General features: G+C 47.0%; 48 protein-coding genes, 1 tRNA gene, 1 rRNA gene and 2 other annotated features (1 of these 52 running past the window's edge). Of the genes, 2 read left to right on the forward strand and 48 right to left on the reverse strand.

All coding sequences use genetic code 11. From position 1 onward, the window contains the following. The 47 genes from EL84_RS06895 to EL84_RS07125 form a co-directional block, all read right to left on the reverse strand. Window positions 1-1,008 (reverse strand): 16S ribosomal RNA (locus tag EL84_RS06895); the annotation flags it as partial. A gap of 543 nt (window positions 1,009-1,551) precedes the next feature. Beyond that, window positions 1,552-3,171, reverse strand: coding sequence for a LysM peptidoglycan-binding domain-containing protein (locus EL84_RS30740; protein WP_053061405.1), 1,620 nt, complete (start codon window positions 3,169-3,171; stop codon window positions 1,552-1,554). A 195-nt stretch (window positions 3,172-3,366) separates the two neighbouring features. After that, entirely contained in the window at window positions 3,367-4,251 is an 885-nt protein-coding gene (gene ilvE, locus EL84_RS06905) for a branched-chain-amino-acid transaminase (RefSeq protein WP_017692630.1), read from the reverse strand. A 148-nt stretch (window positions 4,252-4,399) separates the two neighbouring features. After that, window positions 4,400-5,272 (reverse strand): prephenate dehydratase, encoded by an 873-nt coding sequence (gene pheA / locus EL84_RS06910; protein WP_047841177.1) that lies wholly within the window; start codon window positions 5,270-5,272, stop codon window positions 4,400-4,402. Then, complete coding sequence (gene thrB, locus EL84_RS06915; RefSeq protein ID WP_047841178.1) at window positions 5,269-6,237, reverse strand: homoserine kinase; 969 nt, start codon at window positions 6,235-6,237, stop codon at window positions 5,269-5,271. The genes pheA and thrB overlap by 4 nt, the downstream gene beginning before the upstream one ends. Then, a complete protein-coding gene (gene thrC, locus EL84_RS06920) occupies window positions 6,234-7,304 on the reverse strand; it encodes a threonine synthase (protein WP_047841179.1) in 1,071 nt (356 codons plus the stop codon). The genes thrB and thrC overlap by 4 nt, the downstream gene beginning before the upstream one ends. A 115-nt stretch (window positions 7,305-7,419) precedes the next feature. After that, entirely contained in the window at window positions 7,420-8,706 is a 1,287-nt protein-coding gene (locus tag EL84_RS06925; protein WP_017692626.1) for a homoserine dehydrogenase, read from the reverse strand. Window positions 8,707-8,764: 58 nt separating this feature from the next. Then, entirely contained in the window at window positions 8,765-9,202 is a 438-nt protein-coding gene (locus tag EL84_RS06930; RefSeq protein ID WP_017692625.1) for an ACT domain-containing protein, read from the reverse strand. A 229-nt stretch (window positions 9,203-9,431) separates the two neighbouring features. Then, window positions 9,432-10,742 carry a GTPase ObgE gene (gene obgE / locus EL84_RS06935; RefSeq protein WP_036673545.1) on the reverse strand — a complete coding sequence of 437 codons (1,311 nt, stop codon included), beginning with the start codon at window positions 10,740-10,742 and terminating at the stop codon, window positions 9,432-9,434. Between the two features lie 17 nt (window positions 10,743-10,759). Then, window positions 10,760-11,557 (reverse strand): Spo0B domain-containing protein, encoded by a 798-nt coding sequence (locus tag EL84_RS06940; protein ID WP_235193928.1) that lies wholly within the window; start codon window positions 11,555-11,557, stop codon window positions 10,760-10,762. Between the two features lie 90 nt (window positions 11,558-11,647). Next, window positions 11,648-11,959 (reverse strand): 50S ribosomal protein L27, encoded by a 312-nt coding sequence (gene rpmA / locus EL84_RS06945; protein WP_017692622.1) that lies wholly within the window; start codon window positions 11,957-11,959, stop codon window positions 11,648-11,650. A gap of 23 nt (window positions 11,960-11,982) precedes the next feature. Beyond that, complete coding sequence (locus EL84_RS06950) at window positions 11,983-12,312, reverse strand: ribosomal-processing cysteine protease Prp (protein WP_047841180.1); 330 nt, start codon at window positions 12,310-12,312, stop codon at window positions 11,983-11,985. Window positions 12,313-12,326: 14 nt separating this feature from the next. Beyond that, complete coding sequence (gene rplU, locus EL84_RS06955) at window positions 12,327-12,638, reverse strand: 50S ribosomal protein L21 (RefSeq protein WP_017692620.1); 312 nt, start codon at window positions 12,636-12,638, stop codon at window positions 12,327-12,329. Window positions 12,639-12,652: 14 nt separating this feature from the next. Next, window positions 12,653-12,737, reverse strand: a sequence feature (ribosomal protein L21 leader region). A 56-nt stretch (window positions 12,738-12,793) separates the two neighbouring features. Then, window positions 12,794-14,044, reverse strand: coding sequence for an Rne/Rng family ribonuclease (locus EL84_RS06960; protein ID WP_036605911.1), 1,251 nt, complete (start codon window positions 14,042-14,044; stop codon window positions 12,794-12,796). A 106-nt stretch (window positions 14,045-14,150) separates the two neighbouring features. Continuing rightward, window positions 14,151-15,011 (reverse strand): M50 family metallopeptidase, encoded by an 861-nt coding sequence (locus EL84_RS06965; protein WP_036605910.1) that lies wholly within the window; start codon window positions 15,009-15,011, stop codon window positions 14,151-14,153. Next, the gene (locus EL84_RS06970; RefSeq protein ID WP_047841181.1) at window positions 15,004-15,852 is read right to left on the reverse strand and encodes a M23 family metallopeptidase; all 849 of its coding nucleotides are present in this window, start codon (window positions 15,850-15,852) and stop codon (window positions 15,004-15,006) included. Before EL84_RS06970 ends, EL84_RS06965 begins: the two co-directional genes overlap by 8 nt. A 149-nt stretch (window positions 15,853-16,001) precedes the next feature. Continuing rightward, window positions 16,002-16,796: a septum site-determining protein MinD gene (gene minD / locus EL84_RS06975; protein ID WP_036605908.1), complete on the reverse strand. Its 795-nt coding sequence runs from the start codon at window positions 16,794-16,796 to the stop codon at window positions 16,002-16,004. Window positions 16,797-16,799: 3 nt separating this feature from the next. Continuing rightward, window positions 16,800-17,462: a septum site-determining protein MinC gene (minC, locus tag EL84_RS06980; RefSeq protein WP_017692615.1), complete on the reverse strand. Its 663-nt coding sequence runs from the start codon at window positions 17,460-17,462 to the stop codon at window positions 16,800-16,802. 74 nt (window positions 17,463-17,536) lie between these two features. Beyond that, window positions 17,537-18,070 carry a rod shape-determining protein MreD gene (gene mreD, locus EL84_RS06985; protein WP_036673543.1) on the reverse strand — a complete coding sequence of 178 codons (534 nt, stop codon included), beginning with the start codon at window positions 18,068-18,070 and terminating at the stop codon, window positions 17,537-17,539. Continuing rightward, entirely contained in the window at window positions 18,070-18,942 is an 873-nt protein-coding gene (gene mreC / locus EL84_RS06990) for a rod shape-determining protein MreC (protein WP_047841182.1), read from the reverse strand. The genes mreD and mreC overlap by 1 nt, the downstream gene beginning before the upstream one ends. 185 nt (window positions 18,943-19,127) lie before the next feature. Continuing rightward, complete coding sequence (locus EL84_RS06995; RefSeq protein WP_017692612.1) at window positions 19,128-20,162, reverse strand: rod shape-determining protein; 1,035 nt, start codon at window positions 20,160-20,162, stop codon at window positions 19,128-19,130. Between the two features lie 183 nt (window positions 20,163-20,345). Then, window positions 20,346-21,035, reverse strand: a complete 690-nt coding sequence (gene radC, locus EL84_RS07000) for a RadC family protein (protein WP_036673540.1) — start codon at window positions 21,033-21,035, stop codon at window positions 20,346-20,348. A gap of 37 nt (window positions 21,036-21,072) precedes the next feature. Then, a complete protein-coding gene (locus EL84_RS07005) occupies window positions 21,073-21,684 on the reverse strand; it encodes a Maf family protein (protein WP_036673538.1) in 612 nt (203 codons plus the stop codon). A gap of 94 nt (window positions 21,685-21,778) precedes the next feature. Beyond that, the gene (locus EL84_RS07010; protein ID WP_047841183.1) at window positions 21,779-22,021 is read right to left on the reverse strand and encodes a DUF4321 domain-containing protein; all 243 of its coding nucleotides are present in this window, start codon (window positions 22,019-22,021) and stop codon (window positions 21,779-21,781) included. A gap of 145 nt (window positions 22,022-22,166) precedes the next feature. Continuing rightward, a complete protein-coding gene (locus tag EL84_RS07015; protein WP_053061406.1) occupies window positions 22,167-23,396 on the reverse strand; it encodes an SPOR domain-containing protein in 1,230 nt (409 codons plus the stop codon). Window positions 23,397-23,512: 116 nt separating this feature from the next. Next, on the reverse strand, window positions 23,513-24,832 hold the full coding sequence (gene murC / locus EL84_RS07020; RefSeq protein WP_047841184.1) for a UDP-N-acetylmuramate--L-alanine ligase: 1,320 nt from the start codon (window positions 24,830-24,832) through the stop codon (window positions 23,513-23,515). A 56-nt stretch (window positions 24,833-24,888) separates the two neighbouring features. After that, window positions 24,889-26,265, reverse strand: coding sequence for a bifunctional folylpolyglutamate synthase/dihydrofolate synthase (locus EL84_RS07025; RefSeq protein ID WP_047841338.1), 1,377 nt, complete (start codon window positions 26,263-26,265; stop codon window positions 24,889-24,891). 78 nt (window positions 26,266-26,343) lie between these two features. Then, on the reverse strand, window positions 26,344-29,010 hold the full coding sequence (locus EL84_RS07030) for a valine--tRNA ligase (protein ID WP_036605901.1): 2,667 nt from the start codon (window positions 29,008-29,010) through the stop codon (window positions 26,344-26,346). Between the two features lie 60 nt (window positions 29,011-29,070). Further along, window positions 29,071-29,352, reverse strand: a binding site (T-box leader). Between the two features lie 155 nt (window positions 29,353-29,507). Then, window positions 29,508-31,091, reverse strand: a complete 1,584-nt coding sequence (locus EL84_RS07035; protein ID WP_047841185.1) for a LysM peptidoglycan-binding domain-containing protein — start codon at window positions 31,089-31,091, stop codon at window positions 29,508-29,510. A 365-nt stretch (window positions 31,092-31,456) separates the two neighbouring features. Further along, entirely contained in the window at window positions 31,457-32,362 is a 906-nt protein-coding gene (locus EL84_RS07040) for an RluA family pseudouridine synthase (RefSeq protein WP_047841186.1), read from the reverse strand. Further along, the gene (hemL, locus tag EL84_RS07045; RefSeq protein WP_047841187.1) at window positions 32,359-33,663 is read right to left on the reverse strand and encodes a glutamate-1-semialdehyde 2,1-aminomutase; all 1,305 of its coding nucleotides are present in this window, start codon (window positions 33,661-33,663) and stop codon (window positions 32,359-32,361) included. The genes EL84_RS07040 and hemL overlap by 4 nt, the downstream gene beginning before the upstream one ends. Before the next feature lie 26 nt (window positions 33,664-33,689). Continuing rightward, window positions 33,690-34,691 carry a porphobilinogen synthase gene (gene hemB / locus EL84_RS07050; RefSeq protein WP_017692601.1) on the reverse strand — a complete coding sequence of 334 codons (1,002 nt, stop codon included), beginning with the start codon at window positions 34,689-34,691 and terminating at the stop codon, window positions 33,690-33,692. Between the two features lie 102 nt (window positions 34,692-34,793). Beyond that, complete coding sequence (gene cobA, locus EL84_RS07055) at window positions 34,794-36,356, reverse strand: uroporphyrinogen-III C-methyltransferase (protein WP_047841188.1); 1,563 nt, start codon at window positions 36,354-36,356, stop codon at window positions 34,794-34,796. A gap of 4 nt (window positions 36,357-36,360) precedes the next feature. Further along, the gene (gene hemC, locus EL84_RS07060; RefSeq protein ID WP_047841189.1) at window positions 36,361-37,317 is read right to left on the reverse strand and encodes a hydroxymethylbilane synthase; all 957 of its coding nucleotides are present in this window, start codon (window positions 37,315-37,317) and stop codon (window positions 36,361-36,363) included. Window positions 37,318-37,319: 2 nt separating this feature from the next. Next, window positions 37,320-37,970: a bifunctional precorrin-2 dehydrogenase/sirohydrochlorin ferrochelatase gene (locus tag EL84_RS07065; RefSeq protein ID WP_047841190.1), complete on the reverse strand. Its 651-nt coding sequence runs from the start codon at window positions 37,968-37,970 to the stop codon at window positions 37,320-37,322. Window positions 37,971-37,975: 5 nt separating this feature from the next. Then, complete coding sequence (gene ccsA, locus EL84_RS07070) at window positions 37,976-38,803, reverse strand: cytochrome c biogenesis protein CcsA (RefSeq protein WP_036605894.1); 828 nt, start codon at window positions 38,801-38,803, stop codon at window positions 37,976-37,978. Window positions 38,804-38,817: 14 nt separating this feature from the next. Then, the gene (hemA, locus tag EL84_RS07075) at window positions 38,818-40,203 is read right to left on the reverse strand and encodes a glutamyl-tRNA reductase (RefSeq protein WP_036605893.1); all 1,386 of its coding nucleotides are present in this window, start codon (window positions 40,201-40,203) and stop codon (window positions 38,818-38,820) included. Window positions 40,204-40,545: 342 nt separating this feature from the next. Continuing rightward, entirely contained in the window at window positions 40,546-40,947 is a 402-nt protein-coding gene (speD, locus tag EL84_RS07080; protein ID WP_047841191.1) for an adenosylmethionine decarboxylase, read from the reverse strand. A gap of 335 nt (window positions 40,948-41,282) precedes the next feature. After that, window positions 41,283-41,870 (reverse strand): hypothetical protein, encoded by a 588-nt coding sequence (locus EL84_RS07085; RefSeq protein ID WP_036605891.1) that lies wholly within the window; start codon window positions 41,868-41,870, stop codon window positions 41,283-41,285. A gap of 245 nt (window positions 41,871-42,115) precedes the next feature. Then, complete coding sequence (gene yihA, locus EL84_RS07090) at window positions 42,116-42,793, reverse strand: ribosome biogenesis GTP-binding protein YihA/YsxC (RefSeq protein WP_047841192.1); 678 nt, start codon at window positions 42,791-42,793, stop codon at window positions 42,116-42,118. 156 nt (window positions 42,794-42,949) lie between these two features. Continuing rightward, the gene (gene lon, locus EL84_RS07095; RefSeq protein ID WP_047841193.1) at window positions 42,950-45,289 is read right to left on the reverse strand and encodes an endopeptidase La; all 2,340 of its coding nucleotides are present in this window, start codon (window positions 45,287-45,289) and stop codon (window positions 42,950-42,952) included. Between the two features lie 86 nt (window positions 45,290-45,375). Next, window positions 45,376-47,130: an ATP-dependent protease LonB gene (gene lonB, locus EL84_RS07100; RefSeq protein ID WP_036605888.1), complete on the reverse strand. Its 1,755-nt coding sequence runs from the start codon at window positions 47,128-47,130 to the stop codon at window positions 45,376-45,378. A 167-nt stretch (window positions 47,131-47,297) separates the two neighbouring features. Further along, window positions 47,298-48,395: a flavodoxin-dependent (E)-4-hydroxy-3-methylbut-2-enyl-diphosphate synthase gene (gene ispG / locus EL84_RS07105; RefSeq protein WP_017692591.1), complete on the reverse strand. Its 1,098-nt coding sequence runs from the start codon at window positions 48,393-48,395 to the stop codon at window positions 47,298-47,300. Window positions 48,396-48,515: 120 nt separating this feature from the next. Further along, complete coding sequence (gene clpX, locus EL84_RS07110) at window positions 48,516-49,769, reverse strand: ATP-dependent protease ATP-binding subunit ClpX (protein ID WP_036605887.1); 1,254 nt, start codon at window positions 49,767-49,769, stop codon at window positions 48,516-48,518. 12 nt (window positions 49,770-49,781) lie between these two features. Beyond that, window positions 49,782-50,372, reverse strand: a complete 591-nt coding sequence (gene clpP / locus EL84_RS07115; protein ID WP_036605886.1) for an ATP-dependent Clp endopeptidase proteolytic subunit ClpP — start codon at window positions 50,370-50,372, stop codon at window positions 49,782-49,784. Window positions 50,373-50,751: 379 nt separating this feature from the next. Continuing rightward, on the reverse strand, window positions 50,752-52,092 hold the full coding sequence (tig, locus tag EL84_RS07120; protein WP_047841194.1) for a trigger factor: 1,341 nt from the start codon (window positions 52,090-52,092) through the stop codon (window positions 50,752-50,754). Window positions 52,093-52,230: 138 nt separating this feature from the next. Next, entirely contained in the window at window positions 52,231-53,166 is a 936-nt protein-coding gene (locus tag EL84_RS07125; RefSeq protein WP_179086613.1) for a hypothetical protein, read from the reverse strand. A gap of 234 nt (window positions 53,167-53,400) precedes the next feature. Between EL84_RS07125 and EL84_RS07130 the strand changes: the two genes are divergently transcribed. Both EL84_RS07130 and EL84_RS07135 read left to right on the forward strand, forming a co-directional pair. Then, a tRNA-Arg gene (locus tag EL84_RS07130) sits at window positions 53,401-53,474 on the forward strand. A gap of 898 nt (window positions 53,475-54,372) precedes the next feature. Further along, window positions 54,373-55,602, forward strand: coding sequence for a CynX/NimT family MFS transporter (locus EL84_RS07135; RefSeq protein ID WP_047841195.1), 1,230 nt, complete (start codon window positions 54,373-54,375; stop codon window positions 55,600-55,602). A 127-nt stretch (window positions 55,603-55,729) separates the two neighbouring features. On the opposite strand, the gene EL84_RS07140 is transcribed toward EL84_RS07135, so the two are convergent. Then, window positions 55,730-57,671, reverse strand: the end of a protein-coding gene (locus EL84_RS07140; protein ID WP_053061407.1) for a S8 family serine peptidase. It continues 2,018 nt past the right edge of the window; 1,942 of the gene's 3,960 nt are visible here — the last part of the coding sequence; its start codon lies off the right edge, out of view; the stop codon is at window positions 55,730-55,732.

A 57,671-nucleotide genomic window follows, 5' to 3' on the forward strand; every position in this document is an offset into this window, starting at 1 on the left:
GATGTCAAGACCTGGTAAGGTTCTTCGCGTTGCTTCGAATTAAACCACATACTCCACTGCTTGTGCGGGTCCCCGTCAATTCCTTTGAGTTTCAGTCTTGCGACCGTACTCCCCAGGCGGAGTGCTTAATGTGTTAACTTCGGCACCAAGGGTATCGAAACCCCTAACACCTAGCACTCATCGTTTACGGCGTGGACTACCAGGGTATCTAATCCTGTTTGCTCCCCACGCTTTCGCGCCTCAGCGTCAGTTACAGCCCAGAGAGTCGCCTTCGCCACTGGTGTTCCTCCACATATCTACGCATTTCACCGCTACACGTGGAATTCCACTCTCCTCTTCTGCACTCAAGTCACCCAGTTTCCAGTGCGATCCGGGGTTGAGCCCCGGGATTAAACACCAGACTTAAATGACCGCCTGCGCGCGCTTTACGCCCAATAATTCCGGACAACGCTTGCCCCCTACGTATTACCGCGGCTGCTGGCACGTAGTTAGCCGGGGCTTTCTTCTCAGGTACCGTCACCTTGAGAGCAGTTACTCTCCCAAGCGTTCTTCCCTGGCAACAGAGCTTTACGATCCGAAAACCTTCATCACTCACGCGGCATTGCTCCGTCAGGCTTTCGCCCATTGCGGAAGATTCCCTACTGCTGCCTCCCGTAGGAGTCTGGGCCGTGTCTCAGTCCCAGTGTGGCCGATCACCCTCTCAGGTCGGCTACGCATCGTCGCCTTGGTGAGCCGTTACCTCACCAACTAGCTAATGCGCCGCAGGCCCATCCCCAAGTGACAGATTGCTCCGTCTTTCCAGTTTCCTTCAGGCGAAGAAAACAACTATTCGGTATTAGCTACCGTTTCCGGTAGTTGTCCCAAGCTTGAGGGCAGGTTGCCTACGTGTTACTCACCCGTCCGCCGCTAAGTATCAAGGAAGCAAGCTTCCTATCAACTCCGCTCGACTTGCATGTATTAGGCATGCCGCCAGCGTTCGTCCTGAGCCAGGATCAAACTCTCCAATAAAGTATTGAAAAGAGCGATAAGCTCATTTTGAATCTGACGAGATTAAAATCTCATTTGTGCTCCAGTCGATTCAAGCCAAGGCTTGTTTCAAACTTTCGCGTTCATTCTGCAAGCAGAATGCTTACTCACTCGTTGTTCAGTTTTCAAAGATCAAACTTATTTCAATATCTCTTGTGTTTCCCGTGTCAGCCGTGTATTTCAGCGGCGACTTAAATAATATATCATACGGCTGAATGTAATGCAACAGTTTTTTTTCATTTCTTTTCTTTAGTAGTTTTACATTAGCTAAAGCTATCATATCCGTTCCCTATCTTGTCCTATCATATTAGGTCATGCTCATAGGGTACAAATATTTTAACACATTTATGAAAGGGTTTACAATAGCTTCTTAATAAAATGCTTTCTATTATTTCCTGAGCAACTATCTCCGTTATGTGCAACTCAATGTTCACTCAAGTAAGCGGGAAGCCAGCTCTCTATTACAGAGCTGGCTTCCCGCTTATATAACAGGTCCCTCACTTATTCATCAATCAAATCCTCAGGTTAGTTTTGTATCCATGGATTACGACGCTTTTTATCGGATTTCCGTTGGTTGGAAGTAGCTGCACCCTCTCTGGATATTTTCCCGGACACGGATACCTTGGATTTATTCTTCAGAGGAGCCTTGCTTGTTCTGCGTTTTGCAGCGGCCGGCTTATTCCCTGCTTGCTTAGACTTCCCTTCCGAATCTGATCCAACCTCTTCAATTACCTGACTTAAGTTAGCGTCTTCACGCCCCCCTTTTTTGCCACCCTTCCCTTGCCCCTGAGGAGGATACATTTCACCAAATGCTCCAAGCGGGGATGGGGGAACCATGTTCTGAGTAGGGTACGGATTCTGATAAGCATACTCAATAGGCTGGTTTGGCATCGTTGATGTGGACATTTCAGGCGGCATACCGTACGAAGGACCGTACATATTCCATGCCGGATCCTGATAACCATGAGAAGGATAAGTATACTGAGGCATATGTGTATGTGAGCCACATCCGCATGGAGGGTACGGAAGCATTGAGTATGGAGATATGAAAGGCGGCTGATGATTCATATGACTAGGTGCTACATACGTTGGGAATGGACTATTCACTTCGCCAGCTGGCGCAATCGGAAATGAGTTGTTTTGCATGTCTGCGGACAGATTCGGCATAACGTTATTGTGGTTATAACCCTGCTCCGCGCCAGTCCACGGACTGTTAGGCAGATCGCTGCCACTATAAGGACTAACTTCCAGAATCCCTGGAAACGATGCATTGTTACTCGCTCCAGCCGTGTACATGTCTTGCTGAGCACCATACACCTCTTGTACAGGAACCGGGATTTGAACATAAGGGTGCTCGGCTGGCGCATGATGCAACTTATTACCACAACCACAAGGCTTTTTCGTTGCTGGTGCAACCTCAGTTGGAGACTTTGTGTTAGGCATTACAGGCAAAGGCATAATTTCAGGCGAAAGATTAGGCATTGTGTATTTCTTGGATTCTGCTACCGGTTTTACATAAACTTCGGGTTTAACCTCTTCTTTTTTATGCGTTTCCTTTTCGGGTTTCACTTCAGGAAGCTCCGGTAACTGGGGCAGTACCTCCAGTTCAGGCTTCACATTCGGCTTCTCCATATTGGCTGGTGGTGGAGCAGGCACCGGAACAGGAACCTCTGCTACCGGAGCAGGGGGAGTTGGCGCTACTGGAGCCGGTGGTTCCGGTTCTTTGACTCCCGTGTATTCCTTACCTTCAGGTGACAACTTTTCATGAGCAGCAATATTGCTGGCACCCGAATTAGATGTGCTGTTTCCTTGTGCGTGCATAGATGGAATATAAACTGTCTCCCCCACCAGCAGAGCGTTCGGATTTTTCAACTGTGGATTGGCATTGACCATGTCTTTTAAAGGAACTCCCCAGGCTTGTGCCAACTTCCATAACGAATCTCCTTGTTGCACCTTGTGACTGTGGAGCACACCCTCCGGTTTCGGTGTTACTGGCTCTGCAGGGATTTTGACCTTCATGCCAATATCCAGCTTGTCGGGATTTGTGATTTGCGGATTAGCCGCGATCAATTTGTCCAGCGCTACATTGTATTTTTGGGACAGCAGATATAATGTGTCGCCTTTTTTCACCATGTGTATTTTCACAGGGAACTAACCTCCTAGACGTCATACTTGGGCAGTACATTCGCCCATACCGTTACTACATCCTATGCAGAAACCGGGCTAATGACATCAACTAAACAAAAAAAATCCTCCTGTCTCTAAAATCCCCATACGCCAGGTATGCAGAATTTTATCGGACAAGGAGGATTCCTGTTCCCTATGTTATGCAATTCTAACTTAAGATTCCCACACTTTATATCCATCTTTGTCAACAATCTGACGGAATGCTTCCAGCAGTCTCAGCGTTACCGGACCTGCTACTCCCGTGCCAATTGTTCTTCCATCGACTTCATATGCAGCGATAACTTCTGCAGCTGTCCCGGTGAAAAAGACTTCGTCTGCGATATACACATCATGCAGGGTGAATGGCACTTCTTTTAATTCAAGCTCCAGTTCGCCACATAGATCGATAATCGCTTGACGTGTAATCCCTTCAAGTGCTCCGAGATAACAAGGCGGCGTGTACACTACACCATTTTTGATGATGAAGATGTTATCACTTGAACCCTCAGTTACGTAACCTTGGGAGTTCAGCATAATCGCTTCACCGGCACCTGAATAGTTAGACTGGATTTTAACCAGGATGTTATTCAGATAGTTTAACGATTTAATTTTTGGATTCAATGCGTCCGGAATGTTCCGGCGTTGGGATACAGAAACTGCTTTCAATCCAGTAAGATAAGCTTCCTCCGGATAGATCGCCAATTGCTCCACGATGATGATTACGGATGCCTTAGGGCAACGTAACGGGTCCAACCCCAGATTACCAGGGCCACGCGATACAATAAGACGAATATAACCATTACGCATATCATTGCGGCGTACCGTTTCAGCCATGACTTCCAGCATCTCATCAATGGACAGCGGAATGTTCAAACTAATGGATTTTGCCGAATCATACAAACGATCCAAGTGGGCCTTACATCTGAAAATATTTCCGTTATAGATCCGAATACCTTCGAAAATCCCGTCTCCATACAAAAATCCATGATCATACACCGAAACGGTTGCGTTCTCCTTGGTCACATACTGACCATCCAAATAGATCCATTGTTCTGCCACTGATGACTGCACCTCCATAAAATATCCATTCCCTGTACTCCGAAACGTTATTAACCCGTCCATTGTACACCAAATGACAAGCCATTACTCGCTCATTCTACCCCGACTTATGACAACCTTCTAACATTCCCAAACACCATCAGGTCAATTATCTCGAAGGATATGTATAACAAGGATAGCTACCCAGAACACGCACCTGACAATTCAATGCTTCAATCTCTGCCATGGCTGCGGTAAGCAATACCGAATCGACCGTTTCCACAACATCAATGTAAAAATAGTAACTGCCCAATCGTTTCTTCGTTGGACGAGATTCGAGACGGGTCAAGTTCAGCTTCCGCCATGCAAAAGCTGACAATACCTGATGCAACGCACCCGGTGCATCTTCTGGCAACGTCACCAGCAAGCTGGTTTTTACATGATCCGGTTCACGTGGAATGTTTACAGGTTCATGGCCGATGAGCACAAAACGAGTGTAGTTGTTGTCATGATCTGTAACCCGCTCAGCCATAATGTCCAGACCATGCTTCTGAGCAGCAAGCTTTGTACCGATCGCCACCCAGCCCTTACCCGGATTTTTTTTCACAATTTCTACAGCTTCGGCTGTACTGTTCACACCTTCAAGGTCGGCCCCAGGCGAATGCAGCCGAATAAAATTCTGACACTGCGGAATAGCCACAGGGTGAGACATAATCTTGGTGATTCTACCAAAATCATACTCGCCACTCTCTGTCTTAAATTCCGAGCCATGTCCAATCACATTCTGGATGGATGGGTATACCCACTCTGCTTGCATCGGAATGTCTACTTCATTCACAAGCCAGTCCATATGAAGACTAACAGAACCTTCAATGGTATTTTCAATCGGAATGACACTGTATTGTGCAATCCCGCTATCCGTTGCTCGAAAAACATCCGAAATGAGCTTGGAGTGAAGCAAATCTAATGGTTCCCCGTTGAAAAGGAAATCAATTGCCTCATGAGAGACTGAGCCTTCAGGTAATACTGCAATTCGTTTCATGCATTAACTTCCCCTTTGATTCTGTCCAGAAAAGGACGTTCGTCTTGATCAGGCAGCACGGTTACACCGTCCAAATCCGGATTGAGCCACAGTGCAGAAGCTGATATGCCCTCCCGCTCCATGGTGTCCAGCAAATATTGTTCCAATCCCGCTTTGCGGGTGTCATGACGATCTACCAAAGTCAATACGGTCGGGCCAGCTCCGCTCAGGGCAGCTCCCAACGCTCCATGATCAACAGCATGTTCCAATATCTCAGCCATGCCTGGCACCAATGATGCCCGATATGGTTGGTGAATTCGATCTGACATCGCCTTCTGAATCATATCCAGTCGTCCACTCGCCAAAGCGGCAACGAGCAGTGAAGATCTGCTAATGTTATGCACCACATCAGACATGCCAAATTGCTCTGGAATCACATTCCTTGCTTTTGAAGTAGACAGCTGGAATTCAGGTACAATAACCAAAGCCTGCAGATCCTGGTGTGGTTCAATACGTATATGATCTACCTGTTGACCATTCCATGCAGCCGTAATAATACCGCCATACAGAGATGCTCCCACATTATCAGGATGCTTCTCGAGGGATGTGGCCATATCCAGAAGCTTGGCATCGGATAAAGGTGCACCAATTAATGCATTCGCTGCTGCCAATGCACCAACGATGGCCGATGCACTGCTCCCGAGTCCCCGCGTAAGCGGAATATCGGAATACATGGAAATCTCCAATTCAGGGATGGACACCCCAGCTTCGTTGAATACCATCTGTGCCACTTCGTAAATCAAATTCGATTTGTCTGTTGGCAGGCCTGTCAAATGATTGCCGTGAAGATGAAATGACGTCTGCTCGGCAGGTTTCATTTCCAACCAGGCATACAAAGACAATGCCATGCCCAGGGTATCAAACCCTGGACCTAGATTGGCTGTGCTTGCAGGTATTTTTACGGTTACCTTTTCACGCAAACTCATACAGATTGCTGCTCCAGTTGTGCAATAGCCGCCATTACTGCTTCTTCCGTATCTTCAACAACAAGCGGCTCAGTCGCTACCGTTTTGATCGCAATATTAGGATCTTTCAGGCCATTACCTGTCAGTACACAAACTACAGTCTCTCCGCCTTTAAAGTACCCTTCACTCTTCAGTTTGTATACACCGGCAAGGGAAGCCGCAGAAGCAGGTTCAGCAAAAATTCCTTCCCGAGAAGCAAGTGTACGATACGCTGTCAGGATTTGTTCATCCGTTACATAGTTGATCTGTCCACCAGATTCCTCAGCTGCAGCTACTGCCGTTTTCCAGCTCGCCGGATTACCGATTCGAATCGCTGTTGCTACTGTTTCAGGTTCAAGGATCGGCTCATCTTTGACAATGGCCATTGCACCTTCAGCTTCAAAACCAACCATACGTGGAAGCGTGCTGGACTTGCCTGCCTCTTTATATTCTTTGAAACCTTTCCAATAAGCCGAGATATTACCCGCATTACCGACTGGGATAGCCAGAACGTCAGGCGCTTCGCCCAGTTGTTCAATTACTTCAAACGCTGCTGTCTTCTGTCCTTCAATCCGGAACGGATTCACAGAGTTTACAAGTGTGATCGGATGTTTGGCTGTGATCTCACGCACAATCTCCAGTGCACGGTCAAAGTTACCATTGATCGCAATCACCTTAGCTCCATAGATCATGGCTTGGGCCAGTTTACCCAGTGCAATGTTGTTATTCGGGATCAGTACGATACAATTGAGGCCACCACGTGCGGCGTAGGCCGCTGCAGCTGCTGATGTATTACCTGTGGATGCACACATGATCGTACGGCTGCCCTCTTCCATAGCTTTGGCAACTGCCATAACCATACCGCGGTCTTTGAAAGATCCCGTAGGGTTCAAACCTTCGTATTTGAAGTAAACATTCAAACCGAGCTCCTCAGACAGATTCTCTGCATGAATCAACGGTGTATTTCCTTCCTGAAGTGTAAGCAGGGGTGTATTTTCATTAACTGGAAGGTGCTCTCTGTACGTTTGCAAAAGTCCTTGATATCTCATTGTGGGTAAACTCCTTTATGTTTTAATAATCTGAAATGATGACCTGTTGAACCGGATATGATTAACTTGTACGTTATAACTGAAATAATTGAGATGTCGTATGGGATAAGGACAATTATCCTTCGACCCGGTAGACACTCTTAATGCGGCGAATGACGCTGAGTGATTCAAAATGTTTTAACACTTTATCCATGCTTGCCTTACTTGCATTATGTGTAACGATAATGATCTCGGCATCCGGGTTGTGCTCATTCGGCTGTTGAACAACCGACGCCAGACTGACATCATATTCTGCGAAAATTTGTGTGATTTGTGCCAATACACCGGCTTTGTCGTCTACGTGTAGTAAAATAAAGTTTTTCGACACGATCTGCTCGTCGCTTTGTAGTCGCTTAATCTTATAAGGCACAATTGCTTTGAGACCGTTCACGCCAAGTTTAAGGTTTTTGGTAACCGCCACAATGTCAGCTACAACCGAAGTTGCCGTTGGGAGTTCTCCCGCACCCGCACCGTAGAACATCGTCTCCCCTACAGCTTCACCGTGTACATATACTGCGTTGAACACACCGTTGACTGAAGCAATCGGGTGATTCTGTCTAACCATTGTCGGCTGAACGCTGATCGTGATCTCATCGCCAATACGGTCCGCAATACCAAGTAACTTCATCTCATAGCCCAATCTTTTGGCATACATAATGTCTTCTCGAGTTACGGAGGATATTCCTTTAACGGTTACATCCTTCAACTCCACATTGGTGCGGAAACCGAGTGTACTCAATATCGCCATTTTGCGAGCTGCGTCAAGTCCCTCCACATCGGAAGTTGGATCGGATTCGGCGTATCCCAGAGCCTGTGCTTCAGCCAGTACTTCTTCATAGGATGCACCTTCCTGACTCATTTTGGTCAGAATAAAGTTCGTTGTTCCGTTCACAATCCCCATAATGCGGGTAATCCGATCAGAAGAGAAACCTTCAATCAGCGTACGAATGATTGGAATCCCTCCAGCAACACTCGCCTCATAGAACACGTCACATTGTTTTTCCTGTGCCTTCGCCAAAATCTCTGTACCATGCAGTGCCATGAGATCTTTGTTTGCTGTTACGATATGTTTCCCACGTTCCAACGCTTCAAGAATATACTCCTTCGTCTGATCAATGCCGCCCATGACTTCAACGATGACATCAATATCCGGATGACGAATGACTTCCCAAGGATCTTCCGTAAGCTTGGCACGGTCTACAGCAATAACACGTTCTTTCTCAGTATTTTTCACTGCGATCTTCTCGATGACAATCGGCGATCCAACCTGACTGCTCAGATCCTCCTGATTCCCTTCCACAATGCGAACGACTCCCGTTCCGACAGTTCCCAGACCCAACAATCCGACTTTTACCGGTTTCACTAACGATCTACCCCCTAATGTCTATTCTTGTCCGTCAGTCCTGTATGTTAAAGCCTAATTACCCTTGGCCTACAATACGTGTACGTCTTACGCCAGGCATATCTTGCATTCGATCCAGCATTTCACCAATTTCGCCATGAAGATGTGTTGTTTCCACCGAAATGACAACATTGGCTCTTCCCTGAAGCGGGATACTCTGATTAATCGTGAGTACATTAGCTCCATAACCAGCTACATGTCCAAGCACACGAGACAAGATCCCTGACTGATGCTCCAGATCAATGGAGATCGTTACAATTCTCTCGCGCTCAAGCTGGTTGATCAGATGAATCCCATCCTTGTACTTGTAAAAGGCACTCCGGCTTAATCCGACCTGTTCAACCGCCTCATGCACTGTTTTAACATCACCAGAAGCCAGTAGTTCTTTTACCTGCATGGTCTTCACCACTGCCTCTGGTAAAATATCTTCCCGTACTAAGTAATAGCGTTCGTTCACAGAACGTCCTCTCCTCAAAGACTCATGTATTCATATAGTGGACATTATATAGGATCTATGACAAAAGGGCAATACATGACACGCCTATTTTTTGAAATACGTTCCTCACAGTATACAAGTTTATCCCTCTCCCATGTCAGGAAAAAACAAAAAAAACGCAGAGTTGCGGGTCAACTTCCCACTTCTCTGCGTTCCTATATCAATCTGTCTCTCCACGGAAGACGGCTACTTAGTAGTAACTGCTACCTTCCACGAATTCGAATTCAAAGTCTCCAATACGAACGATGGTGCCTTCTACAGCTCCGCGCTTACGCAACTCAGCATCCACACCCATATAACGCAGTGTACGTGCGAGTTTCAGTATAGCCTCGTGCGAGTTCAGTTGCATCCGTTTCATCATGCGGTCAATCTTGGCACTTTCGACAACGAACATTTCATTCTCACGCACAATTTTGAAACCATCGTCTTCTTTTTTGTCCAGACTGTATACTTTACGTTCAGATACATCTGCTACCTCTTCAACCACTCGCTCGTCTGGAGCCTGATCCAGCAGATCAGCTGCACGATACAGAAGTTCTTGAATCCCTTTACGAGTCAAGGATGAAATTGGCATCACTTCAATATCAGGTTGCACTTCACGAACTTGCTGTAAAAATTGCTCCAGGTTCGCTTCAGAGTCTGGCATATCCATCTTGTTAGCTGCTACAACTTGCGTTCTCTCGGCGAGAAGCGGATTGTACAACTTCAATTCGTCATTGATTTTCTGCCAGTCTTCAAAAGGATCGCGTCCTTCCGAACCCGACATATCTACGACATGAACAATAATACGAGTACGCTCGACATGACGCAGGAACTCATGTCCCAGTCCGACTCCTTCATGCGCACCTTCAATCAGTCCAGGCAGATCAGCCATGACAAAGCTTCGGCCTTCTCCTACACCGACTACACCCAGATTCGGTGTAATGGTTGTGAAATGGTATGCACCGATCTTTGGCTTGGCTGACGAAACGACAGAAAGCAATGTGGATTTCCCGACACTCGGGAAACCAACCAGACCAACATCTGCCATAACTTTCAGTTCGAGTACGATGTAACGCTCTTGTCCTTCTTCACCGTTCTCAGCAAGTTCAGGTGCAGGATTGTTCGGTGTAGCAAATCGGATGTTCCCTCGTCCGCCCCGACCACCACGAGCAATAACAACCTGTTGACCGTGACGTGTCATATCCGCCAGTACTTCTCCACTGTCTTCATCCAAGATGATAGTTCCTGGTGGAATGCGCACAATCATGTTCTCCGCGTTTGCACCATGCTGACTTTTGTTACGTCCCTTCTCACCACGTGGGGCCTTAAAGTGACGCTGGTAACGAAAATCCATCAACGTACGCAAACCTTCATCCACGCGGAAAATGATGTCAGCTCCTCTGCCTCCATCGCCCCCGGCAGGTCCGCCGTTTGGTACATACTTCTCACGACGGAACGAAATAATTCCGTCCCCTCCATCTCCGGCTTTTACATAAATCTTCGCTTTATCTACAAACATTGGTTAACCCCTTCTTCCTATATTCCACACGGCATTCTGAATTGTATAAACGTATCCTCAGACGGAAACTGCTCCGTTCTGACTTTTTTTCCTTTGAGTACGGCAGTAAGCTGCCGCAGTGTTTCCGGATCGGGTGTTTGATCCCCGTCCAGTCGGACAACCACATCTCCATGATCCTGTCCGAAGTTTAAGGTCAGTTTGCGAACCTCTCCCCAAGAAGACCGGCCGCCGCCATATTGATAGGCCCTGATTGCATCAGCAATCGCCCCGGTAAGTGACTCGCCATCCTCGGGAGAGACCAGAGCACTAAGCTGCAACTCATCTTCTATTTCCACATGCAAGTCCAGCGCAATTCCACTGGCACGAAAAGACTGAAGATAAAATACGAGGGAAGGAATACCTAATCTGGAGATTCGGCTTTCTTCTGTAACCCGCTCTTTTATTCTTTCCACACATTGCAAGGATTTATCAAGTTTGCCCAGCCGAAGATATCCATATAACACCTGAAGGTCGTTCATCCAGTCGTGTCGATGATGATTTAATGAAGCAATTGCTGTTTTTTCCATGGATTGTATGATGGCTCTGCGTTCCGCCTCCGCCTGTTTCTTCATCGCATTCACAGAAATGAGCAATACTGCGACGGACCACAATGCGCACACGACGCTTGAGATCATCGCCGGATACAACATAACGAAAACCAAAGGAATCAGAAGTGAACATGCCGCAATCCACGGCACTCTTTTCCAAGATTTCATGGCTTCTCCCCGTTCTACAAAACTCGGTTGGTCTACACCCACCGTAACCAAGTATAACATGTCTTTTCTGCCAGTTCATTATCGAATAACCGTTGAATACAAAAAACCTTCGGCAAAAATGCCGAAGGCTCCTTAGGCGGAATGCCGATATTACGCTTCTACTGCTGCTGCTACAGGAGCAACATTAACAGGATAGATGCTTACTTTTTTGCGGTCGCGTCCCCAACGTTCGAATTTTACAACGCCGTCGATTTTCGCGAACAAAGTGTCATCTTTACCGATGCCAACGTTAGTTCCTGGGTGAATTTTCGTTCCGCGTTGGCGAACGAGAATGCTACCACCAGTTACAGTTTGACCATCAGCACGTTTAACACCCAGACGTTGAGCATTACTGTCACGTCCGTTCTTCGTGGAACCTACACCTTTTTTCGATGCGAATAACTGAAGATTTAATTTCAACATGATTGGTTGTCCTCCTTCTTTGATTATTTGAATTGCTGTATTTTAATATACTTCCCGTATGACTCTGCAATATTAGAGAGCATAACCACCATGGATTCGAGTAACAATTGTACCTGGGACCAAGTTTCCCCTCTCCCTAACAAAGGTAAAGAACCACTTAAAAAGCCATTCTTCATCTTGGCATCCATTTCGACACCGGTCAATGTTTCAATCGAGTTCACCGTACCCACTGTAACAGCGGATACCCCGGCACATACGATGTCTTCTCCCCGCTTGGCAAAATTAGCATGCCCTTCAATGGAAAAACGTTCGATGTTCCCGTCCTCATCACGAAAGATTTGAACGATAATCACTTATCGCACCTTCTTTACGCTTTGATTGTTTCGATAGTTACTTTAGTGTACGGTTGACGGTGACCTTGCTTCACATGGTAGTTCTTTTTAGGTTTGTATTTGTATACGATAACCTTTTGTCCTTTGCCATGTTTCTCCACTTTAGCCGTTACAGTAGCTCCAGAAATCAATGGTGTACCTGCTGTCAAACCTTGATCGTTAGATACAGCCAGGACACGGTCGAACGTTACGCTTTCGCCATCGTTCGCAGTCAATTTCTCGATGAACAGAACATCGCCCTCTTGGACTTTGTACTGTTTGCCGCCTGTTTCAATAATTGCGTACATTTGCCTTGCACCTCCTCATGTCTCAGACTCGCCCGTTCTCAGGTGACAGTGTCCTTGCGGAACTGTTCTTATACCCGGCCAGTGCGGTTACAGCATGTGCAAGACCATTAGGCTAAACACATACTTGAAGATTATATCACGCAATATATCAAAAATCAATGTAATGGTGAAATATATCTTTTTCCCGTACCATGACAGGAAGAACACGGCTCCACATAGGGCAACGTACTCTCTTCCCGCACTTTCTTACGGGTAAGTTCGAGCAAACCCAGCTTGGTCCAACCCATTACAAACGCTTTGGTCCGATCCTTCTTGAGCTCACCCTCCAAGGTTGCTGCGACTTCATGCCGATTCGATGCTTCCTCCATATCAATGAAGTCGACAATAATCATGCCACCGATATCTCGCAGGCGCATCAGACGAGCAATCTCCACTGCTGCTTGTATGTTGGTCTCTGTCACGGTCTCTTCCAGACTGTCACCGCCAGCTCCCGTATATTTGCCTGTGTTCACATCCACTACAGTCAGAGCTTCGGTATGATCAATAACAATGTATCCGCCTCCGGGCAACCACACTTTCCGAGCAAAATCCTTATTCAACTGTTCCTGCACACCATAGGCAGCAAAGATGGATTCTGTTCCTCGATACACCTGTACTTTGGGTTGATGACCAGGACTAATCTCTTCGAGCAATGCTTTTACCTCACGGGCTTGTCCTTCACTATCAGTGATGACTTCGTCACTCCCTGGCGTATACACATCTCTGATGATTCGCTGTACCATGCTATGATCCCGATGCAAGAGGCTTGGTGAAGGCAAACTGTCCGCTTTTTCACGAATCAGATACCACTGCGCGCGTAATGTTTCCAAGTCCGACTTAATGGCTTCATGCTGCTCTTCTCCAGATACGGTCCGAATAATAAGTCCTTCTTCATCCCGCCTCAGTTGCTCCCCAAGTGCCTTAAGACGGGAACGATCCCCTTCACGGGCAATTTTCTTGGATACCGCTACATAGTCAGCAACAGGCATGTAGACAAGCCAACGGCCCGGGAGTGAATAATGAGTCGTCACCCGGGCTCCCTTGCCTCCTACCGGTTCTTTCAGAACCTGAACAATGACTTCCTGACCCGGACGAAGCAACTCCGAGATGGAAGGCTTCACCTTGGGCTGTTTCTCCAGATGGGGATGCAACACATCGTCCACATAGAGAAACGCATTCTTTTTCTGACCAATATCCACAAAAGCAGCTTGCATACCTGGTAACACATTCACGACCCGTCCCTTGAAAAAGGAACCCAGCAGTCCACGATCACGTGTACGCTCTGCCGTAAATTCCACAGCTTTGCCTTCTTCCAGAAGCGCCATTTGCATGAGGTTATGTTCATTATGTACTATCATTTGTTTCATGGCTTCACCTCTAGAAGACAATTCAAATCATCCACATCCATTTCAGTATCTTTTCAATTCTCATTGTACATATATTAACCCATTTCAGAACAGGTCCACCAGAACACTACAATTTATTACCATTTTGTTGAAAATAGGAACCGATAATCCGTTGCTCAGGCAATACGGCCATAATTCGACCCTGTCTGTTCATCACGTATACCATATGGTATCTTTCTCTCTTTAATAGACGCAAAATAGTGTCCAAAGGTTTCGCCGGGAATGAGATTATTGGCTGCGCCAAACTGCCAGTAGCCGCGTGACGAGCAAACGCACCCTCTCGATTCATCAGAAAACGAATAAAGCGATAGGGCACATTTCGGTAATCCGTTACGTTGGAATAGAACAAAAAAAGGCCGATTAACAGAATGTTGAGCGGTAGGCCGTAGTCTCCAGTAAACCATCGGCTGATAGCATATAAAATAACCCCTACGCTACACAGAATGCTAATTCTGTAAGTCCACATTAATGTTGTATAGTAAGGTGCCCACAGACTGACAAGTGCCTGAACAACTTTACCTCCGTCCAGAGGAAGTACAGGCAGCAGATTAAATAGGGCAATGAGCAGGTTCCCCTGAATGATATAGTTGAGAAATACCGGATCGCCCAGATTGCCATACTGCAACAGCATAACCACGCCAACCATCAGGATGTTTTGTAATGGACCAGCCAGAGCAATCATGATTTCCCGGTAGGCCGTGATCGTACCTCCATCTTCGATAACCGCAACTCCTCCAAAAGGAAGCATCTGGATCGACAAGACACGATAGCCCAGAAGTGCTGCCGCCGCAGCATGTCCACATTCATGAATGAATACGATGGCAAACAACGTAATAAGCTCAATAAAATGTCCAGTCAGAAGGGAGGCCATCATGATAATTACAAAAAACGGATGAAACGTAATATGGACTCCCCACACCCTAATCAAGGGCAACAACTTCCGCCGGGTCTACGTACTCCTCCCCCTCTTTGACTGCAAAATAGAGCGTGGCCGGTTGTTCACCACCCCTAGCCTTGAGACTACCCACCGGATTCCCCGCTTCCACCCAATCATTCACGTTCACTTCACTTTCGTTCAGCCGACCGTATATTGCCGTGACATTGCCTGTATGTTGGATGACAACTGTGAATCCACTTGCTGCATCTCCGATAACTTCCATGACACGCCCAGCATCAGAACTTGCGACCTGTATAAGTTCTGCACCTGCGGCATCCGGAACGATCTCAATTCCCTTCATGCTCAGCGCGAATGGCTGAACCACTGTGCCTGAGATCGGTTTGCCCAGTAACTGCCTTACTTTCAATCCGTTCACAGCATCCGTCGTATGTCCGAGGACCGGAAGAAACGAAGGCGTTCCTCCAAAATGCCGTTCATACCAAGCCGCTGCTGAGGCAAAATCCATATCCCGATGGAGTGCATCCGCAATTACTGTTTTGGGTGATGTCGTCCACGATGTATCCAACTGAAATAGACCCCATACTCCGCCAAATATCAAAGCGCTAATAACCGTCCGTTTGAGAAGTGACTTGAACAGGTTGAATCTCGAATGCCCCCCTGGAACGAAATGACCATTCTCTTTTTTCCACAACCATTCCGGATCTCTTTCCTGTGTCCCCTCACTAGGCGTAAATGGTTTTGGGTGTATGATCTCATTCTTGTCCAACAGTGAACCTAATTTCTGCTCCTGTAAGACCTCCACAGTGGCACCATCCATCAGTCGCCGAATGCGTTCTTCTCGTCTCTGCTTGATTCTGAGTTTCGTGTTCATGGAATGTCCTCCCGCCGAGGCTTGTTTACTACATCCTATGAAGAGGTGGTTGATAATATGAACAAGCCTGCCCGCAGGTAACAAAAAAAGCCGGGCTATAAGCCACGGCTGTCATGTAATCAGATAATCAATAAGTCCATTTAAATGAGTTAACCCATTCCCAAGAACTTTTTGAAACGAGTAAAAGCTCCCTTTTTCTGCTCCAGCTGCATCAATGGGACCGTATCTCCCAGAATGCGTCGTGCAATGTTGCGATACGCAATCGCCGCAAGTGAATCCGGATTCATGACCGTAGGTTCTCCTGAATTGGCCGCTTTGATGACCAGTTCATCATCAGGCACGATGCCAATCAGGTCAATATTAAGTACTTGTAAAATACCATCGATATCTAACATGTCACCCGATTTAACCATATTATTGCGAATTCGATTCACCACCAGCTTTGGTGATTGAATGTGCGAACTCTCCAGCAGGCCGATGACACGATCCGCATCACGTACTGCAGCATTTTCCGGTGTAGTGACCACGATGGCCTGATCTGCTCCTGCTACCGCATTTTTGAAACCCTGCTCTATGCCGGCTGGGCAATCAATAATGACGTATTCAAAATCTTTTTTCAATTCAAGGATAATATCCCTGACCTGTTCTGGCGACACTGAGTTTTTATCTCTCGTCTGCGCCGCAGGCAACATATATAATTCTTCGAAACGCTTGTCTTTGACCAAAGCCTGATTCAGACGGCAGCGGCCGTCCGCAACGTCGCACAGATCGTAAATAATACGGTTTTCGAGTCCCATCACGACATCCAAATTACGAAGGCCGATATCGGTATCTACCAGACAAACCTTTTTGCCGAGCAGCGCCAGCGCTGTCCCGATGTTTGCCGAGGTGGTTGTTTTACCCACGCCGCCTTTACCCGAAGTGATCACGATCGCCTCTCCCATGAGCTACACTCCTTTAAACACATTAAAATCTCGGCGTAACCGAACGATATTGCTCATTTTGTCTATCTGCATCTGATTGTCCTGTAAGTAAGCAAATTCCATTCCGGTCTCTCGGCTCTCCCATTCATCGGGAGGACGACTGATGATATCCGCAATCCGTAGCTGCGTCGGTGCAAATACCGAAGCGGCAATAATCGCTTCCTCGTCCCCGCCAATTCCGGCATGAGCCATACCTCTGAGTGAACCCAACACATATATATCTCCGGTACACGTCACTGTGCCCCCCGGATTGATATCCCCAAGAAACAGGAGATTTCCTTCATGATGAAGCACCTGACCTGAACGCACCATACCACACATGGTTACAATCGGCGGTGGTCCTTTAACCTCCGGTTGGAGTGCAGGTGAGTCGATGGATCGAATAAGCAAATTCCCTTTTTGCTTCAATATATCGAGGATTGCTTCTTTCTGGTCCTCTGTCACTTCGCGGGCACCCAACTTGATATCCACATGAACAATCGGTCCGGTCAAAATATTTTGATGGCTGTGTTCCAGCTTATAGCGGAGCTCATAGAGCAATTCCTCGAATTCACATTGATCGTCCAACAGGAAAACCAGGCCGTCTCGGATGCCTTTAATCGTTACGTGATTCGATTTTACCGTCATAAGCCTGTCCCTCCCATCTCATTACATTTCGTGCCCGGGGCCCCAAGTTCCTGCTTTGCGCTCCATAAATGTATTTAGGAAGCTTCTTCTGTCTTGCTCCGTCTCTTGCCGATCCGCTCCAGTTGTTTCCGAAGGGGGACATAAATGATCAAGGCAAACACAAAATGAATGAACAAATTAGGAATCATGTATTCAATCAACGCCCAGTCAAAGGTCACGTGGTTAAGTTGGAAGAGCTTGTACAGGAAAAATAGCATGGTGTCATTAAGCAGACTTCCCAAAATGACAACCGATACCATAACCGGCAAGGGTGCACGAGGTGCTTGAAAAATGAGTCCCATCATATATGCCGATAATCCCATCGAGAATCCATAAGGTCCAATCATCTCGCCGTAGAATACAACGTCATGCAATAGTCCAAAAAATATACCGAGTACTAGTGCCGTGTGACGATGATGATATACAGCGATAAACAAAATTACGATATAGACCAGATTGGCAGAAATACGCATCTGCCAGCCAGAAGGGATGAGCAGTGGCAAAATTGTGCCTTCTGCAATGAACAAAAGGAATAGTAACAGGAACAAAACTTGCTTACGTGTTACCATTATTCTTTTACCTCAGGCGGGATAATGACAATCAACTCTTTCCAATCAAGGAAGCTTGCGTATGGTTTGATAATCGCAGTTCGCGTTAAACCGTACTCCCCAACTTCAACCTTTTCCACTTCACCAATCCGCATGTACTTCGGAAAGTTATTGATGATCCCCGAAGAGATGATCTCATCACCCTTTTTGATGTTTGAATCCTCCGAGATTTTGGTCATCTTGAGCATGCCCGTCTTCGGATCGTAGCTCTCAATCATACCAAACACTTTCTCTTTACCTACCGCCGTTGCTGCAATGGCATTGGATGTCGGATCATTGGCGTCCATGGACGTTAACAGATTAACCGTTGATGTATATGAGCTGACATGACTGATCACGCCGACCAGCCCTTCCTGGGAGGTAACGGCCATCCCCGGCTTGATTCCCGCATTTTCACCGATATCAATGTTAATGGTTCTGCTATTTGGATCCGAATTGGCACTGATAACCTGAGCAATTCGTGAACCGTAATTATAGCGATTCTTCTGTTCTTCTGTGAAATTGAGCGCTTTCTGAAGCTGCTCATTCACTTGCTCCATATCATTGTATTTCAGCCGATCTCGAGTGTAGTGACCCATCGCGATGCGGAGCTCTTCATTCTCTTCATATACCGTACGCATGTTCGCTACATCTTTGAAAAAGCCCGCTACATAGGAAGCGGGCTTGTAAAATACGTATTGTACAAATCCAACTGAATCCTTCAGGAATTTCTCCGGCCAGGATAGAGTGGTTCGCGGACTGAGCGTAAAGCCCATTAACGCGATAAATGTAACAAGGCCCACCAGCAAAACAAAAAGTCTTTTGTTGCCTAGCAGTTTAAACAGTTCGAACACCCTCTAACATCCATATTCTCTTCCGAGCCATGCCCGGCGGGGAGACTGTCAGACCTGTAGTCCCTGCGAGAATATCAGCCGATCCTCCCCTGTTAAGCGGGTAATAGCTCATCCCCGGGGTTAACCGGGTCCTCTATAAAGATATCTTGCCACTTGGTCGCTATGCCAAGTTAGGCAAATACCAATTAACGTTTGGAACGAACTGCCGAACTGCTTCTGCTTTTGAACAAATGAATATTCTCTAGCGCTTTACCTGTTCCGATGGCTACACAATCCAGCGGGTTCTCAGCCACAATGACAGGCATTCCTGTCTCACCAGCGAGAAGCTTGTCCAGGTTGCGAAGCAACGCCCCACCACCTGTAAGAACAATACCCCGATCCATGATATCGGCAGCAAGTTCAGGCGGGCATTTTTCCAGTGTTACTTTTACCGCTTCAACAATTGCATTCACGGTATCAGCCAGCGCTTCACTGATCTCGTCCGAAGTAATCGTAATTGTCTTCGGCAGACCTGTTACAAGGTCACGTCCACGAATTTCCATCGTTTCTACTTGCTCCAATGGCATTGCTGATCCGATGTCCATCTTCAATTGCTCCGATGTACGCTCACCGATCATGAGATTGTATTGGCGTTTGATGTACTGGATAACGGATTCATCCATCTCGTCACCTGCTACACGAACCGAACGGCTCGTTACAATACCACCAAGAGAGATAACAGCCACTTCCGTTGTACCGCCACCAATATCGACAACCATACTACCCGTTGGTTCCCATACAGGCAGATCTGCACCGATTGCAGCAGCAAAAGGCTCTTCAATCGTATAGGCTTCACGTGCTCCAGCCTGTTTGGTTGCATCTTCAACCGCACGTTGTTCTACTGCCGTGATCCCGGATGGTACACATACCATCACGTTTGGATGACGCTGGAACATGGAGCGTTGTTTTTGCGCCTCACGGATGAAATATTTGATCATCGTTGCCGTTGTATCGAAATCGGCAATAACGCCATCTTTCATTGGACGAATGGCACGAATGTTACCTGGTGTACGTCCAATCATTTTTTTGGCGGCTTCACCTACTGCCTCGATGCTATTTGTATCTGTCCGTATAGCGACAACCGAAGGTTCTCGCACCACAATTCCTTTTCCTCGTACATAAACCAACGTATTTGCTGTCCCCAAGTCAATACCCAAATCTTTCGTAAAACCACCAAACATAACATAATCTCCTTTTCTGCCTCATATAGCCGCTCCATTCTGATCCAGAGCGTAATAATTTTATTCCCACGCAATACGTGGAGCTAATATTCGCATTTGTTTTTTTGCATTTGTAAAGTGAACCTATCTTTTACGGACAACGCCGTTAACATTCATAGGAAAACATCAACGCCAACCATTATATTATACTAAGCCCTTCTCCTTCAAACTTACGTACGTTCCATCTCCGATAATAATATGATCAAGCACGTCAATGCCAACAATAGCGCCTGCTTCAATCAGTCTCTTGGTTATTTGGATATCCTCCGGACTGGGCGTAGGATCACCACTCGGATGGTTGTGTGCGCACACAATCGATGCGCTGCTGCATTTGATGGCAGCCCGGAACACTTCACGCGGATGTACAATCGAAGCGTTAAGGCTGCCCATGGAGAGTGTTTCCTGGGCAATAATATGATTTTTGCTATTCAGAAAGAGACATACAAAATGTTCTTTTTGCAAATAACGCAATTGTTCCATCAGGATATCAGCTGCATCACGCGGTGTACGAATTGAAGTCGACTGTGTGAGTCTGCTTTTGGCAATCCGATGACCCAGCTCAATGCCAGCTTTCAATTGCACAGCCTTGGCATTGCCGATCCCTTTCATCGCGGTCAGTTCTTCCAGACTCAAATCCATCAACGAGCGAATGCCACCCGCTTCGGCCAGAATCCGCTGTGCCATATGCACCGCGGATTCCTGTCTTGTGCCTGTTCGAAGTAAAATTGCCAGCAATTCAGCATGGCTTAAGGCGCCCGCCCCGTATTCCATCATGCGTTCTCTCGGGCGTTCTTCCTGGGGGATGTCGCGCATCATGTATTGAGGCGACTCCATATGTTCCCTCTTTTCATTTCACAACATTTGGCTTCATTCATGTTCGTGGCAACACATGTACGCCGAACCCGTCCAACATATCACTTAACAAAGATAGCGGCAAGCCAACCACATTAAAATAACATCCTTCAATGCGGTCGATCAGTGAAGCACCAATGCCCTGAATGGCATATGATCCTGCCTTATCCGAAGGCTCACCTGTCTGCACATAAGCACGGATGGTCGCATCCGACAGCTCTTTCATCGTTACATCGGTCTGGCGGTAATGAACTAACGACTGTCCATTGCCCGCATCAATACAAGCGACGCCCGTAAACACCCGATGTACGCGGCCCTGCAGCCTTGATAACATACGTTCAGCATCCGCTTCGTCTAAGGGTTTGCCTAGAATCTCACCATCCAGAACAACAACGGTGTCACTACCAACAATAATGGCTTCCTGCTCGCGGCCTTCAAGCCCGCGATACACGGCAAGCGCCTTGCGCAAAGCAAGTTCCTGTACCGTCTGTTCAGGTGTCCACTCTGGTGGTGTATCTTCATTGGCATGACTTGGTATTACATCAAACGCTAGGTGGAGTGATGCGATCAGTTCTTTACGCCGAGGCGATGTGGAGGCCAGAATAATAGGGCGCTGTTGTGTGTTATCCAAAATGAACGGCTCCTTATGCCACGGCAACATCCTGTCCGGATCACGATAATAGATGTCACTGGTTTAATTTTTTTCGTCATAACTCGTCATTCTCCTACAGTCTGCGATACAGCCACACAGCGGCAATCATACCGATCAGACTCAGAAGGCTCATTTGAAATTGAAGTGAAATATCATAACTGATAATATCCAGATCAGCCTGTGGCGACCAACGTATGGTCGTGGCTTTCGTAAGAAAGGCTACTGCCTTTACAGGCTGCAGTGCCTTGGCGATCCACGCTCCGGCCATCCAGCCGAGCAGCAGAAACAGCAATAACATGCCGAAGTTTTTTTTCATCGGTAATCTTCCCTCGCCATTTTTTGACACCCACATTATTATACGGGGTTTTGTACGTCAATACAAACACAAATCCGGCAAGGGGAACTATTTCCAGTTCCTTGCCGGATGGGTATTTCCAAGCGTTGTTATGGGAAAGAGCATGTTACTGCTTTATCGCTTCGAGCCATTTTTTCTGCTGCAGTACATATTCCATCAGATCGGACTGCACGGACCACATGTGTACATCATCCGGGTTTTTGTTGTACTCTGCGATAGCCGTAATTGCACTGTTCATTGATTTCTCCATTCCACCAATAATAGGTTGTACATCTGCGGTCAGGCCAGGTGTAAGACTACTCAATCCGGTCAGCCATGACTGGTGCTTATTTTGAATCGCGGTCATCGTTTCTGTAGAAACTGCTGCCGGAGCAGACTGTCCCAGCTGCTGAATGGACAAAGTAGATAATTGTTCCACCAGTGCAGAACTGTTCGTGAAGAAAAGCTGCACATCCTCTTGCTTGCCACCGAATATAGCCGGATTGATCTCAGGGTTCACGATCTCCTTGACATACAGTTCGACTCCCTGCGCTTTTAGCCTGGAGCTAAGTAGCTTGGCCTCTTCACGATCAGCCGAAATGCCTGCATATACTCGATTGCCATCTTCAGGATCAGAACCTGCGGCTATCCCTGCCTGAGCGAGCTCAAGCTTGGCCTGCTCAGCACGTTCAGGAGAACTGAATACACCGTATTGAAGTGCATAATACGTGCTGCCAGTCGTAGCTGTCTGAAGTTGCTGTTCTGTACCTGCAGCCCCCTCCTGACCTGTCACAGTGGAAACTGCCTGATTGACGGGCAGAAGATCGCCTGGCTTCGCGGCTCCTTCTTTATTAAAAAATGAAAGAATAACCATACCAAAAAGCGCTCCGGTAACAAGTGCCCCAGTGACAGAACCAATCATTTTCCATCCCCTTGGAGGTCGATTGCGTTTATAGGAATAGTTCTCCGAATCTGCAAGCCAGTCGTGGCCTTGATCATCATGGGTATTGGACAGATCACGACGCTCTTCCTCCGGATTATCGGTATGATTAACATAACCGTAACCGGAACGGTTCCCAAAATAATGGGCCTCATCCAAGTTCAAGTTCGAATCATGGCTCACCCGCTCGTCAGGTTCAGGTACAGTAGAGCTTGTCAGCACCGTCTCTCCCCAGTCTCCGGGGATATCCTCAGGCGTCCATGATGGGGTTGTATCCATCTGCTTAGGCGTTAGCGGTTGATTATGCGGTAATTCTTCACTTAACGTCACCAATGGACTGGACGCAGATATCCTCTTGTTTTCAGGCTTGTCCGACTCATGATCCCCGAAGCGAAACGTCATTCTAGCATTGCTCACCCGTACCCTCTCCTTTGTCCCATTTATATAAGCTATATGCAGAGACTGGAGAATACATTCCATATAACGCAAAAAACGCCTGCTTCGTATCGAAGACAGGCGATTTCTCAATTGATCTATTTCAAACCTTTGGCAAGTGTATCGCCGACTTTCCAAATATCACCTGCGCCCATCGTAATCACAAGATCTCCTGGCTGCAGACGATGTTGCAGATCAGCTACCACTTCTTCTTTTGTAGGAAGGTAACGTGCAGAAGCATTACTGTTTTGAACGATCAGTTCAACCAGTCGGGCTGAGGTTACCCCTTCGATCTGTTTTTCGCCCGCAGGAGAATAGATGTCCGTAATAAGCACCTCATCCGCTTCCGCGAAAGCACGACTGAACGCATCCAGCAGGAAGAACGTCCGCGTATAACGCTGTGGCTGGAATACCGCAATAATGCGTTTGCCCGTTGCTTTGGCCGCACTAATGGTAGCTTCAATCTCAGTCGGGTGATGAGCATAATCATCGATGATCAGCATATCGCGCGCCTCGCCCAATACCTGGAATCTGCGTTTGGCTCCGTGGAATTGGATGATGGCTGCTACAATCTTCTCAAATGGAATGCCCGCTTCCAAACAGGTAATCACAGTAGCCATTGCATTATAAACGTTATGCTTACCCGGCACTGATAATTCCACCGTGCCCATAGCAGCACCCTGATGATTCATCGTAAAGGAGATACGGCGATCGCCCAATACAATATCCGTTGCCGTATAATCTGCGGCACGATCAATACCATAGGTTGTAATCCGTGACTTGAGTTCTGGCAAAATCGCTTGAACATTCTCGTCGTCAGAACACACAATCGCTGTTCCTTCCGGACGAATCTGGCTCAGGAACTGCACATAAGCCCTTTTGAGCTCCTCAAAATCACTGTTGTAATTCTCCAGATGATCTGCCTCAATATTGGTTACAATACCGAGCCATGGATGGTACTGCAAAAACGAACCATCGCTCTCGTCCGCTTCAGCGACTACCCAGTCGCCTTGACCGGCCTTCGCGTTGGTACCCACATTCATGATTTCTCCGCCAATAATGTATGTCGGATCTGTATCACATTTATCCATAACAAGTGCAATCATGGATGAAGTGGTTGTTTTACCATGAGCCCCAGCTACAGCCACACCTTTACGTTCGTTCAACAAACGTGCAAGCATCTGGGAACGATGCAGAATCGGAATGTTCAGCTCTGCAGCTGCTACCCGTTCCACATTATCAGCAGGCGCTGCCGTAGAGTAGACAACCAGATCTGCTCCAGTGACGTGCTCTGCCGTATGTCCGATATATATTTTCGCTCCCTTGGCTGCCAACTTCTCGGTCAACTCCTGTGAAGCGACATCCGATCCGGTAACGGTGTATCCCATTTCCAACATAACTCTTGCGATGGCACTCATGCCATATCCGCCAATCCCTATAAAATGAACGTGTTCCGATGTATTTAACAAAACTTTCACCAACCTTTTTCAGAATCGGTTTGATGCAAAAGGGCTGCCCGCACATCCGCAATCAGGTACAGTGTGCCGGAGACCACCCCCAGATCTTCCGCTTCCGTCCGTGACTTCAATAGATCAAGTGCCTTTGCCCATTCGGGCTCGACGATGATTTCCAGTTCCTGCTTCGCAATGGCGGGACGTACCCGTTCGACAATCTGCAGCAATTCGGCTGCATCCATTTTGCGTCGGAAATCTGGCTCGGTCAGGATCAGCGTATCCACTAGTGGCAGTATATGCTGCAAATACGCTTCGTGATGCTTATTTGCCAACATACCCATCATCAAAATTAACTTGTTGTGCGGATAGACATCCATAATGCTCTTGGCCAGTGACTCTGCCCCTTCCGGATTATGTGCTCCATCTAGCACAATTCGGGGTTCATCGACGACTTTTTCGAATCTTCCTGCCCAGAAAGCATTCTCCAGTCCAAGTGCAATATCGTTGTCATCCAGCATAAATGCCATGTATTGTCTAAGCAATTCAAGCACCATAAGTGCGGCCGCTGCATTGTCACATTGATGTGAGCCCTGCATGCGTATGCGAACGTCCAGATCACGGAACGGGCCTGTAAAATGAAAAGATTGTCCGTTCTCATTGCTGTCCAGTCTATGATAAGAGAATTGATCTCCAGCCAAATACACGCTTGATTGAAGCTGCTGTGCTTTCTCCTGAATCACCTTCACAGCTTCGGGTTGAGTCGCGCAAGTCACAACGGGTACTCCCGGCTTGATAATACCTGCCTTTTCTCCAGCAATCTGCTCAATCGTATCTCCAAGCACATCCGTATGATCCATACCAATGTTCGTGATGACGGACACAACAGGTGCGACAATATTCGTTACGTCCATCCTTCCCCCTAGCCCCGTCTCCCATACCACAACGTCAGGGTAACACTCCTCTGCATAGTACAGAAGCGCCAGAGCCGTGGACACCTCAAACATCGTGGGTGATCCAAGCGAAGTGGAGGCCATTTCCATGACCAGTGGACGTAATCGGTTCGAGAGCTTAAGCAGGATTTCTTCAGGAATATCCTCACCGTTGTATTGAAAACGGTTTGTAAACTTGGTGATATAAGGCGACGTAAAGGTACCCACATCATATCCAGCCTGAAGAAGCACTGACGTCAAAAAAGCGCAAGTCGAACCTTTGCCGTTCGTTCCCGCGACATGAATAAATTTGAGACGTTGGTGTGGATTGCCTAACATGGACATCAGACTCTCGATTCGTTCCAATCCAGGTCGGATGCCAAAAGGAATAAGGCCATTGATCCAGTCCACGGCCTCGTTATACGTAAGTAAAGGAGCTGCTGCATCTGTCCCGTCTAATTCCGTCATCTGATTCACCTTCGGTCCCGAGTTTGAGTGAAAAAAGCGGCCGGATGGCATAATGGCTCTCCATCCGACCCAAATATATTAACCTTTAAGTTCCTTGATTCGTGCAATCACTTTATCCCGTTTATCGGAATAATCTGCTTGCTTGGCGCGCTCTTCCTCAATAACTTTGGCAGGAGCTTTGGCTACAAAGCCTTCGTTCGCCAGCTTTTTCTCTACACGGAGAACTTCGCCCTCAAGGTTCTCCAACTCTTTCTCCAAACGTGCCACTTCCTGCTCGATATCAATAAGACCTGCGAGCGGCAAGTATAGTTCTGCCCCCGTAATGATCGCAGTCATTGCCTTATCCGGTGAGTTTAAATCCAGCCCACTATCGAACTCGGACGTATTACAGAAACGTTTGATGTAGTGACTGTTACGCGCAATGATGCTGGACGTCTCAGCACTATTTGCTTTGACCATCAGCTCGATCTTTTTGCTCATCGGCACGTTCACTTCTGCACGAATGTTTCGCACTGCACGAATGGTATCCATGAGCAGGTTCATCTCGGCAACAGCCTCTGGGTTCTCAAGAGCAGGATCATATACCGGCCATGATGCCAGCGTAATGGTCTCACCTTCATGCGGCAGATGCTGCCAGATCTCTTCGGAGATGTATGGCATAAACGGATGAATCAGGCGCATGGTCTGATCCAGCACATATGCAAGCACGGATTGTGTTTTCTTCTTGGCAACCGGATCTTCCCCATAGAAGGACAGCTTAGCAAACTCTATGTACCAGTCACACAGGTCATCCCAGATAAAGTTATACAACACACGACCCGTTTCCCCAAATTCATACGCTTCGATTAGACGCGTAATATCGCGGGAAGTTTCGTTCAGACGGTGCAAAATCCAATAATCCGCTGTACCAAGCTCTCCGCTAATGTCACGTTCCTCATAGGTGAATCCTTCCAGATTCATCAATGCAAAGCGCGAAGCATTCCAGATCTTGTTGGCAAAATTACGAGCCTGCTCCACCCGTTCCCAACGGAAACGGAGATCCTGACCTGGCGTGCTGCTGGTTGAGATCATGTAACGCATTGCATCTGCGCCGTATTTCTCAATCACATCCAGCGGATCTACACCGTTGCCCAGTGATTTGGACATTTTACGTCCATCTGCATCACGAACAAGACCATGCATCAGCACATCCTTGAACGGAATCTCATCGGTGAATTCCAATGCAGTAAAAATCATACGTGCAACCCAGAAATATATGATGTCATACCCTGTCACAAGTACACTTGTCGGATAATAACGTTTCAGATCTTCCGTATCTTCTGGCCAGCCTAGTGTGGAGAATGGCCATAAGCCGGAGCTAAACCAAGTATCGAGTACGTCTTCGTCCTGTCTGAGCTTGCGTCCAGCATACTCTGGCAGCGTTGTTGGATCTTCAGCAGATACGATGATTTCACCTGTTTCTTCATCATACCAAGCAGGTATACGATGTCCCCACCACAGTTGACGGGAAATACACCAGTCACGAACGTTCTCGATCCAGTTCAGATAGGTTTTCTCAAAACGATCTGGAACAAAATTAACCCCTTCGCCGCTCTGTTGTTTTTTAATCGCTCTCTCTGCAAGTGGCTTCATCTCAACGAACCACTGTGTAGACAGATATGGCTCAACAACAGCTCCGGTACGTTCACTGTGTCCAACCTGATGCGTGTGATCCTCAATGTTGATCAATACGCCCTGCTCTTTCAAGTCAGCAACAATCTGCTTGCGGCAGTCACTGCGATCCAGTCCCTGATACTTGCCTGCCTCAGCATTCATTGTGCCGCTCTCATCCATTACCGTAATCTGAGGAAGATCATGACGAAGACCTACTTCAAAGTCATTTGGATCATGCGCAGGCGTGATTTTAACTGCACCACTTCCAAACTCTTTATCCACATAATCATCAGCGATAATTGGAATTTCGCGTCCAATGATAGGCAGTACAAGTACTTTACCAATCATATCTGCATAACGCTCATCCTTCGGATGAACAGCAACCGCTGTATCACCCAGCATCGTTTCAGGACGCGTTGTTGCCACTGTAACGTAGCCACTTCCGTCTTTGAGCGGGTAACGCAGATGGTACAAGTGACCCTGAACCTCTTTATATTCAACCTCAATGTCGGACAGAGCTGTCCGGTTCACCGGGTCCCAGTTAATGATGCGTTTGCCTCGGTAAATAAGGCCTTTTTCATACAGTTGAACAAATACTTTGCGAACCGCTTGGGACAGACCTTCATCCAGCGTAAAACGTTCACGTGAGTAATCAAGCGACAATCCCATTTTGCCCCATTGCTGACGAATGGTAGTGGCATATTGATCTTTCCAGTCCCATACTTTCTCCAGAAACTTCTCACGTCCCAGATCATAACGAGTCAGACCTTCTTCACGCAGCTTCTGCTCCACTTTGGTTTGAGTAGCAATACCTGCATGGTCGGAACCCGGAAGCCACAGCGCATCATAGCCTTGCATCCGTTTGGTGCGGATCAGAATATCCTGCAGTGTAAAATCGAGCGCATGCCCAATGTGCAGCATCCCGGTCACATTTGGGGGTGGAATTACAATTGTATACGGCTCGGCATCTTTACGTTGACCGGCTTTGAAATATCCACGCTCCATCCAGGTGGAGTACCATTTATCCTCTGCCGCCTTAGGATCGTAAGTGGTCGGCATTTCTGTTGCAGCTGATTTTTTTTCCTCAGACATGTGTCATTCCTCCGTTACTTCATCATCTTCGCCAAAAAAAACAAAAAAACCTTTCATCCATCAAAGGACGAAAGGTTAGCTTTCGCGGTACCACCTTTGTTTCACGCCTACAACAAGATAGACTTCACCCTTTGTACATGACGTGACACTTCAAGCAGATAACGGCTGCTACCGGCCCATCCTACCTCAGTAATAAATGACGATAAATCTCATTCATCCCTTGTATTCAAACAGGCAACTCCCGGGCGACTTCGATCAGTTGGTTCCTGCGGAATCTCACAGCGTTGCAATTCCACTCTCTGAAAGGTCATACTGTCTACTACTCCCGTTCCACGTTGTTCTTCAAAAAACCTACACACATCATACCTTGCTCGTGCGCGATAGTCAACCTGACAACAGCGGATAAAGAGCGCTGGAATGCAGGTTTAGGGCGAATCATGCAAAAAACCGCAATCCTCAAGGGGATCACGGGTCGTAACGAAGGCTTTAACTACGGATTAAGGGATGTACAATATCTGACCTTCTTCCACAACCTGCTCAGATAATCGGTTATACAACTGAAGTTCCCTCGTGCTCAATTGATATCGATCTGCAATGGCATCCAGTGTGTCTTCTCGCTGAACGATGCACAGTTTCACCTTGCGGAATGGGGTCTGGTCCACGATCGTTCCAAGGAACAGGTTCTTCCATTCCACATCATCCGCTGGATACGTTTCTTCCTGTACCACACCCGCAGGAACCTCATCGCCTCGCTCCACTTCAGCATCGCGTGCCGCTCTGCCGGAGGATAACAAGGAAGAGATACCTACGCCCTCTTCTTGCCGTGGTGCGGATTCTTTTTTGCTGCCAAAAGCAACCTTCAGCTCCGGCTTGTCTTCCGTCTCAGCCACAGGTTCAGGAACAAATGCTTCGTTCTGTACAAACTCGTCTACCCCAGTCGCTTCAAAAGACGGCCGATCTTCCTCAGCGTTGCCTGGTTCGGACGAAGCAAATACACCTTGCCAGTTCTCCGCCTGTGATTCAACCGGGACATCGGCAACTGCCTGATTCTCCTGCTGAGGTACAGATCTCGCTGATTCGAAGTGCCATACCTCTGGTGCGTCCGGTACATCCGGTGCTGCCAACTCATTAGATGATTGAGCAGTAGGCTCTGTGACTGCTTGATCTGCACTTCTCGGGTTGGCAGGCAATGCATCCACGGAAGACTCGGACCAACCCGAAGACTCATCTTCCAGAGGCAGCAGTGGTTCCGACTCAGGGTAAGAAGCTAACCGATCTGCGGTCTCAGCCATAAATGACGAGATCGGAGAAGGTTCGCTGTATTGCTCATGAGATGCCAATTCATCCCCATTCGCTGTCAGAGATACGGGATCTTCGTTTGCATCAGGTTGTCTGTTTTCGTTAGCGTACTCCGCGCTTTGCTCCTCAGATTGAATTGGCTCGGCCGATGACGAATCCGCATATTCTTGTTGCCATTCTTCGCTATTCCTTAATGTCTCTTCTCTTGTAGACAGGTCAGCGAATTCCGGAGCACCATAGGCAAGTTCTGCTGCATTCGCAAGTCTCTCTTCCTCACTCCGCTGGAGCAGGTACTCTTGTGCAAATGTGTTGGGATCGCTGCCTGCCTGTGCTGCTTCATCGGAACGGTTGGATTGCTGAGCATCAGGTGAATGAACAACTGTAAACTCATCTGCTGACCATACTTGTGGCTCTTCAACAGGAAAACCTTCGATACCTCGCAGCGACAATACACCTGTAATGTTCAGACTGCGATTGGATAACAGATCCACGTCAAAATTTTCGATCTCGATGGAAATATCCTCAATCGATCTGACCCGGTTCAGCGGCACTGTGATCTCCACGGGAATGAAATGTTTGAGCTCCTCTGAAGCCTCATTTTCTCCTCTGTACGCACCTGTAAGTAAAAGATGTCCTCTTAACGTGGCATGATCATCCTGCCCTATGACTTGAATGCGCGGGTATAGTTCAATTTCCTCCAATTCCTCAATTGCAGGGACTCCCTCAGACAAATGAACGCGCTCATAAATATCGAACCGCAAACCATAAGGTTGATTCAACAAAGGTGGCGTCCTCCTTTCGGCATATGTTCACCATGATCCTTCTCATGGGACTGATCCATGGTCCAAATCCTTCGTTACCCCATCTATATGCCTTGAATGAGAGGAGCATGCCACCTTTTGAAAAACCTTGCTATATATGTTCAACTCATGGTTATTTACACTGTCACTCCAATGACAGAACAACCTTCTGATCACTGTTATCCCCAGATTTTTTCATTCCTTTTTATAAAGGGAAAATCCGGGGATAGCTTATGCTTCCGAAGTAGCTTTCTTTCAGAAAGCTTTTAGGCGAACGCTTTGCTTCTTCTGATTGTTTCTGTCCTTTCCATTTTCGTGTAAATAGTTAGTCTAACTTATATAGTGTATTAGTAAGACCCCTCTCGCTCTGCCAATTGTGTGAAGTCGGATGGCCAAGGGTCGTTCACTTCAATCATCGCTCCGGTTAACGGATGACTAAACTTAAGCATCTCTCCGTGAAGAGCCTGCCTACCAATGGCATCCGCTCTACCTCCATACAACGCATCGCCAATAAGCGGGTATCCCGCGTAACTCAGGTGTACACGAATTTGGTGTGTTCGTCCTGTATCCAGCTTCAATCGTACAAGGGTTGCTCGTTCCCACACTTCGACGATCTTCACATGAGTAACAGCTTCCTGTCCACTTTCGGAGACACGTCTGCGCTGTTTGTGATGTCTATCCTTGCCAATCGGAGCATCAATTTTGTGGAGTTCAAGGGGGATTTGTCCACCTGCAATGGCCACATAATGACGACCAATCTCTTTGCGACGCATCGCTTCATCCAGTTTGGCGAGGGCAAAAGCATTTTTGGCATACAGGACAGGTCCGGTTGTATCCTCATCCAGTCGATGAACATGGCGAACGCTCGCCTGGATTCCGTTCATTTCGTAATAAGAGGCAACCACATGATCAAGCGTGATGGCCTGATCGGTACGGCTTCCATCTGGATGCAGTTTCATACCTGCCGGTTTGTGCATAACCAGACAGAAATCATCCTCATACAATACATCCACATCAGCCCAGCGTGGCTCAACATCGATTGGCTGGGACGCAAAAAGGGCCAGCCGAAGCCGGTCCCCTGCAAGTTGTATTCCTTGGTTTGCTTTCAGCTGACGAAGCAGTTTCTCCGGAAACTGAAGTTCAGACAATAGCCATTGCTCTGCAGCCATCGGTTTGTCCGAACTGCCTGTTACGGCTTTCCCTGGCATCAGCTCAAGCCATTCCCCGCGGCGTTTCCAACTTTTGATGGTCATAGCGATTGAAGAGCTTTACGATTCGCCTCAATCGTATCGTCAATATCCTGCTCTGTGTGCACACCAGAGACAAACATGCCTTCGTATTGCGAAGGTGCAACACTCACACCTTGATCAATCATGGCCGCAAAATAACGACGGAATTGATCCAGATTGCTTTCTTTGGCAATATCATAATTCGTTACTGGAACGGCACTGAAGAATGGACAAACCATGGAACCCACACGGTTAATGGTTATCGCAATACCCGTCTCAGCTGCATTTTTCTCAAATCCGGCTTGCAAACGTGCAGACAATGTCTCCAGACGGTCATAGACCTCTGGTGTTAACAATTTGAGCGTTGTATATCCTGCTGCCATAGCCAACGGGTTCCCACTAAGTGTACCTGCCTGATAGATCGGTCCTGTTGGAGCAATCTGTTCCATCAGATCCCGACGGCCACCATAAGCACCAACCGGGAGTCCGCCACCGATAACTTTACCCAGACAAGTCAGGTCAGGTGTAACCCCATATCGTCCCTGAGCACAGTTCAACCCTACGCGGAAACCGGTCATGACTTCGTCAAAAATAAGCAGGCTGCCATATTGGGTCGTCAAACTCCGCAGGCCTTCAAGGAAACCGGAAGCCGGAGGAACAACCCCCATGTTACCTGCCACAGGCTCCACAATAACAGCGGCCAGCTCTTCACCATAACGTTCAAAAGCAAGCTTCACGGACTCCAGATCGTTATAAGGTACCGTAATTGTATTCACAGCTACACCTTCAGGTACACCTGGACTATCCGGTAGACCCAGTGTTGCAACACCTGAACCCGCCTTGATCAGCAAGCTGTCCGCATGTCCATGATATGATCCTTCAAACTTCAGAATTTTACTGCGTCCGGTTACCCCACGTGCCAGTCGAATGGCACTCATGGTTGCTTCCGTGCCGGAATTAACCATCCGCACGATATCGATAGAAGGTACACGCTCACAGACCAGTTTTGCCATCTCGGTCTCCAGCAAGGTAGGCGCACCAAAGCTTGTTCCTTTGAGGGCTGTCTCACGCAAAGCTTCTACAACGTCAGGGTGTGCATGTCCCATAATGAGTGGGCCCCACGATCCTACATAGTCAATAAAAACATTGCCATCAATATCGTAGATTTTGGACCCTTCACCGCGTTCTGCATAGATCGGAGTAAGTCCCACCGATTTGAATGCGCGTACAGGGCTGTTCACACCCCCGGGTATGTACTGCTTAGCTTCCTCAAACGCGCTGCGTGAGCGCTCATCATTGCGACGATTACCTTGTTGTGCAGTCATGAATATCCTCCTTAATGTAATGTATTTTATTTCTCAGCCAACCAGCGTGAAGCGTCTTTTCCGTAGTAGGTAATGATCATATCTGCACCTGCGCGTTTCATGCTGAGCAGGATTTCCATGGCAACTTTTTTCTCATCGATCCAGCCTTGAATCGCCGCCGCCTTCACCATGGCATACTCGCCACTTACATTATAGGCAACAAGCGGAAGATCAAATTGATCCTTAATCGTACGCATGACATCAAGATAGGACAGCGAAGGTTTAACCATTAGCATATCCGCTCCTTCGAGCACATCCGTCTCTGCTTCACGCAAGGCTTCACGCGCGTTCGCCGGGTCCATCTGATATGACTTGCGGTCTCCGAATTGTGGTGTGGAATCCGCAGCTTCACGGAATGGACCATAGAATGCGGATGCATATTTAACAGAGTAAGACATAATCGGAATGTGACTGAATCCATTCTCATCCAGCCCCGCGCGGATCGCTTGTACAAATCCATCCATCATGTTGGATGGTGCAATAATGTCCGCTCCTGCTTTGGCTTGAGACACTGCCGTTTGCACGAGCAGATCAAGTGATTCGTCATTTAACACATCTCCGCAGATGTGACCGTCAATCTCCACGGTGTGTACCATACCGCAGTGACCGTGATCCGTGAATTCACACAGACAAGTATCCGCAACAACCAGCAGTTCTGGATACCAGGATTTGATCAATCTCGTTGCTTCCTGCACAATGCCATCTTCAGCGAAGCCAGATGAACCCACACTGTCCTTCGTCTCGGGAATACCAAACAATAACACGGCTGGAATTCCCAGCTCGGCAATTTCCGTTACTTCCTCCTGAAGACGATCCAGCGAGAAGCGGAATACGCCAGGCATGGATTTGATTTCAGATTTTACATTTTCTCCATACGTCACATAGATCGGTTGAATAAAGTCGTCCACAGTTAGATGGGTCTCTCTGACCATATTGCGAATACCTGTGGATTGACGTAAACGGCGATGCCGTACAATTGGAAAACTCATACGAGTAAAACCTCCTTGAAAGTTAAATAGAGCAAAAAGGGAAGCGCGCTGGTATCCTATCGAATTCAGCACGCTTCATATGTTGACATGGTTACATGTGTATTAATTTCGAAGAGCGCCTTCTTTGGTGCCTGTCCGTTTCCAGTCGCATAGCACTGTGATCAAGCTATCCATGGTTGCTTCCTCTGCCATCAGTGTAACCTTCAGTCCAGCGGCTTCTGCCGTCTTCGCTGTAACAGGCCCGATACACGCAACCTCCACATCTTTCAATAAAGGCAGTGGATCTTGCAACCCCATACGTTTCAACATACTCATGAAGTTGGTAACCGTCGATGAACTTGTAAAGGTCACCGCATGAATTCCACCTTCTTCAAGTAGCTTGAGCAGTTCGTCATCATCCTCACCAGCAAGGATCGTATCGTAGGTGATGGCTTCGGTGACCTGAAGTCCTCGTTCTCTCAACTGATCACGTAACCACGTACGTGCCAGATCACCGTGCGGAAGCAATACTCTCTGACCTTCCTTCAATTCGCTTTCAAAAGCCTCAAGCATGCCTTCGGCCTGGAAAGGACCTTTGACAACTTCAGCTACGATGCCATGTTTGCGCAAAGCGTCCGCTGTGGAAGGTCCTACGGCAGTAATTCTCGCTTGATGAATCGAGCGAATATCCTTGCCTTCCTGTTCCAGATGGCGGAAGAAAAACTCCACGCCGTTCACACTTGTGAAAAACACCCAGTCATAGGTATTTAAAGCACTGAAGGCGTCTTTGACACTTTGCTTGGCAGATTCACTGGATGGCATGACCGTCTCAATAACCGGAAACTCATACGGTTCGCCACCGAGTTCCTCAATGCGATTCACCAGTTCACTCGCCTGACTGCGAGCACGGGTTACCAGAATTCGTTTGCCAAACAGCGGCAGCGCTTCTGCCCATTTCAATTGTTCCCGCTGATTGACAACATCTCCCACCACAATAACAGCTGGTGGTTGGAAATTGGCTGCGATCACTTTCGCTTCTATATCCTCAAGGGTACCTGTAAGGGTATCCTGTTCCGCTCGTGTTCCCCAACGAATTAGAGCTACCGGTGTTTGCGCTGGACGACCATGACGAATCAATTGTTCGCTGATATATCCAATTTTGGCAACCCCCATCATAAATACAAGTGTGCCCGTTGCATTCGTCACTTTATCCCAATGGATACTGCGATCAAGCTTGTCCGGACTCTCGTGCCCCGTAATAATAGAGATGGAAGATGCATAGTCACGGTGAGTCACAGGAATTCCAGCATACGCAGGTACACTTATTGCAGCGGTAACCCCAGGTACAATCTCAAACGGAATTCCGTTTTTGTGCAGCAAACCCGCCTCTTCGCCCACGCGTCCAAAGATAGTTGGATCGCCGCCCTTAAGCCGAACCACAACCTTGCCTTCAAGAGCCAGATCAACCAACAGTTGATTGATCTCTTCCTGTTTCATCGTATGCCGATCCGGGCGCTTGCCCACGTAAATCTTGACTGCGCCGGGTTTCATTTGTTTCAACAATCTCGGACTTGCTAAACGATCATAGACTACCGCATCGGCTTTCCCGATGGATTCCCACCCTTTTACCGTAATCAGCTTTGCATCCCCAGGACCTGCCCCTACCAAAAAGACCTTTCCCACCATGTCTTCATCCCCTAACTTCTGCCAGTATCTGCTCTGCTCCCCGTTCGATCAATCTCCAAGCCACTTCTTCTCCCAGACGAACCGGGTCCTTGCCGATCATGGCTTCCTTAAGAATCAGCCCACCATCCGGCGTGCCGACCATACCTGTTAATTGTAACGTGTTTTCACCATTCAGGGAATCTGCATCTTGCTGAGGCACCCACACCGCATGAGCACCGATCGGAACCTGGCAGCCCCCATTCAATACACTGAGAAAACGGCGTTCCGCCTGTACAGGAAATGCTGTCTCGGGGTCGTTATACAGCTGCAGCAAGTGCAACAGTTCCTCATCGTCTTCACGACATTCGATACCAAGCGCGCCTTGACCCACTGCCGGAAGGCAAGCTGTTTGCGTCAGGTACTCTGTGATCCGGTCTTCCCAGCCCATACGGTACAATCCTGCAGCTGCCAGAATAATCGCATCGAATCCTTCGGTCTCCAGCTTCCGCAGACGGGAATCAATATTGCCGCGAATCGATTCCAATTGCAAATCTGGACGATAGGCCTTTAATTGACTCGATCGGCGCAGACTGCTTGTTCCGACTCTAGCTCCTTCTGGCAGTTGATCCAGAGTTAGTCCACCATTAGATATCAGCGCATCCCGTGGATCTGCACGACGGGGAATAGCACCATTGATTAATCCTTCGGGTAACTCGGAGGGCATATCCTTCATACTATGCACAGCCATATCAATGGTACGATCAAGCATCGCTTGTTCAATCTCTTTGACAAACAAACCTTTGCCGCCCACTTTTGACAACGTTACATCCAGAATGAGATCTCCCTTGGTAACAATCTTATGTACTTCAAAGTCAAAAGCTAATCCTTCCCGCTCACAAATATCGCGTAAATCCTGAATGACATGACCTGTCTGGGTTAGCGCAAGCGCGCTCTGTCTACTTCCAACTTTAATTGTACGCATATCTACACTTCCTCCTGATTACGGGATATCCAGTCCCCGATTTCTTCTTCGGTCCACCACCGAAAATGGCCTGTACGAATATCTTCTAATATGTGCATTTCAGTTAATTGCCGAAGCAACGTACTTCTGAGACTTGAAGAAGATACGCGTGACTTCACCTCAGTCCTCATCTGGTGCAAAAACTCAAGGTACGTCTCATACTCATCACCGAACTGTCGTTCGAGTGTGGCACGTATCTCCGCTGCTGCTGCCGGTCCCGCTCCTGCTGTGGATATCGCTATGCTTAATCTCCCACGCCTTACCACGCTTGGCGTAATAAAGCTGCTGTGCTCCGAAGACATTGCGTTATTCACCAATATGCCCGCAGCCCCCGCATCCCGAACCACAGTTGAATTGACCTCTGAATGGTCAGTCGCTGCATATACGAGAAAGGCCCCCCGCAAATCTCCATTGCGGTAGGACCGGTCTATCCATTGAATTCGGGATTCATGATGCAGTTGTTTTAATATGGGAGTAAGCTCCGGACTAATGACCGTAATCTGTGCCTCAGCATGTAGTAATCCCTTAATTTTACGTTCGGCAACACGTCCACCACCAACCACGCAGCATTTCTTGCCTGAAGTATTCACAAATATCGGCGTGTAACGGTCCATCCCCTTCACTCTCCCGTCCAACGATGAAACGCTGAATACGCATTGGATAAAAAACTTATAATGACAAATCCGTACCCAATCAGTGTCCATCTTGCCATGATAATTGTAGAGAACTGTTTCCTTCTCTTGGATACGAAGTACCCCACATAGATGGCTATAGCAAGACCTGTCGCAATAACTTTGAGATCCAAGAGTAGAATCCAGCGTCTTTCCGCCACAATGGATAATACGGCAAGCATCACAGAAACACCAAGGAGCGGTGTACCTATGAAATTAGCACCATCCATGTATTTGCCGATCACTTCCAGGCTTGGCATCCGTCGCATCGTATCATTCCACTTTTTTTTCTTCAACTTACGGTGCAGGAACAGATATAACATGGCAAATACCGTAGCAACGGTTAACGCCGCAAAACCAAGATTCGCCAAGGTAATATGCATAATGAGTAATCCATGTACCGTTTGCCAGTTATGCAGTGATATCTCTCCGGCCGTAAACCACAGTCGGTTTAATACCGTAACGGAAAAACCTACAACATTCAGCAACAAAATCACAAATTCGGAACGCTGGATGCGAGTCATGACAAGAGACATCAGCACAATACTGAATGAAAATATAAACAAAAAATCAAAGGTGGTATAGATGGGGAAATGGCCTTCAGTCCACATGCGCAATATGACATGCGTTACCTGCAATCCCCAAACAACGACAAGAAACCCTGTGCCTGTCCGCTTCGCCCCCGCATTGCGTCGAATGCAGTCCGAGAAATAGAACAGTAGGCTCAGGGCATACATATAGATTAGAGCTTCATAAACTTGTTCAGCAAGGGTCAAGCTGCCCACCCGCCTTATACGCCTGCCGGAGCATAAGCCGGCACGGGGTCTTGCCGGTTTTCGTTAAGGTGAGCGGCTGGTTTCGCCAGAGCTGTAGCATCACTCTGACTCACTTTTTCAGCGGCCATCTCTACTGCATCTTCCAGAGCGAAAATCTGAGTGAACATGCGCAGAGCTTCATCACCTTGCTTCGTGCCTGCCATTTCCTTAATCCGATTAATCGGATCTGTCGTCATTTGGTTCACAATACTCTTGGTCAAACGACGAATGACTTTACGTTGATGTTCATCGAGCTCAGGCAGTTTATTAAACAGGCTATCCATCGTTTCTTCATGAATGGAGACACCTTTTTCCTGCAAAGCGCGAATAACGGGACGAACACCCAACGTTTTGAGCCAATGGTAATAATCCTCCATCTCAAGCTCAATCATTCTCTCAATCTTGGCAGCTTCCACCTTACGCATCTCCAGGTTGCTCTCCACGATTCCTTCCAGATCATCAATATCATAGAGAAATACGTTGGATAATTCACCAATCGCCGGATCAATATCGCGTGGAACCGCAATATCAATCAGGAACAATGGACGAGATTGACGACGCTTCATGCTCTCCCGTACCACTGCTGCATCCATCACATAACGTTCAGCTCCAGTCGAACTAATCACAATATCAACTTCATTCAGTCGATCTAATGCCTGTTCCATCGTACAAGGTGTACCCCGGAACTTGGCTGCCAATTCTTCAGCTCTTGCGAGCGTACGATTCGCCACGATGACCTCTGATGCCCCGTTGGCATAGAGATGTTTCACGGTTAGTTCACTCATCTTGCCGGCACCCAAAATGAGCACCTTCTTGTCTGTGAACATGCCAAAAATCCTCTTACCGAGTTCAACAGCAGCATAACTAACAGATACGGCGCTCTCCCCGATGGAAGTCTCCGAATGTGCCCGTTTGCCCAGCGTAACTGCCTGTTTGAACAGCATATTAAACCAGGTACCTGTTGATTTCTCTTCCTGCGCTTTAAGAAAAGCCTGTTTCACCTGTCCAAGAATCTGAGTCTCACCAATGACCATGGAATCTAGTCCGCAGATGACGCGGAACAAATGGCGCATGGCTTGATCATCTTCATATATATATAAGTGTTGCGTAAATTCTTCCCGTGGTACGTTAAACCATTGTTCCATGAATGTTCGAATAAAATAACCACACATGTGAAGACGGTCCACCACAACATACAACTCGGTACGGTTACATGTGGCTACGATTACACCTTCCAATACACTCTTGGTCAGCTTGAGCTGCTGCAGCGCTTCAGACAAATCCTTTTCTGCAAATGTGAATCGTTCCCTAACCTCTACAGGCGCCGTGCGATAATTCAAACCAACGACAACGATGTGCATTGCAAGTTCACCTGCCTAATAAATTTCCAATCAAAGTGCTTACTGCATATGTCTATCCATTTATGATTGACAAGGTTAATTATATCACACATCATAGCCATGACCGGGTCATTTTTATGAAATGTTTATGAAATCACCATGTTCATCATCATATGCACTGTCATTTATTGTAGTGTCTCACCAAAGTTCACCGTTATGCGTTAAAAAGTGTCGATTATGAATATTCATAACGATACGCATATTAAAACAAATAGCCATGGAATTATTCCATGACTATTAGAGTTTGGGAGGTTATGTGTCCATCCCGATATGTGAACATTGTGTATGCAATATACTTTTTATTTAAACCCGTTCAATCTGGTTGTTCATGTCTGGTGTTTCAACTTGCAATTCGCCCAAACCACGTACCAACTTCTTTGCATACGTTTTTTCAGGCTTTAATACGGATACCAGGTAGTCAATAGCAAGCTGTGGATCTACAGTCTCCCCACAAGTGTAACAATCAATCGCTGCAAAACCTCTCTCAGGATACGTATGAATGGAGAGATGGCTCTCAGACAATAGTACAAGTACGGTCGCTCCCTGTGGATCAAACTGCTTGGACTGTACGGACATCACTGTCGCGCCACATGCCTCCGCTGCTTCAACCATTTGGGCTTCCAGATACTCTGCATTGTTCAGTAGATTAAAGTCGACACCCCAAGTATCAACAGCAACGTGTCTTCCGAAAGTTGAATATTCCATCCTTCGGTTCCCCCTTCCTAGGAATAAAATGTTTGAAAAATTTCATCCGCTAGGACCTACGTCATTCACTTCCCGAGGGAAAAATCTCTCGCAACATATAATGTCCTGAGTGAATCCTGGTTCCTATATTGTTTTCAACGAGATTAAAAATAACATTGAATCAGAGTGAAATCAACCCTTTTCCAGAAGATTGTAAAATAAATATTTCCAATTCGGAATATTCCATCTCACATCAAAAAATCCCCCTGCAACCTCCACATTGGCGAGTGCCACTGCCCGGAAGATACAAGGGAATTCATTATATACATATACGTTTATAAACATACAATTTTAAGTTAATAAGCTTCAAGCTCAAACAACCGTTTTTGATGACGAGCAAGGGTCTCATCAATCTGATGGAGCTGATCAGCAGTCGCATCTTTTCTAGTGTCCAGTAGTGAATCGATCTCGGCATACACACGGTTGATTTCGCGTTCTACATCTCTAGCCTGGAACAGATGTTGCAATTCAAGCAACGTATTTTTGTATTCATAGATCACTCGGGTGTTCTCCCCGGTCTTCTCCACAATTTTGCGGACAGTGCCTTGAGCATAAACATACGTCATGGTGAACCCTTTATAGATCCGATGAACGACCCCGTCACCCTTAAAAGTCACAAAGAGCTTCCGGACAACGTTGGTCAGATGCAGATTCACCAGGCGGCAAGATAATTCACAGATATAAAACCCTTCTATGCGGTCAAAAGGGAAATGCACTTCTTCTCCACTTACATCCCCCAGCACAACCTCCTGACAACCATTGTCCAACACCTTAACCCGGTGATGAAGCCTGCCGTCTTCTGTCATGCGCAAAAACTGATGCATCTGGGGTTCTGACAATTTCATAGTGGCCTTAACGTACTCTGTGGCTAACCGCTGAGCCATACAAATCCCTCAATTCTTTCCCGATTGTTTTGCCTTCCTGCACATGTAGCAGTCATCTCAAAATTCTTCAGGCCGGCATGGCCGGTAATTTTGGTACTGTTGGCAATATGCACCTATGCTCATTATACACTACCCTAACGTTATTTTTCTCCAGACCCAGATGATGAATTCTCACGAAATTCCTTAAAAAACCGGATTAATCTGGATCTCATCAAAGATTCATTTAGCATGCTCACTTTCCTGCACTAAAACGGTATACTATCTCGGTTATCCGTTAATCCGTTGGTTTCTTCCTCATCAGAAGCACCCTCTGCATCCAGCACTGGTGCATACTTATCTATGCGGGCATGGCGGGTAATGATGTCCCATAACTCTTCTTTCCCCAATCCCTCTTCGGATGAAAACGGCACAAACAAATCCCCTGAACGAAGACCCAGTGATTCTTTAATGACTTTGATATATTTGGCTCTGCGGGTTTTTGGAATCTTGTCCATCTTGGTTGCTACAACAACCAAAGGCAGTCCATTATGACGAAGCCATTCGTTCATCATCTTGTCCTCCTTGGACGGTTCATGTCTCATATCAACCATCTGCATGACCAATTTCAATTCCTCGCGTCCCAACAAATATTTCTCCATCATTTTGCCCCAGGCAAAACGCTGCTCTTTGGAAACTTTGGCGTAACCATATCCCGGGAAATCGACGAAGTAGAGATCCTGATTAATTTTATAATAGTTGAGTTGCTGTGTCTTACCCGGTGTTGAGCTAGTCCGAGCCAAATTTTTACGATTGATCAAACGGTTGATCAAGGAAGATTTCCCCACATTGGAGCGTCCCGCCAAAGCAATCTCTGGCAGACCGTCCTCGGGGTATTGTTCAGGCCGAACGGCACTGATAATAAATTCAGATTGATTTACTTTCATATTGTATCTTTCCTCTCTTGAACGCCTGTGCTATGCATCACCTGTTGAAGGTATTATGCCATGGATTGTTCTATCATACCAAAAAAACCGTTCCAGCGGACGCCGAAGCCTCCGCAGAACGGTCTACTCTTCATACGAACCTTTCGGATACGCGGATTACAGGTGAATTCCTGTCTGCTCAACAAGTGCATGCTGCAATACCTGATCCATATGGGCTACAGGGACAAACTCCACATCTTCCTTGATGCTGTCTGGAATGTCACGCAGGTCCCGTTCGTTATCCTTAGGCAATAATATTTTTTTATAGCCGGCACGATGAGCTGCCAGTGATTTCTCTTTCAGACCACCAATCGGCAGCACACGTCCACGCAGTGTTATTTCACCAGTCATCGCGATATCCTTGGACACATGTTTGTTCGTCAAGGCTGAGATTAACGCTGTTGCCATCGTAATCCCGGCAGATGGACCATCCTTCGGAATCGCTCCTTCCGGAACGTGGATATGGATATCGTTCTTCTCATGGAAGTCAGGCGAAATTCCAAGCTGTGTAGCTTTGGAACGAGTGTAACTGAATGCGGCTTGTGCCGATTCCTTCATGACATCTCCCAGTTTACCTGTGAGAGTCAATTTACCTGTTCCAGGCACAACAGTCACTTCAATGATAAGGGTATCTCCACCCACTTCAGTCCACGCCAGACCCGTTACGGTACCAATCTGATCTTCCAGTTCGGCCATACCATAACGGAACTTGCCAGGTCCAAGGTAGTCTTTGATCTCATCGGATGAGATGTTAATCTGACCTTCCACACCCGATACGATGTTCTTGGCAGCTTTCCGGCACAACGAAGCCATCTGCTGTTCCAGATTACGCACACCTGACTCCCGTGTATATTCACGAATTACACGCAACAACGCGTCATCCGGGATTTCCAATTGCTCTTCTTCCAAACCATGGTCCTGCTTCTGTTTGGGCAACAAATAGTTTTTCGCGATTTGTTGCTTCTCCAGTTCCGTATAACCAGGGATGTTGAGCATTTCCATCCGATCCAGCAATGGACGCGGAATATTGTGTACCGTGTTGGCAGTTGTTATAAACATAACGTTGGATAAGTCAAACGGCAATTCTACAAAATGATCACTAAACGTATTATTTTGTTCCGGATCAAGTACCTCAAGTAACGCTGCGGAAGGATCTCCGCGGAAGTCTGAAGCCATCTTATCAATCTCGTCCAGCAGGAATACCGGATTAAGTGACCCTGCCGTTTTCATCCCCTGGATGATACGTCCAGGCATGGCGCCGACATAGGTACGTCGGTGACCACGAATCTCAGCCTCATCCCGCACGCCGCCAAGAGATATTCTTACAAACTCCCGACCCAGCGATCTGGCGATCGAACGAGCAAGTGATGTTTTACCGACCCCTGGAGGTCCAACCAGACAGAGAATTGGCCCTTTGAGCTTCTTGACGAGCTTCTGGACAGCCAGATACTCCAGCACACGTTCTTTGGGCTTTTCCAGTCCGTAATGATCTGCATTGAGCACATCCTCGGCTTTTTGGATATCCAGATCATCCGCTGTCATCTGACTCCAAGGAAGGCCAAGCAGCCAATCCACGTAGTTGCGAATGACTCCGCCCTCGGCTGAACTTGCAGGCATTTTCTCCAGTCGATCAATTTCTTTCTCGACCTTTTCTTTCACCTTCTCCGGCAAGCCGAGTTCTTCCATCTGAGTGCGAAGTTCCTCGACCTCACCCGCACGGCCTTCTTTTTCACCCAGTTCTTTCTGGATCGCTTTCATCTGCTCGCGCAAATAATATTCCTTCTGCGTTTTCTCCATCTGTTTCTTCACACGTTGGCTGATCTTGCGTTCAAGCTCCAGCACTTCGCGCTCATTGTTCAGGATATCCAGCAATTTCTCCAGACGTTCCCGAACGTCGATGGTCTCCAGAATTTCCTGTTTATCCTTGATCTTCAAGGACAGGTGACTCGTGATGACATCGGCCAGACGCCCTGGTTCTTCGATGTCAGACACCGCTGCGAGTGTCTCTGGTGTCACTTTTTTGGACAGATTAATATAGTTCTCGAACTGGTTCAGAACGGTACGCATCAAGGCATCCGTCTCCGGATGGGTATTCTCCTCTTCAGGCAGCTCTTTAGCCAGTACTTCATAATATTCCTCGTTGTCCGTATATTCAATAATTTCAGCCCGTTCCAAGCCTTCAACGAGTACACGAATCGTACCGTTCGGAAGCTTCAGCATCTGTCTGACCTTGGCCACGGTTCCGATTCTGAAAATGTCCTCTTGTGTTGGTTCTTCAATATTTACTTCGGCTTGGGAACATAGGAGAATCAGATGTTCTTCTACCATCGCTTTTTCTAAAGCCTTGACCGATTTCTCCCGGCCCACATCGAGATGCAGTACCATACTCGGGTAGACGAGAAGTCCTCTTAAAGGCAGTAAAGGAAAACGACGACCTTTCGCTTTGCTCGGTCCCATCGCTTTCGCACCTCCAATGGCTCTCAGGTTGTAGTCATTCATTATTCTATCAAATGTTCACATAAAAAACCAATGAAGGGAAGCGCTTAGCAGCTTCCCGAATCTGTAACCTGTCCTGGACGAGGCACGTCCGCACGCAAATAGGAAGCGGATGCCGGCGGAAAAATCTCCGGTGCAGGTGCAACTGTCTCCTCTGCAAGCTTCGTTTGTTCCATCTGTTGTGATTCCGGAACCCAGGCGAACACTTCACGGAATACGTCCTGTACCGTATCTACCGGGATAACGCGCAAGCCATCCAGATTCTCAAAAATGGACTGCCAGTTCTCCGCGGGAATAATAACGGTCTTCGCTCCTGCCTGAAAGGCAGCCTCCACCTTGGCCAGCACGCCACCGATAGGCTTAACCCGACCATGAATACTGATCTCGCCAGTCATCGCTGTCTCATGATCCACAGGACGCCTCTGAATGGCTGATGTAATGGCAGTCGCCATGGCGATCCCGGCGGATGGACCATCAATAGGCGTCCCACCTGGGAAATTCACGTGTAAATCGTAATCATTCGGACGAATACCCATGGCTTTTAATACGGTTAACACATTTTCAACCGAGCCTTTGGCCATACTTTTTCGCCGGAGTGTACGCGAACCGCCTCCAATCTCTTCTTCATCCACAACGCCTGTTATGTTGATTCGGCCTTGATCTTTAAGAGCCGGAACAGCAGACACTTCGATCTCCAAAATGGTTCCCATATTCGGTCCGTATACCGCCAAGCCGTTAACAAAACCCACCTGCGGCTGTGTAGGGACCTTCCGATCAGGCCGTGGCTGAATCTGACTGCTACCCGCCACCCACTCCACATCAGACGCCTGAAGCGTCTCACGCTTCTCTGTCAGCGCAAGTCCAGCAGCCAGCTGGATGATATTGACCGCTTCACGTCCATTGGTTGCATATCGCTTGACCACATCAACGGCATCCGGACATGGACTGAACCCTATTTTCTGAACAGCATCCTCTGCAATTCGCCCAATCTCCTCAGGCAACAAAGGACGGAAATAAACTTCCATGCAGCGGGAACGCAGAGCTGGTGGCAGTTCATGAGGCGAACGTGTCGTGGCTCCAACAAGGCGGAAATCGGCCGGCAGGCCATTTTGAAAAATATCGTGGATATAAGCAGGAGTATGCGTGTCTTCCGAGTTATAGTACGCACTCTCCAAAAACACCTTGCGATCCTCCAACACTTTCAACAGCTTATTCATCTGAATCGAATGTAATTCACCAATCTCATCAATAAAAAGCATTCCCCCATGCGCTTTCGTGACAGCGCCCGGTTTCGGTTGGGGAATACCTGCAACACCCATGGCTCCTGCTCCCTGATATATCGGATCGTGGACCGAACCAATTAAGGGGTCCGCAATACCACGCTCATCAAAACGAGCTGTTGTTGCATCCAACTCCGTGAATTTCGCGTCTGGCTTAAAAGGCGATGTTGGATTCTTCTTAGCCTCTTCCAAAACGACCCTTGCCGCAGCTGTCTTCCCAACTCCGGGAGGGCCATAAATGATAACATGTTGCGGATTAGCACTGCACAAAGCAGCTTTAAGGGCACGCAGCCCGTCTTTTTGCCCAACAATATCGTTAATGGTAGCTGGACGCGTCTTCTCCGACAGCGGCTTGGTGAGTGAGATCGAACGCAGCTTGCGCAGCTTCTCCAGTTCCTTGCGAGATTCACGCTCAACGGCACTGCGGTTTGTTTTCTGGCCACGCAGCAGGTTCCAGAAATACAAACCAATCACCACTCCAAAAAATAACTGAATCAACATGATGACCATACCAAATTCCATGTCTTCACATCCTCCTATTTTGTCGCTATTCTCATATGAGATCATGCTAATACTTGGTAGTATAGCCTTTTCAACGCGACGTAAACGGGCGATACGGAATTTGTATGCGAGAAAATAAAAAGCCCGCCATCGCTGGCGAGCTTTTGTTATAACAAGATATGAATCAATCAGTGCGAACGACCAGGAATAACACCTGTCTCTTCGTAGGCTTCGACGATTTTGTCGATCTCTTTTTTTAATTCCTCAACCATGATTTCTTCAGGCACTTTACGAATCATCTTACCATGACGGAACAAGAGACCTTCTCCACGAGCACCGGCTATGCCGATATCCGCTTCTTTGGCCTCACCTGGACCATTAACCGCACAACCCAACACCGATACTTTAATCGGCACCTTCAGTTTGGAGATATACTCTTCCACTTCGTTGGCAATGGAGAACAGGTCGATATCCAAACGTCCACACGTTGGGCAGGAGATCAATGTAGCTGCATTTGTAATCAGTCCAAATGTTTTGAGCAGATCACGAGCAACCTTGATTTCTTCTACCGGGTCCGCACTCAGTGAGATCCGCATCGTAGAACCAATACCCATGGACAATAAGGCTCCCATACCTGCGGAGCTTTTGATCGTACCGGAGAACAATGTACCCGCTTCGGTAATCCCGAGATGCAACGGATACGGAATGATTTGAGCTGCTTTGGTATACGCCTCAATTGCCATCGGCACATCCGATGCTTTGAGAGACACGATGATATCATGGAAATCAAGCTCTTCCAAAATACCAATGTGATACAATGCACTTTCTACCATAGCATCTGCCGTAGGATACCCATACTTCTCAAGGAGATGGTTTTCCAAAGACCCCGCATTTACTCCAATCCGAATCGGAATACCGCGGTCTTTACAAGCCTTAACCACTTCTTCCACTTTAGCACGTTTACCGATGTTACCTGGATTAATCCGAACTTTATCAATGCCGTTCTCAATCGCAAGTAAAGCCAGCTTATAGTTGAAATGAATGTCCGCTACGAGCGGTATATTAATGCGTTTTTTGATTTCCTTGATGGCTGCGGCAGCTTCCTCATTATTCACCGTTACACGTACCACTTGACAACCCGCTTCTTCCAGCCGCAGAATCTCTGCAACCGTTGCTTCAACGTCTGCTGTTTTGGTTGTACACATACTTTGGATAATGACTTCGTTACTGCCACCGATCGTTACGTTTCCCACTTTCACGGGACGTGTATCCTGTCTTAAATACATGAGTGATTTCTCTCCCCACAACGTCAAAGCTCCACCCTGACAGAGACATGAATTCGCCTTCTGCCAAAGTGGAGAACTGACAAGTCTATATTTCAGAGTTCAACGGGATTGAGGCCTATATCAGGCGCTCTCTTCCTGCTTATCGTCCTTCGATTGGCTTAGTTCAGGCACGACTCTTTTCTCAACAACTTCCTCGGTAATGACACAGTTCGTAACATCTTCACGTGAAGGCACTTCATACATGATTTCCAGCATGATACCTTCAATGATGGCACGTAATCCACGTGCACCTGTGTTACGTTTAATTGCTTCTTTTGCAATCGCAAGCAATGCAGCTGGTTCAAAGACCAGATTCACATTATCCAGTTCAAGCAGTTTTTGGTACTGTTTGGTAAGCGCGTTTTTTGGTTCGGAAAGAATCCGTACCAGCGTATCTTCATCCAACGGCTCCAAAGTGGAGATGACTGGCAGACGGCCTACAAATTCCGGAATCAGACCAAATTTCAGCAAATCTTCCGGCAATACCATACCCAGGTATTCACCTGGTTTCAGATCTTTTTGCTCAGAAACGGTATTAAAGCCAATGACTTTTTTACCGATCCGGCGTTTGATCATTTGCTCTAGACCATCAAAGGCACCGCCGCAAATGAACAGGATGTTTGTTGTATCGATCTGAATGAATTCTTGATGAGGGTGTTTACGACCACCTTGTGGTGGTACAGAAGCCACAGTTCCTTCAAGAATTTTCAAGAGAGCCTGTTGCACACCTTCGCCCGATACATCACGAGTAATGGATGGGTTTTCGGATTTACGCGCTACTTTATCAATCTCATCGATATAAATAATGCCACGCTCTGCTTTTTCCACATCATAATCAGCAGCTTGAATCAGCTTGAGCAGGATGTTCTCTACATCCTCACCTACATAACCCGCTTCTGTTAATGACGTAGCATCCGCAATAGCAAAAGGAACGTTCAAAATTTTTGCCATCGTTTGCGCAAGCAACGTTTTACCAGAACCTGTTGGTCCTAACAGCAAAATGTTACTCTTTGACAATTCAACGTCTTCAATTTTGCTTTGTGTGTTGATCCGTTTGTAGTGATTATACACCGCAACAGACAATGATTTTTTCGCTTGTTCCTGCCCAATAACATATTGATCCAGAATATTACGAATTTCTTTTGGTTTCGGAATATCTTTCAGGTCTACTTCTTCATCATGACCAAGTTCTTCCTCAACGATTTCGGTGCAAAGTTCGATACATTCATCACAGATGTACACGCCTGGTCCAGCGACCAACTTGCGTACCTGCTCCTGAGATTTACCGCAAAAAGAGCATTTCAATTGCCCTTTCTCATCGTTAAATTTAAACATGAAACCACCCCTTTAGGAATTGATCGGTCTACTGAGCACCTGGTCAATAATGCCGTACGTCTTAGCTTCTTCAGCGCTCATGAAGAAGTCACGGTCGGTATCCCGCTCAATTTTCTCAAGAGGCTGACCCGTACGATCGACGTATATTTGATTCAGTTTCTGACGTGTTTTAATAATCCATTCTGCGTGTATCTTAATATCCGCAGCCTGTCCTTGAATGCCGCCAAGCGGCTGATGAATCATTACTTCGCTGTTTGTCAGCGCATATCTCTTGCCAGGTGCACCGGCTGTCAGCAATAACGAGCCCATGCTTGCTGCCATCCCTACGCAAATGGTAGATACATCCGGCTTGATAAATTGCATCGTATCGTATATACCCATCCCTGCGGTGACAGAACCACCAGGTGAGTTAATGTACAAGCTGATATCCTTCTCAGGATCGTCGGCTGCCAAAAACAAAAGCTGTGCTATGACAAGATTGGCTACATCGTCATCAATCGCACTGGTTAGAAAGATAATGCGATCTTTCAGCAAACGTGAATATATATCGTAAGACCGCTCGCCTCGATTGGTTTGTTCTATAACCATTGGCACCAGACTCATGAGACCAACCTCTTTTCTACATGTAATTAGACATAGGCCACCTGTAAAGCAAACCCAAATTCATTCTAACACTTTCCTGTGACAATGTCATTTTTCACAAGAGGGGTGAGACATCAATTTGTTTACTTTTTTAGCCTGATCATATTTAACCATGTTTTCTATGTATGTGCAAATTGAAGCCATCCTATGCCGTCTTGCCGTTTTTTATTTGCATGAAGTACATAGGTATGTAAAAAGTGTACGCGGATCAATAAAATTAGTGTTCATCCATATAATTACTTCATTTTCTATAAAATGGATGTCATAATTTAAAAATAAGGCACGCAATAATTCACGTGCCTTATCGTTTATTCAACTGACAAGTTGATAACAGCTTGTCTTATTTTTCGTCAGCTTCTGCAACAACTTCTTCAGCTGGAGCTTCAACTGGTTCAACAACTGTGCTGTTCTCAACAAGAACGTCAATCGTTTTACGCAGTTTAACTTCATCGCGAAGGCTGTCCAGGGAACCATTACCTTCGAGGATGCCACGGATCTCATCAGCAGGACGCTTGTAAGATTCAGCCATTTTCTCGAGTTCTTGATTCACTTCTTCGTCAGATACTTCAATGTTTTCCGCTTTACCTACAGCTTCAAGCACCAGGTTGTTGCGAACACGTTTGGAAGCATCTTCTTGCATTTGCCCTCTCAGGTCAGCTTGAGTCTGGCCAGAGAAGCTCAGGAACATTTCAAGGTTCATACCTTGGTTGCGCAGACGGTTGTCGAAATCACGCATCATGTTTTGTACTTCGCTCTCTACCATTGCAGAAGGAATGTCCACTTCAGCGTTCTCAGCCACTTTTTCTACAACTGCATTTTCTTGAGCAGCTTTGGCTTCGTCAGCTTTACGGGATTCCAATTGTGTTTTCAGATCAGCTTTGTACTCTTCAAGTGTGTCGAATTCACTAACATCTTTAGCAAACTCATCATCCAATGCAGGAAGTTGTTTGCGTTTGATTTCGTGAATTTTCACTTTGAATACCGCTTGTTTGCCAGCAAGTTCTGCTGCATGGTAGCTCTCTGGGAAAGTCACTTCTACGTCTTTGAAGTCACCTGTGGACAGACCCACAACTTGTTCTTCAAATCCAGGAATGAATGTGTTGGAACCCAGTTCCAGGGAATAACGCTCAGCTTGTCCACCTTCGAAAGGTACACCATCAACGGAACCGTCGAAGTCGATTACTGCAACGTCGCCGTTAGCAGCGGAACCTTCGTCGATTACAACGAGTTCAGCGTGACGTTGTTGAAGACGCTCAAGTTCTTCAGTCACTTCTGCTTCAGTTACTTCACCTTTTGCTACAGCAACTTCGATTCCTTTGTACTCACCAAGAGTAACTTCTGGTTTCACAGTTACTTTTGCTTTGAACTTGAATGTTTGTCCTTTAGCAAATTGTTCAACATCTACGTCAGGACGATCAACCGGGAAGATATCCGTTTGGTCGATTGCTTCTGTATAAGCTTCAGGAAGCAAAATGTCGATTGCTTCTTGATAAAGGCTCTCTACACCAAAACGTGCTTCGAAGATGGAACGTGGTACTTTACCTTTACGGAATCCAGGTACGTTTGCTTGTTTAACCACTTTATTAAAAGCTTTGTCGAGTGCTGCAGTTACACGATCTGCATCCACTTCAACCTCAAGAACCCCAAGGTTCTTCTCTATCTTTTCCCAAGTTGCTTTCATTGTATACTTTCCCCTCCAAAATTCACATGTTCACGTAGGCAATCACGTACAAAATAACCATTTTAGTATAAACAAGATTAGATTCTTTTTCAAGGGGAATCCCTTGATACAGTTTAAGGAAAACGTTTCCGGCCTCGATTAACCATCCAAACCGGCAGATACAAACTGTTTCATAGAACGATAAGCCTGTTCCAGTCGAAAGCGCATCGCGCCTGTCACAGCATACATTGAGCGGGTATTTTCCTCATCATGCGAACCACCCAGACTGTCTGCAACGGTCATATGTAGAGCTGCTGCCCATATATCTGTCATGGAATCATTTTCTTCCAGCATCGATACATAATCACGGGTTCCATACACCGCCATGACATATTGTATCCACAGTTCCTGGGCAAAATAAAAGAGCGTAGGTTCATGAACCTCCGTCTGATCTGCCACTCGTTCCAGAATCTGAACGATTTGGAGCGGGAATTCCTCTGGTCTAAGAGGCACGGTGTCGATCTCGACTTCAACCTGCTCTTCGCCTCTCGTAAACAGGATCATACCTTGAACACCTCGTCGACGCAAGGTTTGCAACACCCGAAATTGAAGCAGAGGGTGAAGCGACTTATCTTTTAACCAACTGGTAAGTGCCTCGTCAATCTTCGGTAGATCAAGATAGGCCAGCTGCTCCAAAGCCAGCATCGTCTGTTCAGACAGCGGCTCCTCCATTACTGTGCGAAGCATCTTATCTGCATAACCATCATCCTGTTCAAGCTTCATTCGGGCATGCTGCCGTGCCATGTCTTCCTCACTAATCTCTTCTTCCTCTTCTCGTTCTTCAAGAATGGCAGGCGAGGTTTCTTCATATTGAGGAAACGCAGCCTGAAGCCATTCGAGCAGAGCCCGCCATTCATCATAGTGGCGCTCTTCCTGGCCCTGACATTGCAGCAAAAAGTGAAGCAATTTCATCGCTTCACCATACCGTTCATTTTCAAGCATAACTGTCAATTGAATCTGGTAATAGTCCAGCGTCTTAGGAAACAGCACAATATTGTTGTTATGCTCGGTTTCCGGGGTCGTGGATTCCTTAATGGGAGCACCTCCTCTATATCCTGAATCTCCAGTCGGAATCAACATAAATAGATGTATATATTAAAACGATTGTTGATCTATTTTCTGAGTTCTCCTGATATTCTAACATAACCTTAAATATAATGAAAAAAACGTTACTGCCGCCAAATATCATATACGAAAAATAGTTTAAAATAAAATGCTTGATATTCCTGTATGCATATGATAAAATCAATTTTGCTTGAAAAAATTCATGTCTCAGTAGCTCAGCTGGATAGAGCAACGCCCTTCTAAGGCGTCGGTCGGGGGTTCGAATCCCTCCTGGGACGTATTAAAAAGAAGCTTCCTTCGGGAAGCTTTTTTTGCGTTCAGGGGATGAGAACCCCAATGGTTCGTCGGAGCATTCGCTTCGTTAGCACCACTTCGCAGTCTCGACTGCAAGGAGAGTATCCCTCCTGGGACGTATTAAAAGAAAACTTCCTTCGGGAAGTTTTTTTGCGTTCTGGGGATGAGAATCCCAACGGTTCGTCGGAGCATCCGCTTCGTTAGCACCACTTCGCAGTCTCGACTGCAAGGAGAGTATCCCTCCTGGGACGTATTAAAAGAAGCTTCCTTCGGGAAGCTTTTTTTGCGTTCAGGGGATGAGAACCCCAACAGTTCGTCGGAGCATCCTCTTCGTTAGCACTACTTCGCAGTCTCGACTGCAAGGAGAGTATCCCTCCTGGGACGTATAAAAAGAAGCTTCCTTCGGGAAGCTTTTTTTGCGTTCTAGGGATGAGAACCCCAACGGTTCGTTGGAGCATTCGCTTCGTTACATGCTCTATGTCGCTGTATTGGAGCGCCCGCATTTGATCACTCTATAAGCAACACGTTGAAGTATCGATGTTCTAACGAACATAGGACACTTTATTTGCTCCAAATTCAGCATTGTGGAATTCTAACGAATCTGAGAGAGCTTATTTCACCATTCCGGGGTATTAACTCACTTATTTGCGCTTCATAGCCTGATTAACGTCGCTGAGGTTCGTTAGAATCTGAAAATAGCGATTTTACCCATTATAAGACCTCGTGGATTCGTTAGAGTTCACAGGCTAGTCAAGGCCCCCATTGTCCACTGGGTGTTTTTTCATTTCATTGCTCAATATTGACATAGAATGTTATGCTTACGGAGTGGATTATGTAACAATCCATACATATTAACTTCTTAGGAAACAGGAGATTTTATCAATGTCATCTTCAATACAGCAACACTCATCAATCCATACCGAGGAAGAACATTCTTCGACATCCAAAAGATTCGGCCTGTTATTAGCAGGCATTATCGTCATCGCCGCTACCATGAGGTCACCGATTACAGCAACCGGACCTGTAGTGGAGATGATCCGCTCAGATACAGGTATCGGCCATACGATGGTCGGGCTTCTGACCTCACTTCCTTTGCTCGCCTTTGCAGCAGTCTCTCCTTTTGCACCACGTCTTGCCAAACGTTTAGGACTCGAATCTGCTCTGCTATTGGCTGTTATGATCGTAACCATTGGGGTGGCCTTACGCTTGTTGCCTTCCGTTCTTTCTTTATATGCAGGAACCGCAATTTTGGGGTGCGGCATTGCATTAAGCAACGTGCTTTTGCCAAGTTTGATCAAACGTGATTTTCCATTACGGGTAGGTATCGTCACCGGATTATACTCTGTATCCATGAACATATTTGGCGCCATCGCCTCAGGTGTGAGTGTGCCCGTAGCAGGAGCCACATCTATGGGTTGGCGTGCTTCGTTAGGCATGTGGGCCTTGTTGTCCATATTGGCGCTTCTCTTGTGGCTCCCCCAGATCGCCGCAGGCCGTCAGCGAATGTTATTCATAGCCACACAGAGTGAAGGGACACCTGTACGTCTACGGACCTCTTCCCTGGCCTGGTTCATTACTTTATTTATGGGTCTGCAATCTCTAATATTCTATACAACGATTACCTGGCTTCCCGAAATTCTTGCTGAGCAAGGATTCAGCCCCACCTCAGCAGGGTGGATGCTATCCCTAATGCAGATGGTTAGTGTACCGGCTACCTTTATCGTTCCAATCCTCGCCGGCCGAACGCGAGATCAGCGTGTTCTAACCGCGATAACGTGCTCTTCTTTAATTGTCGGGTATGCTTTATTGTTAAGTGGTATCGCTTCGCTCGTTACCATCGGTGTCACGTTGGCAGGAATAGGCGCTGGAGCTTCATTTGGAATGGTAACGATGTTCTTCGTCCTTCGCACAAAAGATGCCAGACAAGCTGCCAGCCTGTCCGGTATGGCCCAGTCCTTCGGATATATGCTAGCGGCAATTGGACCTTTACTGTTCGGTATGCTTCATGACTGGACAAAAGGATGGACTCTGCCGTTGCTAATACAGGTCATTCTGGCCATCGCTTTGTTAATCGCAGGGATTCAGGCCAGCAAAAATAGAATGATCGGTTAGCCATACAATTCATTTATAAAAAAACAAAACGGCCTCCATCCTGCAAATCAGGATGGAGGCCGTTTATGCATAGAACAATTCCTTCATTAATTGAATCCATTTTAATCAATTTCAATGAGGAATGAACTTACTTCACTTTTACCTTAATCGTGTCTGTGCTGGTAACTCCGGCTGCGTTAATTAACTCTGCCCGATACGTATACGTGCCCGATGTTTTCCCGGACAGTGTAGTCACAGCAATTTGCGCATTAGGTGTAGCCGAACGGAGTTCTTGCGTATCGATCAACTTATCATTTTCATAGAGACGATACTCTGTAGCGTTGGTCCCCCACCACAGGTTCATGGTCACCTTATAATTGCCATCGCCATCCCAGTTATCGTGAGAAAGAACCGCTTTGCCTGGCGTTGCGTTGGTAACCCGAACAGTCAACGTCTGACTACGCGTTGTTCCCTTGTCGTTAGTCAGCTCAGCCACGTACGTATACGTGCCGTTGGCTTTGCCCGTGATCTTCGTCTGAGCAAACTGCGCCCAAGGTGCGTTGTAAGTCAGCTTCTGCGTATCAACCAAAACCCCGTCCTCATATAACTTGTAACTAGTTGCGTTCTCGCCCCACCACAGGTTCATTGTAACGATATACGCGCCCTCTGGTAAGCCGTTGCCTACCCAGTTATTGTGAGACAATACAGGCGTACCTGGGGCCTTAGTTGCCGGAGTTTCAGGTTCAGTCTCCACGGCTTCCAATTTCAGTGCCGTATGGGCTGTACCCGAAAGCCCCTGTTGGTCTTTTACCGTAAGTTCAACAACATACTCGCCTGCTTCAATTCCCTCCAAAGGAAGGTTGAAGGTACCATCAGCTTGTACTTCAAAGACTCCTTCTTTATAAACCGATCCACCCTCTTTTTTCACAACATACGTTGCTTCCAGAGAAGCGGCCGGATCAAACGTGATGTCCCATCCGCTGGCAAGCGCAGGAGCTACACGGAAGTACAAGTCTTCCACGCTACCGTTAAGGACAGCAGACTCATCCTCTTTGAACTCCAACGCTTCTGGTGCAGTTACAGCCGGAGCTGTCTTTTTCACCAAAAATGGCGAAGTGTCTTCCTTATAGGTTTTGCCGTCCGTACCAATAGTAGTGATGTCTACGGTATATAAACCATCCGGAATCTCAGTCACTTCATCGGTTGTGTAATCTGCATATGAGCCGTCCCAAGCAAGGTTGTATCTTGCATTGGCATTGAAGTTAAAATAGTTACCAAAGATGGAGCCGATATAACCATCTTGATAATATCCACCTTCCGGATTAAGACCATCATAGATCTCAATCAGGGCAAAAGTCATTGGATTATAGAATTCCATCGCTACATTAAGGGTATCCAACGTACCATCAGCCTTCAATGGATAGTGGAATGGATTTTTTTCAGTGCCTTTTACGGTTTCAATATATTTAACCCCACTCAACGTAACGTTGAAATGAGCAACATATGGCACAGTAAAAGTATTGGTTCCGTTTGAGAATTCAATGTATCCTTGTGCTTCTGTAGTCGCAGTAACCCCTCTTGGAACGGTGATTGTTACTGCAAGTTCTTCCTCACCATTCAGTGTGAAGGAACTCTTGTCTACCGCAACGGATACACCAGCGACGTTACGAGTTGGATTCACATTTACGGTGTAATCCCCGCCACTACCATTCAGCGCTTCAACTTTAATCGTTTTGGTAATCGTCTTTTCATCTGTACTTAAGAAATTACCGTAGTTGATACTTCCGGTGATATTCTCCTTTTCAACAACAGAGCCACTTTCTGTGTATTGAGTCACATCAAGCACTTTGACAAAAGCAGCAGGATCAATGGTGTTGACAGCCTGAATACGGCCAGCACCTTGATCAAATACATCAAACTTGGTTGTATCCAGCACTTTACTATTGTTCATCAGTGCAACTTTGATATCAAATGGTGTCCATTCCGGATGCTTCTCGATCAGCAACGCAATCAAACCTGCTACATGAGGTGTAGCCATACTTGTACCTGATTTACGATCATAAGCTTGTGCGTAATCTGCGTCTGGCTCA

It is taken from the genome of Paenibacillus sp. VT-400 (assembly GCF_001029205.1).
GTDB lineage: Bacteria > Bacillota > Bacilli > Paenibacillales > Paenibacillaceae > Paenibacillus > Paenibacillus amylolyticus.

Coding starts and splice junctions, on each gene's coding strand:
- thrC (WP_047841179.1), bottom strand. CDS start 7,304: ATGAGATATCAAGGACTTTTGCAAACGTACAGAGAGCACCTTCCAGTT.
- EL84_RS06960 (WP_036605911.1), bottom strand. CDS start 14,044: ATGAAACAAATGATAGTACATAATGAACATAACCTCATGCAAATGGCG.
- thrB (WP_047841178.1), bottom strand. CDS start 6,237: ATGAGTTTGCGTGAAAAGGTAACCGTAAAAATACCTGCAAGCACAGCC.
- EL84_RS07040 (WP_047841186.1), bottom strand. CDS start 32,362: ATGACCATCAAAAGTTGGAAACGCCGCGGGGAATGGCTTGAGCTGATG.
- ispG (WP_017692591.1), bottom strand. CDS start 48,395: ATGTATTTAAGACAGGATACACGTCCCGTGAAAGTGGGAAACGTAACG.
- clpP (WP_036605886.1), bottom strand. CDS start 50,372: ATGAGTCTGGTGCCAATGGTTATAGAACAAACCAATCGAGGCGAGCGG.
- yihA (WP_047841192.1), bottom strand. CDS start 42,793: ATGAAAGTAAATCAATCTGAATTTATTATCAGTGCCGTTCGGCCTGAA.
- EL84_RS07085 (WP_036605891.1), bottom strand. CDS start 41,870: ATGGCTCAGCGGTTAGCCACAGAGTACGTTAAGGCCACTATGAAATTG.
- lon (WP_047841193.1), bottom strand. CDS start 45,289: ATGGGACCGAGCAAAGCGAAAGGTCGTCGTTTTCCTTTACTGCCTTTA.
- EL84_RS06970 (WP_047841181.1), bottom strand. CDS start 15,852: ATGAACACGAAACTCAGAATCAAGCAGAGACGAGAAGAACGCATTCGG.
- tig (WP_047841194.1), bottom strand. CDS start 52,092: ATGAAAGCAACTTGGGAAAAGATAGAGAAGAACCTTGGGGTTCTTGAG.
- clpX (WP_036605887.1), bottom strand. CDS start 49,769: ATGTTTAAATTTAACGATGAGAAAGGGCAATTGAAATGCTCTTTTTGC.
- hemA (WP_036605893.1), bottom strand. CDS start 40,203: ATGCACATCGTTGTCGTTGGTTTGAATTATCGCACGGCGCCTGTAGAG.
- minD (WP_036605908.1), bottom strand. CDS start 16,796: ATGGGAGAGGCGATCGTGATCACTTCGGGTAAAGGCGGCGTGGGTAAA.
- obgE (WP_036673545.1), bottom strand. CDS start 10,742: ATGTTTGTAGATAAAGCGAAGATTTATGTAAAAGCCGGAGATGGAGGG.
- EL84_RS06995 (WP_017692612.1), bottom strand. CDS start 20,162: ATGTTTGGTGGTTTTACGAAAGATTTGGGTATTGACTTGGGGACAGCA.
- lonB (WP_036605888.1), bottom strand. CDS start 47,130: ATGGAATTTGGTATGGTCATCATGTTGATTCAGTTATTTTTTGGAGTG.
- rplU (WP_017692620.1), bottom strand. CDS start 12,638: ATGTACGCAATTATTGAAACAGGCGGCAAACAGTACAAAGTCCAAGAG.
- cobA (WP_047841188.1), bottom strand. CDS start 36,356: ATGGTGGGAAAGGTCTTTTTGGTAGGGGCAGGTCCTGGGGATGCAAAG.
- speD (WP_047841191.1), bottom strand. CDS start 40,947: ATGGAATATTCAACTTTCGGAAGACACGTTGCTGTTGATACTTGGGGT.
- EL84_RS07025 (WP_047841338.1), bottom strand. CDS start 26,265: ATGACGGAATTAGACGGGACAGATGCAGCAGCTCCTTTACTTACGTAT.
- rpmA (WP_017692622.1), bottom strand. CDS start 11,959: ATGTTGAAATTAAATCTTCAGTTATTCGCATCGAAAAAAGGTGTAGGT.
- radC (WP_036673540.1), bottom strand. CDS start 21,035: ATGGAGTCGCCTCAATACATGATGCGCGACATCCCCCAGGAAGAACGC.
- EL84_RS07010 (WP_047841183.1), bottom strand. CDS start 22,021: ATGAAAAAAAACTTCGGCATGTTATTGCTGTTTCTGCTGCTCGGCTGG.
- minC (WP_017692615.1), bottom strand. CDS start 17,462: ATGACGGTAAAATCGAATCACGTAACGATTAAAGGCATCCGAGACGGC.
- hemC (WP_047841189.1), bottom strand. CDS start 37,317: ATGCGTACAATTAAAGTTGGAAGTAGACAGAGCGCGCTTGCGCTAACC.
- mreD (WP_036673543.1), bottom strand. CDS start 18,070: ATGGTAACACGTAAGCAAGTTTTGTTCCTGTTACTATTCCTTTTGTTC.
- EL84_RS07065 (WP_047841190.1), bottom strand. CDS start 37,970: ATGGACCGTTACACGCCGATATTTGTGAATACTTCAGGCAAGAAATGC.
- murC (WP_047841184.1), bottom strand. CDS start 24,832: ATGAGTGCCATCGCAAGAGTTATGTTGGAAATGGGATACACCGTTACC.
- hemB (WP_017692601.1), bottom strand. CDS start 34,691: ATGAGTTTTCCAATTGTACGGCATCGCCGTTTACGTCAATCCACAGGT.
- pheA (WP_047841177.1), bottom strand. CDS start 5,272: ATGAAACGAATTGCAGTATTACCTGAAGGCTCAGTCTCTCATGAGGCA.
- hemL (WP_047841187.1), bottom strand. CDS start 33,663: ATGACTGCACAACAAGGTAATCGTCGCAATGATGAGCGCTCACGCAGC.
- EL84_RS06940 (WP_235193928.1), bottom strand. CDS start 11,557: ATGTTATACTTGGTTACGGTGGGTGTAGACCAACCGAGTTTTGTAGAA.
- EL84_RS07135 (WP_047841195.1), top strand. CDS start 54,373: ATGTCATCTTCAATACAGCAACACTCATCAATCCATACCGAGGAAGAA.
- EL84_RS07030 (WP_036605901.1), bottom strand. CDS start 29,010: ATGTCTGAGGAAAAAAAATCAGCTGCAACAGAAATGCCGACCACTTAC.